The organism is Geomesophilobacter sediminis, assembly GCF_016458275.1.
Classification (GTDB): domain Bacteria; phylum Desulfobacterota; class Desulfuromonadia; order Geobacterales; family Geobacteraceae; genus Geomesophilobacter; species Geomesophilobacter sediminis.
This window is the reverse complement of sequence record NZ_JAEMHM010000012.1, coordinates 56,430-112,228: the sequence shown is the minus strand read 5'-3', so window position 1 is coordinate 112,228 and position 55,799 is coordinate 56,430. Positions and strand designations below refer to the sequence as shown.

The 55,799-nt window shown below is 64.3% G+C and carries 53 protein-coding genes (2 of these 53 cut by a window edge); 31 read left to right on the top strand and 22 right to left on the bottom strand.

Going from position 1 to position 55,799, the window contains the following annotated elements; all coding sequences use genetic code 11:
* Positions 1–664: the 5' portion of an amylo-alpha-1,6-glucosidase gene (locus tag JFN93_RS15475; RefSeq protein ID WP_199385006.1), read on the bottom strand. It extends 515 nt beyond the left edge of the window; 664 of the gene's 1,179 nt are visible here — the first part of the coding sequence; the start codon lies at positions 662–664; its stop codon lies beyond the left edge, outside the window.
* A 133-nt stretch (positions 665–797) separates the two neighbouring features.
* Between JFN93_RS15475 and JFN93_RS15470 the strand changes: the two genes are divergently transcribed.
* Both JFN93_RS15470 and JFN93_RS15465 read left to right on the top strand, forming a co-directional pair.
* Positions 798–1,229 carry an FKBP-type peptidyl-prolyl cis-trans isomerase gene (locus JFN93_RS15470; RefSeq protein ID WP_199385005.1) on the top strand — a complete coding sequence of 144 codons (432 nt, stop codon included), beginning with the start codon at positions 798–800 and terminating at the stop codon, positions 1,227–1,229.
* A gap of 192 nt (positions 1,230–1,421) precedes the next feature.
* Positions 1,422–1,862 (top strand): DUF2383 domain-containing protein, encoded by a 441-nt coding sequence (locus JFN93_RS15465; RefSeq protein ID WP_199385004.1) that lies wholly within the window; start codon positions 1,422–1,424, stop codon positions 1,860–1,862.
* A gap of 222 nt (positions 1,863–2,084) precedes the next feature.
* Here JFN93_RS15465 and JFN93_RS15460 read toward each other — a convergent pair whose 3' ends face one another.
* The 13 genes from JFN93_RS15460 to JFN93_RS15400 all read right to left on the bottom strand — a co-directional run bounded on the left by JFN93_RS15460 (position 2,085) and on the right by JFN93_RS15400 (position 14,393).
* A complete protein-coding gene (locus tag JFN93_RS15460; RefSeq protein WP_199385003.1) occupies positions 2,085–2,369 on the bottom strand; it encodes a DUF2795 domain-containing protein in 285 nt (94 codons plus the stop codon).
* 66 nt (positions 2,370–2,435) lie between these two features.
* Positions 2,436–4,256, bottom strand: coding sequence for a complex I subunit 5 family protein (locus JFN93_RS15455; RefSeq protein ID WP_199385002.1), 1,821 nt, complete (start codon positions 4,254–4,256; stop codon positions 2,436–2,438).
* A gap of 2 nt (positions 4,257–4,258) precedes the next feature.
* Complete coding sequence (locus tag JFN93_RS15450; RefSeq protein ID WP_199385001.1) at positions 4,259–4,603, bottom strand: sodium:proton antiporter; 345 nt, start codon at positions 4,601–4,603, stop codon at positions 4,259–4,261.
* Positions 4,600–5,361, bottom strand: coding sequence for an MnhB domain-containing protein (locus tag JFN93_RS15445; RefSeq protein ID WP_199385000.1), 762 nt, complete (start codon positions 5,359–5,361; stop codon positions 4,600–4,602). Before JFN93_RS15445 ends, JFN93_RS15450 begins: the two co-directional genes overlap by 4 nt.
* Positions 5,358–5,603, bottom strand: a complete 246-nt coding sequence (locus tag JFN93_RS15440) for a Na(+)/H(+) antiporter subunit B (protein WP_236021756.1) — start codon at positions 5,601–5,603, stop codon at positions 5,358–5,360. Before JFN93_RS15440 ends, JFN93_RS15445 begins: the two co-directional genes overlap by 4 nt.
* Positions 5,600–5,899 (bottom strand): monovalent cation/H(+) antiporter subunit G, encoded by a 300-nt coding sequence (locus tag JFN93_RS15435; protein ID WP_199384999.1) that lies wholly within the window; start codon positions 5,897–5,899, stop codon positions 5,600–5,602. Before JFN93_RS15435 ends, JFN93_RS15440 begins: the two co-directional genes overlap by 4 nt.
* Positions 5,896–6,147 carry a monovalent cation/H+ antiporter complex subunit F gene (locus JFN93_RS15430; protein ID WP_199384998.1) on the bottom strand — a complete coding sequence of 84 codons (252 nt, stop codon included), beginning with the start codon at positions 6,145–6,147 and terminating at the stop codon, positions 5,896–5,898. Before JFN93_RS15430 ends, JFN93_RS15435 begins: the two co-directional genes overlap by 4 nt.
* Complete coding sequence (locus tag JFN93_RS15425) at positions 6,144–6,629, bottom strand: hypothetical protein (RefSeq protein ID WP_199384997.1); 486 nt, start codon at positions 6,627–6,629, stop codon at positions 6,144–6,146. The genes JFN93_RS15430 and JFN93_RS15425 overlap by 4 nt, the downstream gene beginning before the upstream one ends.
* A gap of 16 nt (positions 6,630–6,645) precedes the next feature.
* On the bottom strand, positions 6,646–7,668 hold the full coding sequence (locus tag JFN93_RS15420) for an SDR family oxidoreductase (protein WP_199384996.1): 1,023 nt from the start codon (positions 7,666–7,668) through the stop codon (positions 6,646–6,648).
* Between the two features lie 187 nt (positions 7,669–7,855).
* Entirely contained in the window at positions 7,856–8,293 is a 438-nt protein-coding gene (locus tag JFN93_RS15415) for a DUF2231 domain-containing protein (protein ID WP_199384995.1), read from the bottom strand.
* Positions 8,290–11,202: an FAD-binding and (Fe-S)-binding domain-containing protein gene (locus tag JFN93_RS15410; RefSeq protein WP_199384994.1), complete on the bottom strand. Its 2,913-nt coding sequence runs from the start codon at positions 11,200–11,202 to the stop codon at positions 8,290–8,292. The genes JFN93_RS15415 and JFN93_RS15410 overlap by 4 nt, the downstream gene beginning before the upstream one ends.
* Positions 11,203–11,372: 170 nt before the next feature.
* Positions 11,373–12,464: an enolase C-terminal domain-like protein gene (locus tag JFN93_RS15405; protein WP_199384993.1), complete on the bottom strand. Its 1,092-nt coding sequence runs from the start codon at positions 12,462–12,464 to the stop codon at positions 11,373–11,375.
* 129 nt (positions 12,465–12,593) lie between these two features.
* Complete coding sequence (locus JFN93_RS15400; protein ID WP_199384992.1) at positions 12,594–14,393, bottom strand: thiamine pyrophosphate-requiring protein; 1,800 nt, start codon at positions 14,391–14,393, stop codon at positions 12,594–12,596.
* Positions 14,394–14,598: 205 nt separating this feature from the next.
* On the opposite strand from JFN93_RS15400, the gene JFN93_RS15395 reads away from it, so the two are divergent.
* From JFN93_RS15395 to JFN93_RS15350, 10 genes are all read left to right on the top strand, one after another.
* The gene (locus tag JFN93_RS15395; RefSeq protein WP_199384991.1) at positions 14,599–17,514 is read left to right on the top strand and encodes a 4Fe-4S dicluster domain-containing protein; all 2,916 of its coding nucleotides are present in this window, start codon (positions 14,599–14,601) and stop codon (positions 17,512–17,514) included.
* Between the two features lie 269 nt (positions 17,515–17,783).
* Positions 17,784–19,667 carry a quinol:electron acceptor oxidoreductase subunit ActD gene (locus JFN93_RS15390; RefSeq protein ID WP_199384990.1) on the top strand — a complete coding sequence of 628 codons (1,884 nt, stop codon included), beginning with the start codon at positions 17,784–17,786 and terminating at the stop codon, positions 19,665–19,667.
* Positions 19,654–20,724: a hypothetical protein gene (locus tag JFN93_RS15385; RefSeq protein WP_199384989.1), complete on the top strand. Its 1,071-nt coding sequence runs from the start codon at positions 19,654–19,656 to the stop codon at positions 20,722–20,724. The genes JFN93_RS15390 and JFN93_RS15385 overlap by 14 nt, the downstream gene beginning before the upstream one ends.
* A gap of 1 nt (position 20,725) precedes the next feature.
* Positions 20,726–21,271 carry a cytochrome c3 family protein gene (locus tag JFN93_RS15380; protein WP_199384988.1) on the top strand — a complete coding sequence of 182 codons (546 nt, stop codon included), beginning with the start codon at positions 20,726–20,728 and terminating at the stop codon, positions 21,269–21,271.
* Between the two features lie 14 nt (positions 21,272–21,285).
* On the top strand, positions 21,286–22,677 hold the full coding sequence (locus JFN93_RS15375; protein ID WP_199384987.1) for a cbb3-type cytochrome c oxidase subunit I: 1,392 nt from the start codon (positions 21,286–21,288) through the stop codon (positions 22,675–22,677).
* Positions 22,674–23,660 carry a cbb3-type cytochrome c oxidase subunit II gene (locus JFN93_RS15370; protein ID WP_199384986.1) on the top strand — a complete coding sequence of 329 codons (987 nt, stop codon included), beginning with the start codon at positions 22,674–22,676 and terminating at the stop codon, positions 23,658–23,660. The genes JFN93_RS15375 and JFN93_RS15370 overlap by 4 nt, the downstream gene beginning before the upstream one ends.
* A complete protein-coding gene (ccoS, locus tag JFN93_RS15365; RefSeq protein ID WP_199384985.1) occupies positions 23,657–23,965 on the top strand; it encodes a cbb3-type cytochrome oxidase assembly protein CcoS in 309 nt (102 codons plus the stop codon). Before JFN93_RS15370 ends, ccoS begins: the two co-directional genes overlap by 4 nt.
* A gap of 94 nt (positions 23,966–24,059) precedes the next feature.
* Positions 24,060–24,341 (top strand): hypothetical protein, encoded by a 282-nt coding sequence (locus JFN93_RS15360; RefSeq protein WP_199384984.1) that lies wholly within the window; start codon positions 24,060–24,062, stop codon positions 24,339–24,341.
* An 8-nt stretch (positions 24,342–24,349) separates the two neighbouring features.
* Positions 24,350–24,652: a hypothetical protein gene (locus JFN93_RS15355; protein WP_199384983.1), complete on the top strand. Its 303-nt coding sequence runs from the start codon at positions 24,350–24,352 to the stop codon at positions 24,650–24,652.
* Positions 24,649–25,149, top strand: coding sequence for a c-type cytochrome (locus JFN93_RS15350; RefSeq protein WP_199384982.1), 501 nt, complete (start codon positions 24,649–24,651; stop codon positions 25,147–25,149). Before JFN93_RS15355 ends, JFN93_RS15350 begins: the two co-directional genes overlap by 4 nt.
* Positions 25,150–25,300: 151 nt before the next feature.
* Here JFN93_RS15350 and JFN93_RS15345 read toward each other — a convergent pair whose 3' ends face one another.
* Genes JFN93_RS15345 through JFN93_RS15325 form a run of 5 tightly spaced genes read right to left on the bottom strand, consistent with a single transcriptional unit; the run spans position 25,301 to position 32,167 of the window.
* The gene (locus JFN93_RS15345) at positions 25,301–26,542 is read right to left on the bottom strand and encodes a cation:proton antiporter (protein ID WP_199384981.1); all 1,242 of its coding nucleotides are present in this window, start codon (positions 26,540–26,542) and stop codon (positions 25,301–25,303) included.
* 4 nt (positions 26,543–26,546) lie between these two features.
* Entirely contained in the window at positions 26,547–27,977 is a 1,431-nt protein-coding gene (locus JFN93_RS15340; RefSeq protein WP_199384980.1) for a phytoene desaturase family protein, read from the bottom strand.
* 8 nt (positions 27,978–27,985) lie between these two features.
* Positions 27,986–30,112: a heavy metal translocating P-type ATPase gene (locus tag JFN93_RS15335; RefSeq protein ID WP_199384979.1), complete on the bottom strand. Its 2,127-nt coding sequence runs from the start codon at positions 30,110–30,112 to the stop codon at positions 27,986–27,988.
* Positions 30,102–30,821, bottom strand: a complete 720-nt coding sequence (locus JFN93_RS15330; protein WP_199384978.1) for a sulfite exporter TauE/SafE family protein — start codon at positions 30,819–30,821, stop codon at positions 30,102–30,104. The genes JFN93_RS15335 and JFN93_RS15330 overlap by 11 nt, the downstream gene beginning before the upstream one ends.
* Before the next feature lie 50 nt (positions 30,822–30,871).
* A complete protein-coding gene (locus JFN93_RS15325) occupies positions 30,872–32,167 on the bottom strand; it encodes a 4Fe-4S dicluster domain-containing protein (protein WP_199384977.1) in 1,296 nt (431 codons plus the stop codon).
* Between the two features lie 229 nt (positions 32,168–32,396).
* Between JFN93_RS15325 and JFN93_RS15320 the strand changes: the two genes are divergently transcribed.
* The 11 genes from JFN93_RS15320 to JFN93_RS15270 all read left to right on the top strand — a co-directional run bounded on the left by JFN93_RS15320 (position 32,397) and on the right by JFN93_RS15270 (position 45,522).
* The gene (locus tag JFN93_RS15320; protein ID WP_199384976.1) at positions 32,397–33,518 is read left to right on the top strand and encodes an SDR family NAD(P)-dependent oxidoreductase; all 1,122 of its coding nucleotides are present in this window, start codon (positions 32,397–32,399) and stop codon (positions 33,516–33,518) included.
* On the top strand, positions 33,515–35,557 hold the full coding sequence (locus tag JFN93_RS15315) for an NAD-dependent epimerase/dehydratase family protein (RefSeq protein ID WP_199384975.1): 2,043 nt from the start codon (positions 33,515–33,517) through the stop codon (positions 35,555–35,557). Before JFN93_RS15320 ends, JFN93_RS15315 begins: the two co-directional genes overlap by 4 nt.
* Positions 35,554–36,522: an MDR/zinc-dependent alcohol dehydrogenase-like family protein gene (locus JFN93_RS15310; protein WP_199384974.1), complete on the top strand. Its 969-nt coding sequence runs from the start codon at positions 35,554–35,556 to the stop codon at positions 36,520–36,522. Before JFN93_RS15315 ends, JFN93_RS15310 begins: the two co-directional genes overlap by 4 nt.
* 126 nt (positions 36,523–36,648) lie before the next feature.
* Positions 36,649–37,650: a Gfo/Idh/MocA family protein gene (locus JFN93_RS15305; protein WP_236021754.1), complete on the top strand. Its 1,002-nt coding sequence runs from the start codon at positions 36,649–36,651 to the stop codon at positions 37,648–37,650.
* Positions 37,631–38,764, top strand: coding sequence for a glycosyltransferase family 4 protein (locus JFN93_RS15300; protein WP_236021752.1), 1,134 nt, complete (start codon positions 37,631–37,633; stop codon positions 38,762–38,764). The genes JFN93_RS15305 and JFN93_RS15300 overlap by 20 nt, the downstream gene beginning before the upstream one ends.
* Before the next feature lie 219 nt (positions 38,765–38,983).
* Positions 38,984–40,111: a CgeB family protein gene (locus tag JFN93_RS15295; RefSeq protein ID WP_199384973.1), complete on the top strand. Its 1,128-nt coding sequence runs from the start codon at positions 38,984–38,986 to the stop codon at positions 40,109–40,111.
* Positions 40,111–41,193, top strand: a complete 1,083-nt coding sequence (locus tag JFN93_RS15290) for a CgeB family protein (protein WP_199384972.1) — start codon at positions 40,111–40,113, stop codon at positions 41,191–41,193. The genes JFN93_RS15295 and JFN93_RS15290 overlap by 1 nt, the downstream gene beginning before the upstream one ends.
* Positions 41,190–42,245 (top strand): CgeB family protein, encoded by a 1,056-nt coding sequence (locus JFN93_RS15285; protein WP_199384971.1) that lies wholly within the window; start codon positions 41,190–41,192, stop codon positions 42,243–42,245. The genes JFN93_RS15290 and JFN93_RS15285 overlap by 4 nt, the downstream gene beginning before the upstream one ends.
* A 105-nt stretch (positions 42,246–42,350) precedes the next feature.
* A complete protein-coding gene (locus tag JFN93_RS15280) occupies positions 42,351–43,124 on the top strand; it encodes a TIGR04290 family methyltransferase (protein ID WP_199384970.1) in 774 nt (257 codons plus the stop codon).
* 4 nt (positions 43,125–43,128) lie between these two features.
* Positions 43,129–44,664: an ATP-dependent DNA ligase gene (locus tag JFN93_RS15275; protein WP_199384969.1), complete on the top strand. Its 1,536-nt coding sequence runs from the start codon at positions 43,129–43,131 to the stop codon at positions 44,662–44,664.
* Positions 44,665–45,138: 474 nt separating this feature from the next.
* Positions 45,139–45,522 carry a response regulator gene (locus JFN93_RS15270; RefSeq protein ID WP_199384968.1) on the top strand — a complete coding sequence of 128 codons (384 nt, stop codon included), beginning with the start codon at positions 45,139–45,141 and terminating at the stop codon, positions 45,520–45,522.
* An 82-nt stretch (positions 45,523–45,604) separates the two neighbouring features.
* On the opposite strand, the gene JFN93_RS15265 is transcribed toward JFN93_RS15270, so the two are convergent.
* Positions 45,605–45,793 carry a twin-arginine translocase TatA/TatE family subunit gene (locus JFN93_RS15265; RefSeq protein WP_199384967.1) on the bottom strand — a complete coding sequence of 63 codons (189 nt, stop codon included), beginning with the start codon at positions 45,791–45,793 and terminating at the stop codon, positions 45,605–45,607.
* Positions 45,794–45,937: 144 nt separating this feature from the next.
* Between JFN93_RS15265 and JFN93_RS15260 the strand changes: the two genes are divergently transcribed.
* Both JFN93_RS15260 and uvrB read left to right on the top strand, forming a co-directional pair.
* A complete protein-coding gene (locus JFN93_RS15260) occupies positions 45,938–46,381 on the top strand; it encodes a response regulator (protein WP_199384966.1) in 444 nt (147 codons plus the stop codon).
* A 167-nt stretch (positions 46,382–46,548) separates the two neighbouring features.
* Positions 46,549–48,528 (top strand): excinuclease ABC subunit UvrB, encoded by a 1,980-nt coding sequence (uvrB, locus tag JFN93_RS15255; protein ID WP_199384965.1) that lies wholly within the window; start codon positions 46,549–46,551, stop codon positions 48,526–48,528.
* On the opposite strand, the gene pcnB is transcribed toward uvrB, so the two are convergent.
* A complete protein-coding gene (pcnB, locus tag JFN93_RS15250) occupies positions 48,525–49,943 on the bottom strand; it encodes a polynucleotide adenylyltransferase PcnB (RefSeq protein WP_199384964.1) in 1,419 nt (472 codons plus the stop codon). The two genes, uvrB and pcnB, sit on opposite strands and share 4 nt — an antisense overlap.
* Positions 49,944–50,047: 104 nt before the next feature.
* Between pcnB and JFN93_RS15245 the strand changes: the two genes are divergently transcribed.
* From JFN93_RS15245 to JFN93_RS15225, 5 genes are all read left to right on the top strand, one after another.
* Positions 50,048–50,353 (top strand): nitrous oxide-stimulated promoter family protein, encoded by a 306-nt coding sequence (locus JFN93_RS15245; protein WP_199384963.1) that lies wholly within the window; start codon positions 50,048–50,050, stop codon positions 50,351–50,353.
* Positions 50,354–50,382: 29 nt separating this feature from the next.
* Positions 50,383–51,117 carry an ATP-binding protein gene (locus JFN93_RS15240; protein ID WP_199384962.1) on the top strand — a complete coding sequence of 245 codons (735 nt, stop codon included), beginning with the start codon at positions 50,383–50,385 and terminating at the stop codon, positions 51,115–51,117.
* Positions 51,118–51,307: 190 nt separating this feature from the next.
* A complete protein-coding gene (locus tag JFN93_RS15235; protein WP_199384961.1) occupies positions 51,308–51,907 on the top strand; it encodes a peroxiredoxin in 600 nt (199 codons plus the stop codon).
* A 173-nt stretch (positions 51,908–52,080) separates the two neighbouring features.
* Positions 52,081–52,485: an exosortase system-associated protein, TIGR04073 family gene (locus JFN93_RS15230; protein WP_199384960.1), complete on the top strand. Its 405-nt coding sequence runs from the start codon at positions 52,081–52,083 to the stop codon at positions 52,483–52,485.
* 1 nt (position 52,486) lies between these two features.
* Positions 52,487–52,873 carry an exosortase system-associated protein, TIGR04073 family gene (locus JFN93_RS15225; RefSeq protein WP_199384959.1) on the top strand — a complete coding sequence of 129 codons (387 nt, stop codon included), beginning with the start codon at positions 52,487–52,489 and terminating at the stop codon, positions 52,871–52,873.
* A 107-nt stretch (positions 52,874–52,980) separates the two neighbouring features.
* Here the strand turns inward: JFN93_RS15225 and JFN93_RS15220 are convergent, their stop codons facing one another.
* Positions 52,981–53,226, bottom strand: a complete 246-nt coding sequence (locus JFN93_RS15220) for a hypothetical protein (protein ID WP_199384958.1) — start codon at positions 53,224–53,226, stop codon at positions 52,981–52,983.
* A 272-nt stretch (positions 53,227–53,498) separates the two neighbouring features.
* Between JFN93_RS15220 and JFN93_RS15215 the strand changes: the two genes are divergently transcribed.
* Positions 53,499–55,799: the 5' portion of a TIGR03960 family B12-binding radical SAM protein gene (locus JFN93_RS15215; protein WP_199384957.1), read on the top strand. The gene runs 195 nt beyond the window's last position; only the first 2,301 of its 2,496 coding nucleotides appear in the window; its start codon is at positions 53,499–53,501; its stop codon lies off the right edge, out of view.

The window sequence follows — 55,799 nt, the reverse complement described above, 5'->3', positions numbered from 1 at the left end:
TGCGGACGAAATGGCGAAAAAGGCGGAGCCGCGGCTGGTCCGGGACGGTGTTGCCGAATGGGGCCAGGAGCAGGTTTGCAAAGGAGCGCGTTTGGGCGGCGGCGGGGAGCTCGTAGAGACGTTTGGTCCAGTACCAGAGCGCATTGGTGTAGAGGACGAAGCCGGACCGCGGCATGATATCGGCCCAATCGCTCGCTTCGTTTTGCTGCAGCAGATGCCAGACCTGGTGCTCCTGGCACTCGAGCCAGCGCAGGGCCTGGGCAATCCGTTCGGAAAGGAGCGGGGACAGGGGAGGCTCTCCCGACTTCTGATCGTACACCTTCAAGGCGATCAACCACCAGAGGGTGGCGTCGATACAGCCGGCATACCAGAAGTCCACCTCGGGGAGTTGGGGCTTTACCAGTTTCGGGATCTGTCCGTTGCGCGCCTGGTGGTTGGCCAGCGTGAGGAGCCCGTTTCTGGCATGCCGGAGCAGGTCGGAGCGACCGGTGGCCGCCATCCCGATGGCGCAGATGGAGGCATCGCGGCCGAAAATACTGGCATAACCACGCCTGACCGCGGCATCGTGCGGGGTCGCGGCGAGAATGCCTTCGGGGGTGGAGTTTTCCAGCAAAACTGTTTGCGCCTGTTGGTAACACTCGTCGACCAAATCCCTGTCAGTCATAGCCGCCTCTGTTGGATCTACCGAGCGAAAGAGAGTTGTTGGGCTGGAAGCGTTAATGATATATTAATGGTGACTCATTTGGCAACTTCTCTATCTTTTCTGCATCTAGAAAGGGAAGGGAAAGGAGGCAACCATGGAAGCTGAAGAGGGCAAAAGAGTGAGAATCAGCTTTATCTGCAAACTTGAGGACGGAACCATTTACGATATCGCCGACGCAGACACGCTGGAATTCGTGGTGGGGCAGGGGAATACGCTGCCCACATTGGAAATGGGGGTCCTGGGGATGAAGCCGGGCGATCATCGGGTAATCCGTGTCGCTGCCTCGGAGGCGGAGGAGTACCCCTTCGACGAGGACGAGGCGCCGACCGACAGCCATTTTTCCGCGGGAGCCCGGGGCCCGAGCTTCGGTTACGATTTCGGTCCGGAAGACGGAGGCGATGTTTACCTGACCATGCCGGCGGCACCCACCCGGCCGCTGCAGGTGCGGCGCAAGGTAGCCTCGGACCTGTACTTCGATGTCGAGATGATCTCCGTGGAGGAGGCCGAACTCGAATTGGGAGAGTAGGTGACTTGCCTGGTTCGCTAAGGAGAGCCGCAATGACCGGTAAAGTGAAAGCGGGTATCGCAGGGCTCGCCGCGGCAACTGCCTTAGTCGGGCTGGCCGTCTGGGAAATCCCCGGGACGGATTACATTAGGATAAATTGATAAAGAATGCCGGTGTGCTAGCCTTCTAGTAAAGCCAAGGGAGGAGCACCATATGAACAGAGACGAGATCCTAAGCCAACTCGAGAAGTTGATTCAGCTCGACGTCGATGCTACCCATGCCTATGAACAGGCCATCAAGAACGTCAAAGAACAGATGATCAAGGACAAGCTCATTCTGTTCCAGGCTGATCACCGGAGACACGTGGATACCCTCTCCGCGAAAGTCGTGGAGCTGGGTGGAAAACCGCCGGAGTTCACCTCGGACTTCAAAGGGTTCTTCATCACCGGTTTTACCGCGCTGCGGAGCCTGACCGGGACCAAAGGTGCCCTGGAAGCGATGGAAAGTAACGAAAAAGTGACCACCACGAAGTACGAGGACGCCATGAAGCTCCAGTGGCCGGCGGACATCATCACCATCATTCAAACCAACCTGGCCGATGAGCGTCGGCACCTCTCCTTCGTTCGGGAGGCTCTTTCCACGTTGAAAGCCTAGTCGGGAAAAGCAACGGAGCGGGTTCGGGCCGGGCAGGAGAGGAACCGAACCGCAGATACCGGCTGTATCGCAACCGTAACGGCTCTTGGTTCGCCAAGAGCCGCTTCGCGTTTCGGGGTGAAGCGGCGCGATGAGATGAAAACCGCAACAACCATGGTGCACGACAAAAAAGGCCCAAGCCATTTCGGCTTGGGCCTTTTTCTTCAGGACAACGCTGCGCCGTTATTTGTGCTGCTGATGTTGGGAGCTCCCGCGGGATTCGCGAGCCTGGGTCGATTGTTTTTTGCCGTGCTCCGGCTCTTTACCGTAGGCTTTCATTACATCGGCCATGCTCTCGAATTCGCGCTGTTCCATCTTCTGGATTTCGTCGATCACCGATTTTTCCGCCTTGTTTTGCTGGGCATGCTTGACCAGATCGTCTTTCTTGGCGGGAAAGTCGATGCCTTTGAGGAACCTGCTGACGTTAGCAGGAGAGTGACCAGTGCCTCTTCCGGCTGTAGTTGCCATGGTTGCTGCCTCCTTCTAGTTTCTCGAGTGATACTACGGTATTAATTCTATATTATTTGAAAAAATTTACAATAATCGCGAGGTTGCAGCGACGAGAACCATGACTGCCGCCCCGATTACAAACCAGGTGACGTAATCGCCGATGTACCCGCTGTGGATGCGTCTGAGCGTCCAGAGCACCGGGCGCAGCAGGCTTTTCAGTCTCCTGAGCAGGACATCCGGAAGAGGAAGGCCGAAAAGCGCGGCTGCGGCGAGAACGACGGCCAAACCAGCCGGAAGAACGCCTTTGATGAGATCGGCCCTTTTGGGAAGCGGGGCCGGAACCAGCAGGGCAAATTTCCCGTCCAGGACGAGGGCCTGGTAGCCGCGCTGGTCGCAGACCCGCGCCGCGGCCTGAAGGCTCTTTTCCGGCAGTGAGGGGAGCAGCCCGACGGCCAGGGCGAGAAGCACCAAGAGCAGCAGGGGGAGCAGCATCATGAGCGGGGTCCGGTGCTCCTTCCCGCTCGTTTCACGCGACTCGTGATCTCCCTTGGCCGGCGCGGGTGCGGAGAGGCAGTTTGGGGTGCCGATTCCGTAGAAGACGGTGAGACCGGAGCGCAACACGGCAGCCCCGGTCAAAGACGAAGCCACCAGGAAAATGGGGGCGATAAAATGCAGTCCGAGTTCGGCCGCCCGCGCCTCGATCATCGCCTTGCCGGCAAAGGTCCCGAACGGCGGAAGCCCGGCCAGGGCCAGCGCCTGCAGACAGAAAACCGCGCCGACCAATTTGAGTCGCGTCCCGGCGCCGCGCAGCGTTTCCTCGTCCACCGAGTGGAAGTGATAAAGGATGATTCCGGACGAGATGAAAAGCCCTCCCTTGATCAGGCCGTGTCCGGCGAGGTAGATGAGACAACCGCCCAGCGAAACCGGGTCGAAAAGGGCGATGGCGCTCAGCATCAGACCGCTGTGACTCACCGTGGAATAGGCAAGCAACCTTTTCAGGTGGCGTTGCAGAAAGGCCATTATCCCCCCGACCAGGGCGGTGGTGAGCCCGGCGGCGAGGAGGAGGGTCTGGGCGGTACCGCCTGGGATCGAGCCGCTGAAGATGGTCCAGTAGATCCGCGCCACCGCGTAGAGCCCAAGCTCGACCATGATCCCCGAGAAGAGGACCGAAGCCGGCGTCGGGGCAACGGCGTGGGCATCGGGAAGCCAGAAATGAAAAGGAACGACCGCAGCTTTCACCAGAAAGCCGATCGCCAACAACATGAAGGCACACGCCACGGCGGCATCGACTGGTCGCTCGGCAACCCGGGCCCCCACCCAGGCGAGGTTCAGCCCGCCGGTCCGCGAGTAGAGAATTCCGATGCCGAGCAGGACCATGAATGCGCCGATGCTGTTCATCACCGAGAAGTTCAGCCCCCCTTCCAAGGGGCCGGTGTCCTCGATGCGGTAGCCGGTCAGGGCGTAGGCGGCGACCCCCATCAGTTCGAAGAACACGAACATGTTGAAGAGATCGCCGGTCAGGCAGAACCCCCCCATGGAGGCGAGAAAGAGGAGCATCAGCGAGTGGTAGAAGGTGCCGATGGCCTTGAAGTAGTGCCAGGAAAACATGAGCCCGCACAGAGTGAGAACCGCGGCGAGCAGGGCCAAGGCGGCACCGGCGGGGTCGATGGCGAAAGCGATGCCGAGCGCAAACCCACCGACCGGGTGCCAATCGCCGAACCAGTAAACGAGGGTGGCGGAGGAGCAACGCAACAGCAGCTCGAGATCGCAGGCGATGACGGCAAGGGTGATGGCAACGGTGGCAAGGTCGAGCCGCCGATGGCGCTGGTGAAACTTCTCGAGCAGGGCAACCAGCGCGGCGCCGATCAACGGGAGTAACACGGGGAGGGGCGCGAAGGGATCCACGGTCAGCCTCGCATCGGAGGTGCGGAGCGCGGGTCGGAGGTGCCGTGTTTCTTGTGCGCCTGCAGGGCAAAGACCAGGATGAGCGCGGAGACGGTGGCGCCGACAACGATGTCGGTAAGCGCCAGGGACTGCACCACCGGATCGACCAGCGGTGCGCCGGGAGGGAGCTTGCCGAGGATCGGGGCGGTGCCGCCGGTGCGAAAGCCGATCGAAAGCAAAAAGACATAGGTCGAGGCCTGGGTGACGAAGAGGCAGCTGACCAGGTGAATGGTGTTCCGGGAGGTGGCGATGCCATAAAGGCCCACCAGAAACAGCCAAACCGTGACCAGGATCGGGAGCAGACTCATTGGTCGGACTCCCTTCTGATGACGATCACCTGCTTCAAAAACGCGGCAATCAAAAGCAGAAAGCCAGCCCCGACCTCCACCCCTACCGAGCAGTTGAACAGCGGCAGAAACCCGGCGGAAAAGAGCGAGCCGGTCTTTCCCAGCGGGAGTAAATTCAGCATGAAGGGGCGGTTCAGCACCAGGGGGAGCGTCGCCCCCAGCGCAAAGGTCGTGGCGCCGGTCACCTCGAGGTAATCAAGCAGGTGGTCGGGAGTGAACCGGGTCAGGTCCCGGTAGTCGCTGCTCAGGTAGACGAAGTAAAAGGCGGTGGCGAGCAGGACCCCTCCCTGGAACCCGCCGCCGGGGGTGAGGTGGCCATGAAGCACGAGGGAACAACCCAAAAGCAGGGCGGCGGGAAACATCAGCAGGCCGGCGGCAAGCACCGCGGAACTGGTGGCGGGGATGGCGCGGCCCAATTCGCAGTCGCGCGGTTTTTCCTGCCGCTCGCACTGCTGCTGCCGCAAAAGAAGGAGTACGCCAGCCACCGCGGTAAAGAGGATGAATTCTTCGCCGAGGGTATCGAAGCCGCGGTAGTCGAAAGTTACGGCGGCAACGCCCTGAGGGGTATGCCTTTGCGGGATGCAGCCGGAGAGAATGACATCGCCGTAGGGCCCCTGGTAATCGCCGAAGGAGGGGAGGTGTCGCAGGGCGGCAACCAAGGCCCCGGCGAGGATGGCGGCAAAGAAGAAAAAGAGCGTCCTTCGTGCCGAGTCGTTCATTGCGCCCCCTTGGCAGTCGTTTTGGTTACCGTAAGCAATACCATGAGCGGGTAGGCCACGGCGCCGACCACGATTTCAGAAAGGGCCACGTCGGGCGCTTGGAGGACCATGAACAGCACACTCAGGAGAAGCCCGAAAAGGCTGGCGGCCATGGACTGAGGGAGGGGATCCCGGGTGGCGACGACCCCGGTCGCTGCGGCGGCTACCAACACGAAAGCCAACACCTCCAGGGCCATTCTCATTCTTTTCCCCCCTTGCGCAGGTGATCGGCACGGGCTGCGGCATAGGTCAGCACGGGATTGCTGATCATGACCACCAGAAAAACCAGCAGCGCCTTGATTGACGAGGGATTAAGCCCCTCCTGCAGAAAGACCGCCAGGACGACGGCGGCGGTGGCCAGAACGATCGGGGCGAGGTAATGCAGCTTGTCGTGAAATCCCTCCATCACCAGGAGTCCCAGGGCACAGAGCAAGGCAAGCGCGGCCGCCATGACGAGGAGAAGGTCCGCCAGGAGCTCAGCGGCGGCCAAGCCGTTCACAGCCAGCGCTCCAGGAAACGGACGTACACCAGCCCCGAAGCAAAGGAGAGGACCGCCAGCACCAGGGCGACATCGAAATAGATGCTGCGCTGGTACCCTGCGGCGAAAAGCAGAAAAAGCAGCACGGTAAGCAACTGGGCCATCTGGAGCGCCACGAAGCGCTCCATGATTTTCCCGGTCGCGCAGAGCCATAGCGGGGAAGCCAGGGCAAGCATTACGAAAAAAGCGCAGACCAGCCAGGGGGTCATGGCAACTCCACGAATTTCCGGTCGATTTCGGAAAGCTCCTTGCCCACCAACTGCCGGACCAGCACCTTCCGGCTTTTCACGTCGTGGTAGACCAGGTAGCTGTTCGGGGTGATGCATACGCCAAAAGCCATGTAAGCCCGGCGCGAGCTGTCGTGCTCGTCCTCCGGGGCCGGATATACGGTCTGAAGAAAAATCCCGGTGGCGGCTCTGCCGGCCAATTTCCGGAACAAGGCCACCACCAAAAGCCAGGTCTCCTGGAGCATCGCCCAGGGGATCCGGAGGAGAAGGCGCATCCAGGAGGGCTTTGCCCAGAGGGTGTCGCGGAACTTTTTGCCCAGGAAGGCGACCGCGGCGGTGGTGAGTAAGGCGAAGACCGCACCGGCGCCCGCTTCGCTCCAGTTGAACTCTCCGGCGAAAAGGAGGTAGAGCGCGAGAAATGCGCACCAGTTCAGCAGTAGGTAACCGGTAGCCGCGAGGTTCATGACCACCCTCCACCGGTCACCGAAGCGCACTGAGCGGCGGGAAACGACGCCGTACCAGACATCCGGCCAAAAGGGTTACGCCGAAAGCGACCAGACCAAGCCCCACCGCCTTGCGCTCCGAAAACCAGAGTTCCCCGGAGCAGGAGCTGGCGCGGCGGTCGAAGCTGCCGTGCGCGCCGAAGGGGCCGGGAACCGAGTGCCACAGGTTGTCCGGCCGGTTCCGCTCCTCAGGCTCATCGGTCTGTTGTGAATCGTAACCGAAGCGCGCGAGGTACCGGTCCAAAAGGCCGGGGAAGAACTTGTTGGCCCAGATCGCCTTCACCGTAGGAAACCCCACGTAAAGCTCGCGGCGGCGGTGCTGGGCCGCCCACACAATGGCCTCGGCCGCTACTTCGGGCTGGAAGATCGGGGGCACCGGTTGCGGCTTGTTGGGAAGTCTCGACTTCACCCACGCGAACTGGGGGGTGTTGAGGGCGGGAAGCTGCACCATGGTGAGGTGCACCCCGGACCGGTCGTGCAAAAGCTCGCAGCGCAGCGAGTCGGTAAACCCGCGGATGCCGTGCTTGGCGCCGCAGTAGGCGGACTGGAGCGGGATGCTCCGATCGGCCAGGGCGGAGCCGACCTGGACCACGACACCCCGGTTGCGCGGGAGCATCCGTTTCAGAGCCACCTGAGTGCCGTAGACGGTTCCGAGATAGGTGACGTCGGTGACGCGGCGGTATTCTTCGTTGGTCATGTCCTTAAACGGGGAGAAGACCGAGACCATGGCGTTGTTGACCCAGACGTCGATCGGGCCGAGAAGGGCCTCCACGCGGTTGGCGGCCTCCTCGAGTTCCTCGTGGTCGGAGACGTCGACGACCTGGGCCAGGGCGGAGCCGCCGACCGCGTCGATTTCCTGGCAAAGGGACTCCATCCGCTCCAGGTTTCGGGAGATGAGGCCCACCTGGGCGCCCCGCCGGGCAAAAGCAAGTGCCGTGGCGCGCCCGACCCCGGCGGACGCTCCGGTAACGACGACGACCGTTCCCTTGGCTATTTCCATAAAAAACCTCATCCGGTTGTAGGAGCGACATTCCTGTCGCGATCCAACGCAACGGATAGCACAGCCTGCGGCGGTTCGTGCCAGCAATGGCGCTCCCACAGGGTATGGCTGTCCGAGCGTGTGGATCCCACAGGGTAGGTGGCGTCTCCCGGTGTTTTCCGTCTTCCTGTTTCATCGGCTTCTAGCGCTACTCCTCCCCCCGCTCCGCGACCGCGGCGCGGTGCACGTACACCATCTCGCCCCCCAACCATCCGGAGACGATCAAGAGCAGGATCGAGACCACCGAGAGCACGAGGTGGCCGGGGCGGGGCGCCGAGGCGAACCGCCAGCGCAGGTTGATCAGACAGAGCGCCACGATGGCGAGGTTGATGCTCATGTGCCAGATCCCGATCTTCTTCACCTTCCAGTCGTCCATGAAGTAGAGGTCGACCAGGCCGGGGAGGGCGGCAATCAGCGCGAAGATCACTCCGGCGCCCATGCTATAGAAGGCGAAGATCCCCCAAAGTCCGAAGCCGACGTAGCGGGCGACGAGGTCGCAGATAAAGGCAAAGACCCAGAGACCCAGCGGCAGCGGCATGATCATGGGGTGGATCGGGTGCTTGGCGATGCTTGCCTTGGCGATCACGGAGGACCTCCCTTGGCGGCGGCAAAAGCGAGCTGCAGCAGTTCGGCGCTGTGCAAGGCCTTGCGGTGGCAGCCGTCGCTGATCTGGGTGCGGCAGCTGAACCCGTCGGCGACGATGTAGGTCGCCGGGGGAGCCTGGCGCACCGCGGGGAGCAGCGCGGTTTCCGCGATCTTCATCGAGATCTCGTATTTGCCGGATTCAAACCCGAAAGAGCCCGCCATGCCGCAGCATCCCTTCTGCGGCTCGGACACGGAGAGCCCCATCGCGGTGAGGAGCGTCCGGGGCGCTTCGCCGTCCAGGACCGCCTTCTGATGACAATGGCTCTGCAGCAGGGCGGAGCCGGCCAGTTTGGGCGGAGGGAGCTTTTCCCGGAGGATGAACTCGCCGAGCAGGAAGGTGAGTTTCGTCACCCGCTCGCCGTCCTGGTGCTGCGGAAACAGGTTGGGAAGCTCGTCGCGGAACACCGCGGCCGTGCTCGGCTCCAGGATCACGACCGGGAGCCCCCGGCGCACGTACGGGCTGAGAATCCCGACCGCCTCCATCAGGCGCGCCTTGGCATAGTCGAGCATCCCGAAATCCATGGGGGGGCGCACCGCCGGGGGCGGTGTTTCGGGGACGGTAACCCGGTAGCCGAAGCGTTCCAGAACCTCCAGCGCGGCGTGAAGCACCTCCGGATAGAAGCTGTCGTTGAAGATATCGGGATAAAGCACCACGTCGGCAGTATCGGACCACTTGCCGCTGCGCCGGTACCAGTCGGTGAAGGTTTCCTGGGCAAAGACGGGAAGCTCCCGTTTCTGGGTGATCCCCCCCACCCCCCGCAGCAGATGTTTCAGGACCGGGGTCTGCGCGAAGAAATTGGCCAGCCCCGGCATCTTGGCGCCGACTCTCCCCCAGATGCCGATGAGCCCCATGGAATAGGCGGCAAAAGGGCGGATCCGGTGCCGGTAGTAATGAGAGAGGAACTCCGCCTTGTAGGTGGCCATGTCGACGTTGACCGGGCACTCCCCCTTGCACCCCTTGCAGGAGAGACAGAACTCGAGAGCCTGCAGCACCTCCTTGCTGTGCCAGCCGTCCTTGACGAAATCGCCCCGGAACATTTCGAAAAGAAGGTGCGCGCGCCCCCGGGTAGTATGCAGTTCCTCGCGGGTAGCCAGAAAACTCGGGCACATGAAGGCATCGTGGGTCCGGCGACAGGTTCCGACCCCGACGCAGCGCAACGTGGCCATCGAGAAGTTGCCGTGATCGTCGAGAAAGCGGAAGTGGGTGTCGGCCTGCCACGGGTTGTAATCGGGGCCGAAACGGAGGTTCTGCTCCGGCTGGTAGGGGTCGACCACCTTGCCGGGGTTCATCTTCCACTGCGGGTCCCAAAGGCTCTTGAACGTGCGGAACGCTTCGAGGAGATCCTCGCCATACATCTTGCCCAAAAAGATCGCCTTGGACTGCCCGTCACCATGCTCGGCGGAAAAAGAGCCGCCGTATTTGACCACGAGGTCGGTGGCACCCTCCAGGAAACTGCGGAAGTTCTCCAACCCCTGCTTGGTAAAAAGGTCGAAGGTGATGCGGCAGTGAATGCAGCCGTCGCCGAAGTGCCCATAGAGCGCTGCGATAAGCCCATGCTGGTCCAGAAGTTTCCTGAACTCCCTCAGGTAGTCCCCGACCCGCTCGGGGGAAACCGCGGCATCCTCCCAACCGGGCCAGCTCAAGGGAACACCGGGGACGTTGGCGGTGGCGCCCAGCCCCTGCTCACGCATCTCCCAGACGCGCTTTTCTTCCGCCGGATCGGTGAAGAGCTTCATGCTCGGCGGCGACTTGACCTTTTTCAAGGCGTCCATCGCCTTTTGGGCGTTTTGGTCCGACTCCTCCTTGGTATCGCCGCCGAACTCCGCAATCAACCACCCTTTCCCTTCCGGGAGCAGCTCGGTGTCCTCGGGGTGGAGTCCCTTTTTCCTGATGAACTTGACCAAAAGGTCGTCGACCCCTTCCAGCCCGACCGGCTTGAACTTCAGGATTTCCGGGACGTGGTCGCCAGCGGAGAAAACGTCCGGGTAGCCGAGGAGCAGGATGGAGCGTGCCGGGGGGCTGTGCACCAGCCGGACCTTTGCCTCCAGGATGGTGACGCAGGTTCCCTCGGTACCGACCAGGGCATGGGCGACGTTGAATCCCTTCTCGGGAAGAAGCTCGTTCAGGTTGTAGCCGGAAACGCGGCGCGGGATCTGCGGATAGCGCTTGCGGATGGCGTCCGCGTACCGGTCCCGGATTTCCCTGAGCCCGCGGTAGATTTCGCCGCGCCGGCCACCTTCCGAGATGATCCGCTCCAGTTCCGCCTCTGAGGTGGGACCGACCGTCATCCTGATGCCATCGTAGGTCACCACCTCGAGTTCGAGAATGTTGTCGACGGTCCGGCCGGCCATGACCGAATGGACGCCGCAGGAATTGTTGCCGATCATCCCGCCGAAGGTGTTGTGATTGTGGGTGGCGGGATCGGGACCGAAGGTGAGGTGGAAGTGCTCGGTCTGGTCCCTCAGGTGGTCGAGGATGGTTCCCGGCTCGACCCGGGCGTATCTCTGCTCGGGGTCTATCTCGAGGATCCGGTTCAGGTACTTGGAATGGTCGATGACGACCGCGACGTTACAGGTCTGGCCGCAAAGGCCGGTGCCGCCGCCGCGGGAAACGACAGGGGCGCCGTGGCGGTGACAGATCTCGAGCGTCTTCAGGACCGCCTCCCGGCTTTTGGGGATGACGACGCCGATCGGAATCTGCCGATAGTTGGAGGCGTCGGAGGCGTAGAGGGCGCGGCTGGCGGAATCAAAGCGTACCTCGGCGTCGGCCATGTATTTCAGTTCGGCCTCGAGGGCGCCGGGATTCAATTTGTCTCGGACGAATTCTTCCTGTTGCTCCGGCTGCGGCATGTATCCCTCCGATGGGTAAGCGAAGCCTCTTTAAGCCCGAGTACGGCGTTTTTGGTGCGGTGCGTTGTCCCTGTCCCGCCGGGTGAGGGAGCCCGGAGGGCCGGTGAGAGAAGACGCTGCTCGACACGCCCTCACCCCGCCCCTCTCCCAAAGGGCGCGGGAGCCGAAGGTTACACCTGATACCGGCGGGCCTCCTCCTCGCGGAATTCGAGTCCCATTCCCGGCCGGGTCCGGTCCGGAGCCAGCTCGCCGTGGACCGGCCCGATGACGCCATCAAAGAGCATCCGCTCGATCCGCACGTGGTCGTGAAAATATTCCAGGTGGCGCAGATTCGGCGCCGCGCAGCAGAGGTGCAGGTGCAGCGCCGGGGCGCAGTGCGCGGAAAAGGGGACCCGGTAAAGCTCCGCGAGGGTGGCGGCGCGCAAGAAACCGGTCACCCCGCAGCGCGTCGCGTCGGCCTGCAAGACGTCTACTGCTCCGTCAGCCAACAGGCGCTGGAAGTAATCGAGGGTGAAGCCGTATTCCCCGACGGCCACCTCCATCCCGGCGGGAATCCGGTCCCGGAGGAGCCTCAGCCCGGTGCGGTCCCGGTGATCGACCGGCTCCTCGAACCAGCGGACGTCCAGCTCGTCATAGTATTGCGCCAGGGCCAGGGCCTCCTTGCGCTGGTAGCCGCCGTTGGCGTCGACCATCAGCTCCGCCGAGACCCCGATCGCCTCGCGCGCCTGGGCCACCCGTTCCGGATCCGCGCCCGGATCACGGCCGACCTTCATCTTCACCCGCGGGATCCCCTGTTCCACCCAGCCTGCCAACTGCTTCTGCAACTGCTCGATGGTATAGGAGGTGAAGCCGCCGCTTCCGTACACCGGCACCGCCGGTCGTTCCGCGCCGAGGAGATCCACCAGGGGGAGCTCTAATAGTCTCGCTTTGAGGTCCCAAAGCGCGGCATCCAGTGCCGAGACCGCGAGCATGCCTACCCCCGGGAGACCGAGATTTCTCAGCGCCCCGGTCATGGCTTCCCAGCATTCGGGGAGATGCATCGGGTCCTTGCCGATTACCGCCCCGGCCAGCTTGTCCCGGACCAGCACGGCAGCAGCTTCATCGGCATAGCTGTACCCCAGCCCCCGGACCCCTTCGCAGGCGGCGTGCACGACGACCAGGGTAGTGGACTCCCAGCGGTAGGTACCGTCGGACTCCGGCTGCTCGGTCGGAATTCGGTAGGCCTTCGCCACGACCCGCTCTATCTTGGCTCCAGGCTTCATGGGCGAGCGCTCCTGTAGAACTCTCTCCCTTCAAGGGGGGCGGTTGGGAGGGGGATGGGGGGCGTACCCTGGTGAGGAACCCCATCCCCACCCTTGCCCTCCCTTGAAGGGGAGGGTGGTATGGGGAGATTACCGGTGGTTGTGGTTTCGCGACAGCAGGGTCGACATCATCTGGCGCGCCGATTGTTTCACGATGCCGCCGAGGTTGGGATCCCCTTTCATGATCGAGGAAAGGTACCCCTTGGCCTGTTCGAAGGTGATATGCGGCGGCAGCGGCGGGACATCGGGGTCGCAGTGCGCGTCGATGACCGTCGGCCGGTTCGCGCTCAGCGCCGCCTGCCACGCCGCGCCGATCTGGCTCGGGTCCTTGAGCTCGATCCCCTTGAGCCCCAGCAGGTCAGCGTAGCGGGCGAAGGGGAACTGCGGGAGATCCTGGGAGGCGTCGAACTTGGGATCGCCATTCATGACCCGCTGCTCCCAGGTCACCTGGTTGAGATCCTGGTTGTTGAGCACCAGGATCACCAGGTTCGGGTTGCTCCAACTGCGCCAGTTCTTGGAGATGGTGATCAGCCCGTTCACCCCGAGCATCTGCATGGCGCCATCGCCGACCATGGCGATGACGGGTCGCTCCGGGTAGTTCATCTTAGCGGCGATGGCATAAGGGACACCGGGGCACATGGTGGCGAGACCGCCGGAGAGCGAGGCCATCATGCCGGGACGGATCTTCAGGTCACGCGCGTACCAGTTGGCGGCCGAACCGGAGTCGCAGGTGAGGATGCACTTTTCCGGGAGTTGGGGCGACAACTCCCAGAAGAGACGCTGGGGGTTGATCGGGTTGGCCGGCAGCATCGCCCGCGCTTCCATGATTTCCCACCACTCCTTAACCCCCTTATCGATCCCCTCGCGCCAGTGCCGGTCGCTCTTTTTTTCCAAAAGGGGAATGAGCGCCCGCAAGGTCAGACTGCTGTCTCCCTGGAGGTTCACCTCCATCGGGTAGCGCAGGCCGAGCATGCGCGGGTTGAGGTCGATCTGCACCCCGCGCGCCTGCCCCTCCTTGGGGAGGAATTCGCAATAGGGGAAGCCGCTGCCGACCATCAGCAGCGTGTCGCAGTTCATCATCATCTCCCAGCTCGGCTTGGTGCCGAGCAGACCGATGGAGCCGGTGACGAAAGGGAGGTTGTCGGGAAGGACCGCCTTGCCGAGCAGGGCCTTGGCGACTCCGGCCCCGAGCCGCTCCGCGGCTTCGGCGACTTCTTCGCTGGCGCCGAGGGCTCCGGCGCCGACCAGCATCGCCACTTTGCGCCCGCTGTTGAGGATGTCGGCGGCACGGCGCAGGTCTTCCCGACGGGGGACCACCTCCGGTCTGCTGAAACCGATCCCGGTAAAGGTGGTGCCGTGTTTGCGCACCGGGGATTCCACCGCATCCATCTCCTGCACGTCGTTGGGGAGGATGACGCAGGTCACGGTCTGCTCGGCGAGCGCGATCCGGATGGCGCGGTCGATCAACTGGCGGATCTGGCTGGGGGTGCTCGCCATGTGGACGTAATGGTGGGCCACGTCCTTGTAAAGGGAGATGAGATCGACCTCCTGCTGGTAGTCGCTCCCCAGCGCCGAGCTCGCCTGCTGGCCGACGATGGCCACCACCGGCTGGTGGTCCAACTTGGCGTCGTAGAGGCCGTTGAGCAGATGAATCGCGCCGGGACCGGAGGTGGCCATGCAGATACCGACCTGGCCGGTGAACTTGGCGTGGGCGCAGGCCATGAAGGCCGCCTCCTCTTCGTGGCGGGCCTGAACGAATTCGACCTTTTCCTTGGCGCGGTTCAGCGCGCCCATGACCCCGTTGATCCCGTCACCGGGATAACCGTAGACCCGGCGCACTCCCCAATCAAAGAGACGCTGCACCAGAAAGTCGCTGGAAGTAGTGGCCATCTCAGCTCTCCTTTACGTTTTAATGATGGGCGGATTTGAATTCGTAGCAGTCTAAAAGCTCTTTAATTTTTGTCAATGGAGCGGCCGGGCGGTGAACCCTGCGCCTTGACAAGGTTTCGCTGGTTGGTACAACAGGTTGATATTTTTTAATGACAATCCCGGGCCCCCGGTTCGGGATTCTTTTTCTCATTACAAGGACCGGTCGATGTCGCCTATCTCCCGTCGCACTTTTTTATGGCTCACCGGAGGGACCGGGGTAGCCATCGCCACCGCCGCCGAGCGAAAGGTGGTCAACCGCCTGATTCCCCAGGTGATCCCTCCCGAGCAGATCCAGCCGGGCGAGTGGTCCTTCTTTGCCACCACCTGCCGGGAGTGTCCTGCCGGTTGCGGGTTGCAGCTTTGGCACCGCGACGGTCGGGTCACCAAGGCGGAGGGGAACCCGCAGCACCCGATCAACCGGGGGACCCTCTGCCCGCGCGGCCAGTCGGCGGTCCAGGGGCTTTACGATCCGGACCGGCTGCAGACGCTAACCTATCGCCCCAAAGGGGGGCCCGAACAGAAAGGGACGTGGGAACAGGCGCTCGGTTTTCTCGGCAAGCAGCTGGCCGGGGGAGGGAGAGCCGCCGTTCTTTCCGGGTTGCAGACCGGGGCGCTTGCCGAGGTGATGCGCGGCTTCGCGCAGGCCTTCGGCGGGCGGCTCCTCTGGTACGAGCGGTTCAATTACGAGCCCCTGAAACGGGCCCATCGCGAGCTGTTCGGACTTCCGGTCATCCCTTCCTACGATCTGTCCGGGTGCGACTTCATCATCAGCTTTGGCGCCGATTTCCTGGAGAGCTGGATCTCGCCGGTGGAGTACGCCGGCCAGTTCGCGCAGATGCATGCCCTCAGGTCCCAAGCTCCGCTGGGGCGTCCCAGGATGGGGCGGTTCGTCTATGTGGGTCCCCGGCTCTCCATGACCGCGGCCAACGCGGACGAATTCATCCAGGTCCCGCCGGACGCGGTGCGCCTGGTGGCGGCGGCGATCCTGAAGGCGTCGATCGGCCACGGGAAGCAGGATCTCTCTTCCGTCGCTCCGGCCCTGAACGCTTACCTGGGGCGGGGCGCGGCGGTCCCGGGAGTGCCCCCGGAAAAGATCGCCGAACTGGCGCAGGCCTTTACCTCGGCTTCGGCCAGCGTCGCCTTGGCCGGCCCGGTGGGCAGCATGTCGCTCGACGCCGCGGAAGCAGCCGGGGCGGCGGCACTGCTCAACTACGGCGCGGGAAGGATCGGGCAAACCGTGAACTTCGCCCGCCCCCACGCCCTATCCAACGCCGCGACCGACGAAGAGCTGCGCGCCGTTCTCACCACGCTCGGACCAAACGACATCCTGTTCGTTCATGAGTGCAACCCTCTCTACAGCCGCCCCGAACTGGCACCACTCATGAAACGCGCAGGCACCATCGTCTACCTCGGGACGATGATGGACGAGACGGCGCAGGCGGCCCAGTGGGTCCTGCCGACCGACTATCCCCTGGAAAGCTGGGGGGAGTACGCGCCTTACCCTGGGGTTAATGGGATCATGCAGCCGACGATGGGGAGGCTCTACGACACCATGGGCGCGGGGGACCTGTTCCTGGAATTGGCCCGGAGAGGGGGGCGAACGCTGACCAGAAGCGGAGGCGGATCGCCGGCGGATTTCCAAGGGTGGCTCCAGGCGAACTGGCAGGCGATGCGGCCAGCCGCAGCACCGCAAGCGCCGGAGGCATTCTGGACCAGCGCACTGCGCAGCGGCGGGATCTGGGGAACCGAGGGGGCTGGCAAGGGGGTCACTCTTGCCGCCAAGGCCGCCGAAATTTTCGGTGCCGGAGCACCGCCGCACCCCGCCGACGCGGCAACGGCCCAGCTTTGGCTCTGGGGCTCCGTACTGCATTTCGACGGACGCCTGGCCAACCGGGGCTGGATCCAGGAAGCCCCCGATCCGCTCACCTCGATCATGTGGGGCAACTGGGTCGACCTGCATCCCGGCAAGGCGAAGGCGCTGGGCATAGCGGATGGAGACGTCGCCGAACTGGAGACGCCGTCGGGAAAGGTGCAACTCCCGGTTCGGGTGACCGAGGAGGTGAGCGAGGAGACTGCGGCGGTCGCCTTTGGTTTCGGGCATCAGGCGCTGGGGCGGATCGCCAAGGGAGTGGGGGCCAGCAGCTATCTGCTTCCCGGAGCGCCTGCGACCGGCGGTGCCTTCGGGACCTGCCGGATCAGAAAAGCGGCCGGGTGCGAATCCCCTGCCTATACGATGCTTGACCGCGAGCAGCACCATCGCGACATCGTGCAGTGGGCCCCGTTGAGCGAAGTAAGCCGGATGGCACCTGGGGAGGGAGACCAACTGATCCTTCCTTTGCCGGAAGGCTACCGCAAGGAGAAGGACCTCTATCCCAAGCGGGAATACAAGGCACACCGGTGGGCGATGGTGATCGACCTGCAGCGCTGCATCGGTTGCGGGGCCTGTTCCGTCGCCTGCTATGCCGAAAACAACATTGCGGTGATCGGCGGCCCCCGCATCAGTCATGGCCGGGAGATGTCGTGGATCCGGGTCGCCCCCTACCGGAAACCGGGAAGCAAGATGGGTTACGGGTTTCTTCCGCTGCCTTGCCAGCATTGCGATGCGGCGCCGTGCGAGCCGGTATGCCCGGTCTTCGCGGCCATGCACAACGAAGAGGGGTTGAACGCGCAGATCTACAACCGCTGCATCGGCACGCGCTACTGCTCCAACAACTGCCCGTACAAGGTGCGGCGGTTCAATTGGGTCAACATACGTTGGGAGCGCCCTCTCGATCTGCAGCTCAATCCGGAGGTGACGGTCCGGTCCCGCGGCGTCATGGAAAAGTGCACCTTCTGCGTGCAGCGGATCCGGCAGGTCGAGTTCCAGGCGGCTGTGGAGCGGCGCAAGATCCGTGACGGAGAGATTCAGCCCGCCTGCGCCCAGACCTGTCCGACCCGGGTGTTCACCTTTGGCGACCTGCTGGATCCCGATTCGCAGGTATCGAAGCTGACCCGCACCGACCCGCGCCGGTACCACGTCCTGGAGGATCTCAATACCAAGCCGGCGGTGACGTATTTGCGGAAGGTGGATATCGACAAGTAGGGGGACGCTCCCGGGTAGAGGGGGGAGTGCAGTTGCAGGAGCGGCATCCCTGCCGCGGTCGGCTGCCGTCATTCGCGCCTGGAAAGGCGCTCCCACAGGGTAAGCAGCTGCCGGGGGCTGGCGCCAAGGAATCGAGAAGAGACTGAAGTGCGATCGAAGTGCCCCCTCTTCTTCCAGGGTGCGCCCGCGACAGCGCAAGCTTGCGGCACACGGAGTGAGGATGGGGTTCTGCATAGAGTTAGTTGAAGTACCAACCATAGGGGGCGACGGTGGCGGAACTCGGATACGGCGAAATCAACGATGATGCGCTCAGCGCGATGAACCCACCGCGGACGCCGTACCTCGTTGCCGTGGCAGCCCTGGTCGGGGTGGTTGGCTACGCCGCGCTCATCTTCCTCTACCAGATCCAGTTCGGGATGGGGGTGACCGGGCTCAACCGTCCGGTCTGCTGGGCGGTCTACATTACCAACTTCGTCTTCTGGGTAGGTATCGCGCACTCGGGAACCCTCATCTCGGCCATCCTCTATCTGCTGCGTGCCAACTGGCGCAACGCGGTCTCCCGCTCCTCGGAGGCGATGACGATCTTCGCCGTCATGACCGCCGGCCTCTTCCCCCTTATCCACCTCGGCAGACTGTGGGCCTTCTATTACATCGTTCCCTATCCTTCCCAGCGCCAGATCTGGCCGAACTTCATGAGCCCCCTGGTCTGGGACGTCTGTGCGGTCGGGACCTACTTCACGGTGAGCCTCATCTTCTGGGTGGTGGGGTTGATCCCGGACCTCGCCGCGGCCCGGGACCGCTACGAGGAATCGCTGGGCCCGGACCACATCCGCTCCCGGATCTACCGCGTCCTGGCCTTGGGGTGGACCGGCTCGGGGCATCAATGGCGCCATTACGGACGTTCCTACCTCTTCTTTGCCGCGCTGGCTACGCCGCTGGTGGTTTCGGTCCACTCGGTCGTCTCCTGGGACTTCGCCATGAGCCTGCTTCCCGGCTGGCACAGTACCATCTTTCCTCCCTACTTCGTCGCCGGCGCCATTCATTCCGGGCTCGCCATGGTGCTCACCCTGCTCATCCCGATGCGCAAGCTTTTGCACCTGGAACGGCTGATCACCCTGCATCACTTCGAGATGGTCGCCAAGACCATCGTCCTTACCGCGACCATCGTGGGGTACAGCTATGCCATGGAAGCCTTTATCGCCTGGTACTCCGGCGACAAGTATGAGTGGCAGACCTACCTCTACCGCTTCACCGGGCGCTCGGCCTGGATGTACTGGATGATCCTCCCGCTCAACGTCTTCATCCCCTCCCTGTTCGTCTTCAAAAAGGTGCGATCGAGCTACCTCTGGCTGTTTACCATCTCGATCCTGGTCAACGTCGGCATGTGGTTCGAGCGGCTCTTCATCATCTACACCTCGCTGGCGCACGATTTTCTCCCGAACAACTGGGGGGTCTACCGGCCGACCTTCGTCGAATACAGCATCACGGCGGGGTCGTTTGCCTTCTTCTTTGCCTGGTTTCTCGGTTTCAGCAAGTTCCTGCCGACGGTCCCGGTGAGCGAACTCAAGGAGAAGCAAGCCGAGCACGAGCTGGAGGAGACCTCGGCCAAACAAACGCATCCGGGCCAGGAGGCGGAAGTGCAGGGAACCTCCGGAGCGCGGGTGCTCGCGGTCTTTTCCGACGCCGGCCAAGTCCTCGGCGCGGTACAGTCCGCGCTTCGTGCCGGTTTTCGGGAGATCGAGACCTTCTCGCCGACCAAGATCGAAAAGGTCGCGGAGCTCCTCGGACACCATAACAGCCCGGTCCGCTACTGGACCTTAATCGGTGCCATTTCGGGGTTGCTGGGCGGGTTCTGGTTGGCGGTCGGAACCGCGCTGGTCAACAGCCTGATCGTCGGCGGAAAACCCCCGGCCTCGTTGATCCCCTACTGTGTCATCGGCTTCGAGGGGACCATCCTTTTGGGGAGCATCTTCAACCTGGTCGGGATGCTGGTGCACGCGCGCCTGTTCAGCATCAAGGTCCGCCCCGAATACGACCGCCGCTTCAGCCGCGACCGTTTCGGCCTCCTGGTCGGCTGCACGGTGCCCGAAGTCGAGCGGCTCAAGACACTGCTTTCGGAAAACGCCGCGGAGGAGCTGCATGTCCATGGGTGAGCAAAAGAAAGTGACCGCGGCCACCCTCGGCTGGCTGCTGCTCGCGGTGGCCGGGGGGATCGCCTGGTTCCTCGTCAGCCAGGGGGGCCAGGAGCCGCGCGGCTGGCGGGCTCTTTTGTCCAACTTCCTGTTCTTCTCCTCGTTGGCAGGCGGCTTGGCCGCGTGGCCGGCCGTGGCCCGGGGGTGCAACGGGAAATGGCAGCAGGGGCTGGAACGACTGGCGGCGGCCGGGACGGGATTTGCCATCCCCTCGCTGCTGGCGGTAGGGCTCCTGTGGTGGGGGAGTTCGGTCTGGTCCCCCTGGTACGGAAGGATCCACCACCAGGGCGCCTGGCTCGACAACAGCTTCGTCTTTGCCCGGACCTGCCTCGAACTGGTGGTCTTTTGGGGACTGGTGCTGATCTACCTGCGCCAGCGCCGGCAGGGGAGGGCACCGGTAACCGGCGGTTTCCTGATCCTGGTCTACTGCCTGGTGTATTCCCTGATCGGGATGGACTTCGTGATGGCGCTCGACCCGCACTGGTTCAGCACCCTGGCCGGGGCCTATTTCTTCATGTCCGGCCTGTACCTCGGTATCTCGGGGTGGGCCTTTATCGCCGTCTGGCGCCCGGAAGCGAACCCGGAGCAACTGAAGGATCTGGGGCGGCTTATGGTGGCCTTCAGCCTGATGACCACCTACATGATGTTCGCGCACCTGCTCTTGATCTGGTACGAAAACCTCCCGCACGAGGTGCGTTTCATCGTGCCGCGGATGAATTTCGAGCCGGGGAAAGGGGTCGGTTACCTGCTTCTGGCCACCCTCTACTTCGGCCCCCTGGTGCTGCTTTTGATCGAGAAGTCCAAGGCAAACCGGCCCTGGCTTGGGGCGGTTTCGCTGCTGGTGCTGGTCGCCGGCTGGCTGGAGCGCTGGTGGCTCGTGGCGCCTACCTTCAATCCGGCGGCCCTCCCGGGGGCCGAGGAATTCGCGGCGGCGGCGCTTTTTGCCGGAGTTTTCGGCTTTTGTTTCCAGCAGGCGCTGGTCCGGATGCCGGCGAGCTTCATGAGCGGGGAGCGTTGAGATGACAGCCCCGGCGCAGAAAACGGAAGGCAAAGGCTTTGTCGGCTGGGGGGTGCTCGGCTCCCTGACGGTGGTCGTCCTTCTGGTGATCGCCTCCCTGGTAATCTTCAACGTCGTCTACCCGGTCGACATCGGGACGCGCCAGCCGATTCCGTTCAGCCACCGGGTGCACGTCCACACCAAGCACCTAAGTTGCGTGATGTGCCATACCGGGGTGACCGACTCGCAGCGCGCCGGGATTCCGCCGTTGCAGACCTGTCTTTTATGCCACGAGCACATCATCACCACCTTCCCCTACATCCAGAAGCTGCGGGATCATTTCCAGCAGCGGCGGCCGGTGGTGTGGCAGCGGGTGAACTGGTTACCGGAATTCGTCTACTTCTACCATTCGGTCCACGTGAGCCGCGGCATCGACTGCTCCGTCTGCCACGGCAACGTCGCTTTGATGGACCGGGTGATCAAGGCCCGCAAGTTCGAGATGGGGTTCTGCATTCAGTGCCACCGCGACAATAACGCAACCCACGACTGCTTCACCTGCCACCGTTAGCAAAGGAAGGGACCATGCCCAACGCACTGCAAAAGCCGCAAAGCGCCGCCACCGCCTTCATGCTCGCCGGGGCGGGGTGGTTCGTCGTCGGTGCCCTCTATGGAATGGTGTCGGCGATCCATCTGGTGGCGCCGGAGTTTTTCTCCAACATCCCCTGGCTCGTTTTCGGGCGGGAACGCCCGATCCACGTCAATACCATGCTCTACGGCTTTACCGGAACCATGCTCATCGGCTGTGGCCTCTATTACGTACCGGCGCTTCTGAAGACCCGGCTTTGGTCCGAGCCGCTGGCGTGGGTCTGCTTTGTCCTGTGGAATCTCACCATCCTGAGCGGGCCGGTCTGCTTCTCCTTCGGCTACACCCAGGGACGCGAGTATAGCGAATACGTCTGGGCCGCGGACCTGATGCTCATGGTGGCGGTGGTCCTGGCCATTTACAACATGGTGATGACGGTGGCGCAGCGAAACGAAAGCCAGCTCTACGTCTCGGTATGGTACTTCTTCGGAGCGATGCTCTGGACCGCGTGCAACTACCCGATCGGCAACGTGATGTGGCATCCCAAGACCGGGGCGATGCCCGGGTTGATCGATTCGATCTTCCTTTGGTTTTGGGGGCACAACCTGCCGGGGCTATTGATAACCCCGCTCGCGACCGGCGCCGCCTACTACGTCATCCCGCGGGTGGCCCGGATGCCGCTCAACTCCCACACGCTGTCCCTTTTGGGGTTCTGGTTCCTGGTCGCGCTCTATACCCACATCGGCGGCCACCACGTGCTGCAGTCGCCGATCCCCAACTGGCTCAAGACGGTCTCGGTGGTGGACTCGGTATCCATGGTTTTTCCGGTCTCCATCGTCGTCATAAATCTCTGGATGACGGCGCGCGGGGTGGGGCGGCGGGTCTGGGGCGATCCCGCCGGGCGGCTGGTGATGGGGGGGATCGTCTGGTACCTGGTGACCTGCATCCAGGGGCCGCTCCAGTCCCTTCCCTACCTGCAGCGGGTGACCCATTTCAACAACTGGACCATCGGGCACGCCCACATCGCCATGCTCGGCTTCGGCGGCTACATTGCGCTCGGCGCGATGTGGCACATCCTCCCCCTGGTCACCGGGCGCAGCGTCTACTCCAACAAGCTGGTCAACCTGCAGTTCGGGCTGATCACCTTCGGGCTGACCGGCTTCTTCCTCGATCTGACAGCGGTCGGGCTGATCCAGGGGAGTGCCTGGAACAACGGCGAGACGGTCTACCGGGTGCTGCCGGAACTGGCTCCTTTCATGATTACCCGCGCGGGGCTGGGGATCTTCATCCTGACCGGGGCGCTGGTCGGCTTCTACAATGCGGTGATGACGGTGCTCGGAGGGAGGAGGCTGGCGGCTGAGGAGTTGCAGCGGGCGGAGGAGCCGGTATGAAGATGACCCCGGGGGTACTGATCATCGGCGCGTTGCTGGTTTTCTGGGCCTCCGCCTTCATCATCGCGGGGCTCCCCGCGGCAACCATGAAGGAGAAGCCTTCCGATATCTGGCGGCCGCTGACCGCCGAGGAGGAAGCGGGACATCGCCTTTACGTGGCCAACGGCTGCAGCTACTGCCATTCCCTCTTCATCCGGATCAACGACTGGGACATCGGGGCGGAACGGATCGCCCAGGCAGGGGACTACGTCGGGCAGGAGCCGATCATCCTGGGGAGCGAGCGGACCGGACCGGACCTGTCCCAGGAGGGGGGGGAGCATCCCGACGACTGGCACCTCGCCCACTTCACCAACCCGCGCTATACCAGCCCGATTTCGCTGATGCCTTCCTGGGAGTTTTTGGGGCGGCAAGAGGTCCGGCAACTGACCGCCTACGTGCAGGCCCTGGGGCTCAAGGCGGCGGATTACCGAACCGCCCGGCAAAAGTATTGGAAGCAGCAGGCATCGGCGGCCTACGCCGCGGGACCCGACGCCAACGTGGAGTGGATCCACTCCCAGGTTCCCGAGGTCTGGAGGCGCATGCCCAACCCCTATCCGGCCGATGCGGCAGCGCTGGCGCGGGGCAAGCGGATGTACCAGGACTTCTGCGTGAACTGCCACGGTCCCATCGGCGACGGCCAGGGCCCTGCCGCGGCATATCTCTATCCGCCGCCGCTCAACTTCACCACCTTGCGCCGGCACCTGGTGGAAAACCGCTACATCGGAGGCATTTTTTACTACCAGATCATGAACGGGATCACCGGCACCGCCATGCCGTACTTCAAGAAGCACCTGGAATCGGAAAAAATCTGGGATCTCGCCAACTACTTAGGCGTCTATTTCGTCGGGTACACCGATGCCAACATCGAGCCCCGCGGCATCGACGCAGCGTACGAGGGGCCGTGGCAGAACCCGTACCAGCCACCGGCCAAGGGGGCAAAATGAGCAGCTTAGCCGATACCGAGCTGATCGTGTACCTGTGGGTGGGGTTTTTACTGCTGATGCTGGCGGGGCTTGCGGGGGTGTTCTGGTGGGCGGTACGCAACCGGCAGTTCGCAGACCAGGAGCGGGCACGGTTTCTCGCGCTGGAAAGCCGGATTCCGGCAGGTGATCCGGTTCGGGCCGGCGACGGCAGGGATGCGGAGAAAGTAGTCCCTCCTGCCAGAAACGATGACAATAAGGTCATCTCTCCAAAGGAGGTTGACGGTGATCAGAGCGTCCCCTCTCCTTCAAGGAGAGGGACAGGGTGAGGATGGGGTTTCTTCGACCGCTTAGAGAAAAGCAAATCCCCCCTTGCCCCCCCTTTGCCAAAGGGGGGATGAAGGTCGTAAGAGGGTCGCGGACATGATGCTCTACCTTTACGTGCGACAGAACCAGTGGATCGTGGTCACCATCCTGACCGGCGTGTCGCTCATGATCCTCATGTGCCTCATCTACCATGACATGTGGCGGGCCCGGGGCGAAGAGAGCGTCAAGGCAAACACGATACGGATCACCGGCATCATTCCCCTGCTGCGCTGGCTGGGAAGCTTCGTCCCCTGGGCGGTGCTGCTGGTTTTTGCCGGAGACCTTGCCTACACCATCCTCCACGTACTGATGGCGGCGTCGCAGCCGCCCAACTGGTGAGGCGCACCATGGACGAGAAGAAGTGGTATGACGAGCATCGCGAGCTTCCCTCCCCTTGGGAGTGGATCATCGTCGTTTTGTTCAGCGCCGCCATCGTGGGGTACGGGCTGATCGTATTCTATGCGGTGGGCGACGGGCCGCGGCACTGGGACGTCGGACAGCTTCCCGACACGCCGGCGGAATCGATCTACTCCACGGACGAGCCGAGAGGAAAGGTGCAGCGCCAGCTGCCGAGGCTCCCGGAATCCTACGGGCCGACCATCGAGAAGGCCCCGCGCGAGCAGCTCCGGGAGCGGGGACCGACGCGATGAAGAAACTGATAATCACGATACTGCTGATCCCCCCGCTCGCGTTGGCAGTCCTTTACCTCGTGGTCCTCTACGAGGGGCCCCGGATGGTCGAGCAACCGCACGTTCGGACCTTCCAGGCGGTGCTGCCGCCCCTGCCTCCCGGGGTGGTGCCGGTCCAGGCGGCCGTCTCGGTCCCCTCGGCCCAGGCTGCGGCAGGGCTCGTCAATCCGCTCCCGGCCGACCCGGCGATCGTGGCGCAGGGGAGCGTCTACTACCAGTACTACTGCATCTTCTGCCACGGCGAGCACGGCGCCGGCAACGGGCCGGTCGGGCAGAGCTACGTCCCCCGTCCCGCCGATCTGCATAGCGCCAGGGTGCGGGGCTTTACCGACGGCCAGCTCCTTCGGGAGATGCTGACCGGGGTCGGTCACGAGCCGGTCCTGGAGCGGGTGGTAAAGCCGCGTCACCGCTGGCCGCTGGTGCTGTATGTCCGGGCGTTGGGGGTTGCCCACCCCTGACCCGTAGGATTTATTCCGACGAGTGCTTACCCTGTGGGAGCGCCACTCCTGGTGCGAACCCGGCGGGTAATCGCGCCAGGAATGGCGACCCCACAGAAAGGGCGATGTCCCTTGCTGAAGTTCACTTGATCCGCTGCATCCAACAAAGCCCTCACTCCCCCACCTGTTTCCCCACCACGTGCTTGAGCGTGAACCCCTGCACCAGGATCGAAAACACCACCACGACATAGGTGGCAAAGAGAAACACGGTCCGCTCTCGCCCCTCCGGAATGGTGAGGGCCAGCGCGACCGGAATTCCGCCGCGCAACCCGCCCCAGGTCATGATGAAGGCGGTGCGCAAGGAGATGCCCCGGCGCAGGTGCAAAAGCGACCCGAGCAACACCACCGACAGATAGCGGGCGACGATCACCAGCGGCACCGCCACCAGCGCGGTCAGCAGGTGGATTACGGTGAGGCTTCGGCTGATCACCAGCACCTCGAGACCGATCAGGGTGAAAAGGATCGCGTTGAGCAGATCCTCCACCAGGTCCCAGAAAAGGTCGAGGTTGCGCCGGGTGCGCTCCGACATCCCCAGTTTTCTCCCCCGCCCTCCGATCAATAGTCCCGCCACCACCATCGCCAGCGGCCCCGAGACATGGAGCACCGTCGCCAGCGAATAGCCGCCGCTGACCAGGGCCAGCGTAATCAGGATTTCCAGACGGAAGTTATCCACGCTCTTGATCAGCAGGTAACCCACCCAGCCGAGCAGGGCACCGTAAAACGCCCCTCCCACCGCCTCGCGACAGAAGAGGGCCGCCACCTCTCCGACGCTTACCGGTCCGGTGTCCTGGGTCAGCACCATCAGGGAAAGAAACAGGACGATCCCCACCCCGTCGTTGAAAAGGGACTCCCCGGCGATCATCGCGTTGACGCGCGCCGAAACGCCGAGGCGGCGCAGGATGGGAAGGGTCGCCACCGGGTCGGTGGGGGAAATGAGCGCTCCGAACAGAAAGCAGAAGACCGGCCTGAGCTGCAGCCCGAGAAGCTCCGAGATGCCGTAGAGCGCCCCGCCGATCATCCCCGCCGAGACGACAACTCCCGCCACCGAAAGGATGGCGATGTCGAACTTCACGTCGAGAAGCTCCTCCACCTTCACGAAAAGGGCTCCGGCGAAAAGGAGAAAGCTCAACAGTCCCTCCAGGAAAAGGACATTGAAGTTGATGCGCTCGAAGATTTTTTGAACCGGCTGGACGATGTCGACGCCCAGGTACGAAAGCCCCATCAGGAGCAGGGAAAAGGCCAGGCTCTGCAGCATGAGCCCGATCATGGTCGGAAGCTTCAGGAAACGGTAGTTGAGGTAGGAGAAGAGGGCGGCCAGCGAGGTGAGGATGCCGATGATATGGAAGGTGCGCATGGCATCAGCCGTGGCGGAGCCGTTCCAGGGCGCAGCGGGCCGCGTGGTAGCCGCACATGCCGTGGACGCCGCCGCCGGGGGGGGTGGAGGCGGAGCAGAGGAAGATATTTCGGTCCGAGGTGGCATACGGGTGCAGCCCGGGGACCGGGCGGGCGACGATCTGGCCCAGGTCCTGGACCCCGCCGTTGATGTCGCCGCCGACGAAGTTCTCGTTGTAGGCCTCGATCTCGGCGGTGTCCCGGGTGTTCCGGGCCAGGATCAGATCGGCAAAACCGGGCGCGAAGCGCTCGATCTGCGCCTCGATGCGGTCGGTCATGTCGAAGATGGAGCCGTTGGGGACGTGGCAGTAGGCCCAGCCGGTGTGTTTTCCTTCCGGTGCCCGGGTCGGGTCGCAGACGCTTTGTTGGGCGACCAGGACGAAAGGGCGTTCCGGTGGCTTCCCCTGCCAGACCTCCCGCTCGGAGGCGGCGATCTCGTCCAGAGTCCCGCCCAGGTGCACCGTGGCCGCGCGGCGGCAGCCGGGTGCAGTCCAGGGGATCGGTCCGGAGAGCGCCCAGTCGATCTTGAAGATGCCCGGTCCGTAACGGTACTCCTCGAGGCGGCGCCGGTACTCGGCATCGAAGCGGCTGCCGGCTATCTTCAGCGCCTGCCGCGGGGTGAGGTCGAGGATGAAGACGGCGTTGGGCGAGCAGTTTTCCACCGAGCGGAGCGGGGTCGCCGTCCGGATACGCCCGCCAAGGGACTCCAGGTGGGCGACCAGCGCGGTGGGGATGGCCGCCGATCCCCCTTTGGCAACGGGCCAGCCGTTGACGTGCCCAAGGAGCCCGAGGATGAGGCCGAAGGCGGCGGAGCCGGGGCGCTCCAGGGGGAGAAAGGAATGGGCCGACAGCCCGGCGAAAAGGGCGGCGGCCCGCTCGCCGCGGAACTGGCTCCGGGCGAGCCCGGTGGCGGAGCGCAGGGCAAGGGTGCCGAATCGGGCCATCACGAGCGGGTGTTTCGGGAAGTGGATCGGCGCCAGGACCTCTTCGGCCAATTCCTCCCAGCTGCCCAGCAACGGCTCCATCAGCTGCTGGTACGGGCGCCGGTCCGACGGGTCGAGAGATCCGGCGGTCTGTTTCAGGTCCTGGTAGAGAAGCGCCGCAGTGCCGTCGTCGAAGGGGTGGGCCAATGCGGCCTCGGGATAGATCCACTCCAGGCCGTACTCGGCCAGGGGGAGCCGGCTCAAAAACGGAGAAGCCGCGCCCAGCGGGTGGATGGCGGAGCAGACGTCGTGCCGGAAGCCGGGAAGGGTGAGTTCCTGGGTGCGGGTTCCCCCGCCGACCGTATCGGCGGCTTCGAGCACCGTAACCGGATACCCTTCGGCGGCCAGCAGGATGGCGGCGGCAAGTCCGTTGGGCCCGGATCCGGCGACTATGATTTCCGTCTCTTTGTTCATGGTAGAACCTATAGCAGGGATTGACTGGATGAACAGCGTTCTCTCTCAATCGTGCTCCCGGGGGGAGCTGTGACAGTTTCACTTTCCGAATCAGAGAGTGCCGGGTCGGGCAATGACTTGAATGCGGTGATGCGCAGTGAGTTTCCCAGTACGGTAAGGCTGGAGAAGACCATCGCCAGTGCCGCCAAAAGGGGGTGCAAAAGCCCTGCGGCGGCCGCCGCTACCGCCAGTGCGTTGTAGATGAAGCTCCAGGCGAAGTTTCCCACCACGATCTTGCGGCTTTCCCGGCTGAGGTCGATCAGCCACGGGATCAGCCCAAGTCGGCTGGAGAGGATCACCACGTTTCCCGACTGCCGAGCGAGGTCGGTCCCCGCCCCGATGGCGATCCCGGTGTCTGCGGCGGCGAGCGCCGGCGCATCGTTGATGCCGTCTCCGACCATGGCAACCGAGGTGCCTGAGTCTGCCTCCGAGACGATCTGCAGCTTCTGCGCCGGGGTGCGCGGGGCCTCCACCCGTTCGATCCCCACCGATGCCGCAACCGACCGCGCGGCCTCGGCCCGGTCCCCGGAGAGGAGGGCGCAACGGATCCCGCGGGCCCGAACTGCCGCTACCGCGCCGGCGGCATCCGGCCGTAGCGGGTCGTGGAAAAAAAGGCGCCCGGCCGGCGCGCCGTCCCAGGTGACGTCGATGGCGGTGAGCCCGGCGACCTCCGCGCCCCAGTCGTCAGCCGGGCCTGCGTTTCCCGCCGACATCAGACCCTCTTTCCCCTGCCGCGTCACCCGCCCTTCGATCCCCATCCCGGGATGGAGCACGATCCCGGCTGCAACCCCCTCCTCGATGCCCCGCGCCTGGGTAGCCGCGATCACCGCCTTTCCCAACGGGTGGCTCGTCCCCCGTTCCAGGGCGGCGAGGCACCCCAACAGTTCCTCCTCCCCCAGAACGTCGCCGGTAAGAAGCAGCTTCGTGAGGGTCGGCGTCCCTTGGGTGAGGGTGCCGGTCTTGTCAACGTAGAGCAGGTCGGTCCGGGCGATCCCTTCCATCACGGCGCCGCCGCGTACGATGACCCCCTCTTTGGCGGCCCGGGCGATGGCAAGCGAGGTAGCGAGCGGGGTGGCGATCCCCATGGTGCAAGGGCAGGCGACCACCGCGACGGAAAGGGCGGCGAGCCAACCGCGGCCGGGGTCCCCCTGCCAAAACCAAAAGCAAAGCGCGGCGACGGCGACGACGAGCACCGCCGGGATGAAGAGGGCGGCGGCCCGCGCCGCGAGACGCTCCGCCTCCGACGGTGAGCGCCATGCCTTTTGCACCAGGTTGATGATCCGGTGGAGCAGGAGCTCCGGGCCGGTCCGCTCCGCGCGGATCACCACGCTGCCGTTGCCGTTGACGGTGCCGGCGGTGACCGGGTCACCGCGCCGGCAGAGGCGGGGGAGGGGCTCTCCGGTAAAGCCGCCTTCCTCGACGGTGGTCGTCCCCTCGACGATGATCCCGTCCGCGGCAATCCGTTCACCCGGCCGTAGGCGGATCAGATCCCCGGGGCGCAGCTCGGCAACCGGGACCTCGCGGCACTGGCCGTCGTCGACGCGCAGCGCCGTCTCCGGGAGGAGCGCTTCCAGGCTGCGAAGGAGTTCCGCGGCTCCCGATTTCGCGGCTCCCTCCAACAGGCGCCCGAGGGTGACCAGGACCGGGAGCATGGTCGCGGTGTCGTAATAGACCGGGCCGGAGCCGCCCCAGGTATGGACGGCGCTCACCGCAAAGGCGCTAAGCGATCCCGCCGCCACCAGAGCCTCCATCCTCAGGCTCGCTCCCGAGCGGCGGGAGGGGAGGGCGAAAAACGGCGGGAGCAGGATCGCGAGCGCCGGGGCCGAAAGCCCGAACAGCACCTTGCGAAAGAGCGGGATGGTGGGCTGGTTCACGCTGTCGGCGTAGAGGAGCAGCGAGATCATCATCACGTTCATCGCCAGAAGGGTTCCCACTCCCAGGCGCAGCAGCGCCCAGTTCCGCACCCCGTCCCGGCTTTTGCCGACGATGGCGGCCGCCAGCCGGCAGGCGTGACAGCAAAAAAGCGGAGCGGCACCGGCGCCCCCCCGGATCGGCAAGCCGCAGTGGCTGCAGCAGGAAAACGTCTCAGTTACCATGCCGGCCCCCCGGGGGTTCCGTCTCGGAGGCGATCGCCTGCGGCGCGGCGGGGCAGGGGAGGAAACGGTGCAGCAGCGGTCCCCCCCGCAGCGCGGTTACCGCGCCCAGCCCGAGCAAAAGTACCGCGGCACCACGGACCCCCCAGCGCCGGGTCCGCGCGGTGACCACGGCCGCAGTCGATCCCAGAGCCAGCAAGGGAAGCGTGGTTCCCACCCCCACCCCCGCCATGGTGGCAAGCGCTGCCGGCACCGACCCCCTTTCCATGGCATAGGCGAGGAAGGCGAGCAGGATCGGGCAGGGGAGAAGCCCGGAGACCACCCCCATGAGCAGCGGAGCGCCGGGGGAGGAGGTGGTGAAAAGTTCCCCGGCCAGACGCAGCAGCGCACCACAGCCTTTGCCGCCGCGCACCGGGAGCACGCCGAGAAGGCTCATCCCCGCCGCGACCATGACCGCCCCCGTGGCCCATCCGATGAGGTTCTGCACCCCGCCTCCGGCGAGAACCCGGGACAGGGTGGCGCCGGCGTGGGCCGCCAGCGCGGCGAGGAGGAGGTAGCTGGAGAGCCTTCCCGCGTGCCAGAGCAGCTGGCGCCGGAGCGCCTTCGGTCCCGGCTGGAGCAGTACGAAGCCGCCGCACATGCCGAGGCAGTGGGCAAAAGCGGCGGCTCCGCCGGTAAGGCCGAGGAGGAAGGTAGTTGACCACTCGTTCATGCCAGACTCCAGGCTGCGTTTCGGCCAAGGGGAGGGGGGGAAGGTGCCGATCACTTGGAAAACATGCCGACGTCGACCTCCCGGAAGATGGTTTCCAGGTAGCGGGAGTTCAACTGGCTTTTCGCCATGAGCCGCTTGAGTGGCGGGAGGCGCAGGATCGCCCCCAGCACCGCCGCCATCAGGCGGTGGCTCAGGAGCGCGTGGTTGTCGAAGATGAGGTTTTGCAGCTTGCCCCGTTCGACGGCCATCAGGACCACCCGGTGCGCCGTGTTCACCGGCGTCACGATGCGTTGCTTGCGTGGGCGCAGCACCAGGGCGTGCTGTGGGCAGGCGTTGGCGCAGACCCCGCAGCCGAGGCAAAGGTCGGCCTTCAGGGTCGGCTGCACCAATTCCCGCGCGTTCCCCGACGGCGGGGCCGGGAGATCGATGGCATCGATGGGGCAGCTCCGGACGCAGCTGCCGCAGCCGGTGCAGATCCGGCGGTTCACCTCCGGGAGGCAGTTCGTGGTGTACAGGGCCTGCGGGATCGCCAGCCGGCGCACGGCGATCATCGCTTCGCAGCAGCAGCCGCAGCAGTTGCAGATGAAGTTCACCCCCTGCTGCACGTTGTCGGCGCACTGCACCAGGTTCCCCGATCGCGCCCGGTCCAGGATCTCGAGCGCCTCCACCGGCTCCACGCTGCGTGCCACCTTGTTGCGAATCAGCGACGCGGCCGCGTCGTTCAGGGTCAGGCAGTTGTCCAAGGGGGCCTGACAGGCCCGGCCCAGATGAAACATCTTGTGCCGGCAGTAGCAAAGCCCCACCGCGATGTGGGTGGCGCTTCGGATGATTTCGCTCGCCCGCTCGTAATCCAGCACCTGGGAGCCGCCGGAGAGTGCCAGCGCCGGCTCGTTCACCAGGACCCTGCCGAGTTGGGTCCTCCCCCCGGTAAAAAGCTCCCGGATGAAGGCGTCCTCCATATTCAAATACTGGTAGAAGAGCCGGCTCAGTTCGCGTTGGTCGAGGTCGGTCCGCATCCGCATCAGGGAGAATTCGAAGAACCCGGCCATCGGCGGGGGAAGGACGTAGAGCAGCGTCCCGTTGCGCTCCAGGTCCAAAAGAAGGGCGCGCGAGGCGAGATCTTGCAGGATCTTGGCGGCTTCGGCTTCCGGGACCCGCCAGATGCCCGCCGCCTTCCGGGCGCTGAACGGACGCAGCGGCAGGCGGGAGACCCGCTCGGCGTCCTTTTCATTAAAGATCAGGGCCAGAATCCGGTACAGCAGCTCCGAGACCGGAGCTCCTTGCGGGAACAGGTTCAGCCGCTCGGCGAGGAGCCGGTACCCGTTGTCCTTGAGATGGTGAGACATGCGGTGCCCGCCTTTTTAATGATTAATGCAGGTTAATGGATCGACACAGTATAGCAGCCGTCCGGCGGCGGGCAATCTTTCAACTACGCAAACTGGAAGGGGAAAAATTTCACCCAAAAGATTTGACAGGAAAATGGGCTGCTGCTACTATCTCGCCTATTAAACCAAACCAATTAAAATGAACAAATTTGGATGATCATTTGATTGACGGGCACCCGAAGGGGGAGGTATGGCACGCACCGTTTTAATTACCGGTGGGGCGGGGTTCATCGGTTCGCACCTGACGGACGAGCTCCTCCGGCACGGCTACCGGGTCCGGGTGCTCGACGCCCTGGTTCCCCAGGTCCACGGCACCTCCGGGAAGCGCCCCGGGTACCTCGCCGCCGACGCCGAGCTGATCAAGGGAGACGTGCGCGACGCCGAGGTGGTGCGCCGGGCGCTCGACGGGGTGGACGCGGTCTACCATTTGGCGGCGCTGGTCGGGGTCGGCCAGAGCATGTACCAGATCGAGAATTACACCTCGGTCAACGACACCGGGACCGCCGTGGTCATGGAGGCGGTCGCGCGCAGCGGCAGCGTTGCCAAGGTGGTGGTCGCCTCCAGCATGAGCATCTACGGCGAGGGGCTCTACCGCGACGGCAACGGCGGGCTCTACCCCGAGGTGCGGCGCGAACCGGAGCAGTTGCGCCGCGGGGAGTGGGAACTGCACAACGGCAGCAGCGAACCCCTGGTCCCGATCCCCACCCCCGAGAGCAAGACCCCCTCGCTGGCGTCGGTGTACGCCCTCTCCAAGTACGTGCAGGAGCGGATGGCGCTCATCGTCGGCGCCAGCTACGGTATTCCGGTGGTCGCCCTGCGCTTTTTCAACGTCTACGGGACCCGCCAGGCCCTTTCCAACCCCTACACCGGGGTCCTGGCCATCTTCGCCTCCCGCCTTTTGAACGACCATCCCCCCCGCATCTTCGAGGACGGCCAGCAGCAGCGCGATTTCGTAAGCGTCTACGACGTGGCGCGCGCCTGCCGGCTCGCCCTGGAGGTCGAGCAGGACCGGGCCCGGGTCTTCAACATCGGCAGCGGCGAGAGCCGGACCGTGCTGCAGGTGCTGGAGCGGCTGTCGCGGCTTTTGCACCGGGAAGAACTCCTTCCCGAGATCACCGGCACCTACCGCGCCGGGGACATCCGGCACTGCTTTGCGGATATCGGCTCGGCGCGGGAGCTGCTGGGGTTCGAGCCGCAGGTACGGTTCGAAGCGGGGCTGGCCGAGCTGGCCGAGTGGCTCAAGGGGCAGATTGCGGTGGATCGGGTACTGGAAGCACATGCGGAGCTATCGGATCGGGGGCTGACCATATGAAAAGAAAGGTCGCGCAGGACCTGCCGGAGCATTTCGGCGTGGTGGAGTGGTTTCGTCCGGGGGAGTTCGAGCGGGTGGAAAGGGTCCTCGCCGATCTGACCCGTATCGGTGCCGAGCGGATCAGGACCGGCATCTCGTGGGCCGACTGGTACGCCCCCGGCGGGCGGGAGTGGTTCCACTGGCTGGTCCCCAGGCTCGCCGCGCGCGTGGAGTTGCTCCCCTGCGTTCTGTACACCCCCCCCTCCATCGCCGTGGAGCCCAAGACCTCGTCGCCGCCGGTCCGGCCCAAGGACTACGCCGACTTCATCGACGTCCTGATCACCGAGCTGGGGGACCACTTCCAGTACATCGAGCTGTGGAACGAGCCGAACAACCTGAGCGAGTGGGATTGGACCCTCGACCCGCACTGGACCGCCTTCGGGGAGATGATCGGCTGCGCCGCCCACTGGGCCAAGGTGCGGGGCAAGAAAACGGTCCTGGGGGGGATGAGCCCGATCGACGGCCACTGGCTCTGCCGCATGTTCGACCTGGGGGTCATGGAGTTCATCGACGTGGTGGGGATCCACGGCTTTCCGGACATCTTCGACTACACCTGGAAAGGATGGCCGCGCAATGTCCAGCCGGTGCGCGAGGTGCTCAACTCCCGAGGCAGCGCCTGCGAGATCTGGGTCACCGAAGCCGGCTTTTCGACCTGGCAGCACGACCAGCACAAGCAGCTCAAGGTCTTCCTCGAATTTCTCGAGGCGCCGGCCGGGCGGATCTACTGGTACGGCATCGACGACCTGGACCCCAGCCTTGCTGCCGTGGACCGTTTCCATCTCGACGAGCGGGAATACTTCTTCGGTCTGCGTGAGGCGAAGGGAACCCCGAAACTGCTGTACCGGCTGCTGGAAAACGGCGGCGTCCGGGCGGTTCGGCGCATCGCCGCGCTCCCGGGAATCAGCGAGAGCCCCGCCGACCGGGCCACCCTGATCACAGGAGGGGCGGGCTTCATCGGGACCAACCTCGCCGCCCGGCTTTTGCGTGAAGGGGAGCGGGTGATCCTCTATGACAACCTCTCCCGCCCCGGGGCGGAAAAGAATCTCCTTTGGCTGCAGGACCAGTACGGGGACCGGGTAGAGACGGTGGTGGCCGACATCCGCAACCCGCTGGAACTGGAGAAGGCGGTGGCCCGGGCGCGCCACGTGATCCACTGTGCGGCACAGGTCGCGGTGACCACGAGTCTCGCTGAGCCGGCGCGGGATTTTTCGATCAACGCCGGAGGCGTCATTAATCTTTTGGAGGCGATCCGCAAGGCGAAGGAGCCGCCCACGCTCCTTTTCACCTCCACCAACAAGGTCTACGGCGGCATCGACGGGTTCCGGCTGCAGCGCACCCGGTCGCGCTACGAGCCGGTCGACGAGGTGCTGCGCAAGTACGGCCTCTCGGAAAAGACCCCCTTGGATTTCCTGAGCCCCTACGGCTGCTCCAAAGGGTGCGCCGACCAGTACGTCCTCGACTACGCCCGAAGCTTCGGAATCCAGGCCGCCGTCTTCCGGATGAGCTGCATTTACGGTCCGCACCAGTTCGGCACCGAGGACCAGGGGTGGGTCGCCCATTTCGTGAGCCAGACCCTGAAAAACCGGGCCATCACCATCTACGGGGACGGCTGCCAGATCCGCGACCTCCTCTTTGTGGAAGACCTGGTCGACGCCATGCTCGCCGCCCGGGGGATGATGCCGCTTCTGGCCGGGCAGGCGTTCAATATCGGGGGTGGGCCGGATCGCTGCGTGAGCCTGATCGAGCTTTTAGAGCTCCTCCGTTCCCTGCATGGCGCCCTGCCGCGCCTCTGCCACGAGGAGTGGCGCACCGGCGACCAGAGGTACTACGCCTCGGACACGCGCAAGTTCTCGCGCATCACCGGATGGGCTCCGCGCCACGGGGTGCGGGAAGGGGTGACGGCCCTTTACGACTGGCTGCACGAGGCGCTGCACATACGCAAGCCCGCGGTGACGGGGTACCGTCCCGCCGGTTACAGCACGACAGCGGAGGCGACATGAGCAAGATGCAGGCGGCGGTGATCCAGGCCCCGGGCAAGGCGGGGATGGTGGAGGTACCGGTACCGGAGCCGGGACCGGGGGAAGTGGTGGTGCGGCTGGAGGGGTGCGGGGTCTGCGCCTCCAACATCCCGCTTTGGGAAGGGCGCCCCTGGTTTACCTACCCCGCGGCCCCCGGAGCCCCGGGACACGAGGGGTGGGGGCGGGTGGCGGCCCTGGGCCGGGGGGTGAACGGACTGGCGGAAGGGGACGCGGTGACCGTCCTCTCCTACCATGCCTTTGCCGAGTATGACAAGGTTCCGGCCGCCTCGGCGGTCCGGCTCCCGTCTCTTCTGCAGGGAATCCCCTTTCCCGGTGAGTCGGTCGGCTGTGCCCTCAACGTCTTCCGGCGCTCGGACATCCACGCCGGGCAAACCGTCGCCGTCATGGGGGCCGGTTTTCTCGGCGTCATTTTCGTCGCCCTGGCGGCCGCCAAGGGAGCGCGGGTGATCGCCATCTCCCGCCGGCAAAGCGCACTGGAGCTCGCCAAAAGCTATGGGGCCTGCGAACTGGTCCACCTGGACGACCACAACCGCGTCCTGGAGGAGCTGCGCAACCTGACCGGCGGCAGAGGGTGCGACCGCGTCTTGGAGGCGACCGGACACCAGTGGCCCCTGGACGTCGCCGGGGAGATCGTCTGCGAACGGGGCCAGCTCATCATCGCCGGGTTCCACCAGGACGGGCCGCGCCAGGTGAACCTCCAGCTCTGGAACTGGAAGGGGATCGACGTGGTGAACGCCCACGAGCGGGAGGCGCAGCGCTACCTGGAGGGAATCCGCGCCGGGATCGAGGCGGTTGAGGCCGGGCTGTTCCGGATGACGGACCTGGTGACCCACAAGTACGGCTTGACCGAGCTGGAAAAAGCCTGCCAGACCCTGGTCGAGCGTCCGGAAGGGTTCGTGAAGGCGGCACTGCTCATGCCCGGTTAACGGACTTCCCCATAAACCTCACCATCCCCTCGCGCGAGGGCCGGTGCCTTGAGCGTCGAAGTGGCGCAAAAGGGGAGGGGGAGGTCTCGGGCAGTAAGTTGCGGGCGTAGGCGAGAGGGAGGAAGCATGCTGAAAAGACAAGGGGCATTGCCGCGGCTGGGATTTTTGGGGACCGGATGGATCGGGAGGCATCGGCTGGAGTCGATCCATCGCTCCGGAGAGGCCGAGATCGTCGCCATCGCCGACCTGAATCGGGAAAACGCGCTGGATGCGGCGCAACTGGTGCCCAAGGTACGGGTCCTAAGCTCGCTGGACGACCTGCTGGAGCTGGACCTGGACGGCGTGGTCATCGCCACCCCGAGCGCGGGGCACGGCAGCCAGGCGGAGCGTGCCCTGGAAAAGGGAATGGCGGTCTTTTGCCAAAAGCCGCTGGGTAGAAACGCGGCAGAGACGGTTCGGGTGGTCGATGCGAGCCGGCGCGCGGACCGGCTTTTGGGGGTGGATTTTTGCTACCGGTTCACCGACGGAATGGAGCGGATCCATTCCATGGTGCAGCAGCGCAAGCTGGGTGAGGTCTTCGCCGCGGACCTCGTTTTCCACAATGCCTACGGTCCGGACAAGCCCTGGTTCTACGATGCCGAACTCTCGGGGGGGGGCTGCCTGATGGATCTGGGGAGCCACCTCGTCGACCTGGCACTCTGGCTTTTCGACTACCCGGAAATCCGGTCGGTAGGGAGCTCGATCTACGCCAAGGGGGAACGGCTCAAGGCGGGGAGCGGACAGGTGGAGGATTACGCGGCAGTGTCGCTTTGCCTGGAAGGGGGGAGCGTGGTCCGGATCGCTTGCTCCTGGAACGTCTCGGCCGGCCAGGATGCGGTCATCTCGTGCAATCTCTACGGCACCGACGGGGGGGCTTCCTTCCGCAACGTGGACGGCTCCTTTTACGATTTCGTCGCCGAGCATTTCCGGGGCACGTCGCGGCGCACCCTGGCCACCCCTCCGGACGACTGGGGGGGGAGGGCGGCGGTGACTTGGTGCCGGCGCCTGCGGCGCGGCCACGGCTTCGACCCGGAGTCGGAGCAGCTGGTCCGGGTGGCCGCTGCCCTCGATGCCGCCTATGGGCGCTGACGTGAAAGGGGTCCGGGAACGAAAGCCTCCTCCGGAGGGGGGAGGGCCGCGCCGGGTGCTGATGACCGCCGATGCCGTCGGAGGGGTCTGGAGCTACGCGCTGGAGCTGGCGCGGGGGTTGGCCGGCTACGGGGTGGAGGTGATCCTCGCGGTGATGGGGACCCCCCCGACCGCGGACCAGCTTCGCGAGGTGCGCGGCATCCGCAACATCGCCCTGCACCGAAAGCCCTTTGCCCTGGAGTGGATGGAGGATCCCTGGGACGACGTGGATCGGGCCGGCCGCTGGCTCCTGGAGCTTGCCGACGAGCTCGGTCCGGACCTGGTGCATCTGAACGGCTACGTCCATGCCGCGCTCCCCTGGAAATGCCCCTGCGTCGTGGTCGCCCATTCCTGTCTTTATTCCTGGTGGGACGCGGTGCGCCAAGGGGTGACCCCGGAAAAGTACCGGCGCTACCGGGACGCCGTCCGGCGCGGCCTCTCCTGTGCGAGCGTTGTCGCGGCTCCCTCCGGCGCGATGCTCTCCAGCCTGGAGCGCTTTTATCTCCCCCTCGGCAAGACCCGGGTAATCCACAACGGCAGGAGCCGACGGCGCTTCAAGCCGGGGTGCAAGGAGAACTTCGTCTTGTCGGTCGGGCGGCTCTGGGACGAGGCGAAGAACGTGGATGCGGTAATGAAAAGCGCCGGGACCGTCCCCTGGCCGGTATACGTGGCCGGACCGGAAGGGCATCCGGAAGGGGGGCTGGTGCCGCTGCAAAACGTCAACCGGCTCGGGCAGCTCTCTCCCAAACGGCTGGCTTCCTGGTTTGCCCGCGCCTCCATCTACGCCCACCCGGCACGGTACGAGCCTTTCGGCCTCACCATCCTGGAGGCGGCGATGTCGCGCTGTGCCTTGGTGCTCGGCGACATCCCGAGCCTGCGCGAGCTCTGGAAGGACGCCGCCCTCTTCGTTCCCCCCGACGACACCGAAGCCCTTGCCGCGCAGCTGCGCCTGCTGTGCGAGGACCGCGAACGCCGGGAGCAGATGGCGCAGAAGGCCTTTGCCCGCAGCCTGGATTTTTCTCCGGCCAAGATGGCGGCCCAGTACCTCGACGCGTACGGGACGGCGCTTCAGTAGCCAAGCAAGCGGCTTTTCCGGTGGGAGCGGCATTCCAGGCCGCGATCCGCCGGAGGCGGGGATGCCGGTCGAATCGCGACGGGAAAGGCGCTCCCACCGGGTAAGCCACCGGGTAGTTATTTAGTAGCCGCCGCGACAAAAGAGCCATCGAATCGCGACGGGAATGTCGCTCCAGGGGTTAGCGCCCGCACGGTTTGTGCCAAGGGAGGATCTGCCGTTGTGCGTATCGTGATGTTCTACCACTCCATCGTGTCGGATTGGAACCATGGCAACGCCCACTTTTTAAGGGGCATTGCCACCGAACTTCTGGCGCGTCGCCACGAGGTCGAGGTGTTCGAACCGAAAAACGGCTGGAGTTATCGAAACCTGGTCCGGGAGGAGGGGGAACGGGCGATCCGGCGCTTCCGCCGGGCCTTCCCGCAGCTCAAGGAGTCGCCCTACGAGTTGGAGGGGCTGAGCCTGGACCGGACCCTGGAGCGCGCCGACCTGGTCATCGTCCACGAATGGAACGACCCGGAGCTGGTGCGCCGCATCGGGGAGCACCGCCGCAGGCGGGGGAATTACACCCTCCTGTTCCACGACACCCACCACCGATCGGTCACCGACGCCGCTGCGATGGCGGCCTACGATCTCTCGGGCTTCGACGGGGTCCTCGCCTACGGCACGCCGATCCGGGACATTTACCTCGCCCGCGGCTGGGCCAAGCGGGCCTGGGTCTGGCACGAGGCGGCGGACGTGCGGGTTTTTTATCCGCGGTCCAACCGGCACAAGGAAGGGGACGTCGTCTGGATCGGTAACTGGGGGGACGACGAGCGTACCGACGAGATCCGCGAGTTCTTCATCGAGCCGGTGCAACGGCTCAAGCTCAAGGCGATGGTGTACGGGGTGCGTTATCCGGAAAAGGCGCTGCGCCTGCTGGAGGGGGCGGGAATCCGCTACGGCGGCTGGCTCCCCAATTTCGAGGTGCCGCGCGTCTTTTCCCGGTACCGGGTCACCCTGCACATCCCGCGGCGCCCGTATGCCGAAAGCCTTCCCGGCATCCCGACCATCCGCCCCTTCGAGGCGTTGGCCTGCGGCATCCCGCTGATCTCGGCGCCGTGGGAGGACCGCGACCGGCTCTTCAGCGCCGGGAAGGATCTCCGGTTCGCCGGCGACGGTGCCGAGACCGAAGACATCCTCCAGGAACTCCTCGCCCATCCGCAGCAGGCCAAAAGCCTTGCCGCCCACGGCCTCGCCTGCATCATGGAGCACCATACCTGCGGACGCCGCGTGGACGAGCTGATGGCAATCTGCCGGGAGCTCGGCATGAACACCGTCACCGGACGGGAATGGGAAAGGGGGAACTGATGGGGCTGAACATCGCCTTCTTCGGATCGAGCCTGGTTTCCAGTTACTGGAACGGGGCCGCGACCTATTACCGGGGGTTGATCCGCGCGCTCAACCTGCTTGGGCACCGGGTCACCTTCTACGAACCGGACGCCTACGACCGCCAGCAGCACCGCGACATGAAGCCCCCCCGTTGGGCGCGGGTGGTGGTCTACCCGGCGACTCGGGCCGGCGTGTACCGCGCCCTGGAAGGGGCGCAGGGGGCCGACCTCGTGGTGAAAGCAAGCGGGGTGGGGGTGTTCGATGAGCTGTTGGAGCAGGAGGTCCTGGCCCTGAAACGCCCCGGAAACCAGGTGGTCTTCTGGGATGTCGATGCGCCGGCGACCCTGCAACGCCTGCGGGAAAACCCCAGCGACCCGTTCCGGGTCCTGGTGCCGCGCTACGACATGATCCTCACCTACGGCGGCGGAGATCCCATCGTGGCGGCATATACCAAGATCGGAGCCCGCGGCTGCGTCCCGATCTACAATGCGCTGGACCCCTCCACGCATCATCCGGTCCGCGCCGAAGATCGCCTGCGGGCCGATCTCTCCTTTTTAGGAAACCGCCTGCCGGACCGCGAGCGGCGGGTCGAGGAATTCTTCTTCGAAGTGGCCCGGCGCCTGGGAGCGCGGCGCTTCATCCTGGCCGGAGCCGGTTGGGACGACAAATCCCGTGGCGCCAACATCACCTACCTCGGCCACCTCGGCACCAGGGACCATAACGCCTTCAACTGCAGCAGCCTCGCCGTCCTCAACGTCAGCCGCAGCTCCATGGCGGAAAACGGCTTCTCCCCGGCGACCCGCGTTTTCGAGGCCGCCGGCGCCGGGGCCTGCGTGATCACCGACAGCTGGGACGGGGTGGAGTGTTTCTTCGAGCCGGGAAACGAGATCCTGGTCGCCGCCTCGGGCGCCGAGGTGGCGGCGATATTGGACCGGCTCACCCCGGCGGAGGCGCTCCAGGTGGGGAGATCGGCCCTGGCGCGGGTGAAGCGGGAGCATACCTACGCCCACCGGGCCCGGCAGTTCGAAACGATCTTCGGCGCGGCGAGGGGGAAGTCATGAAGGTCGTCGTCGTGGGGCTTTCGATCACCTCCTCCTGGGGAAACGGCCATGCCACCACCTACCGCGCGCTGCTGAGGGAATTGGCGCGGCGCGGCCACGACATCGTATTTCTGGAGCGCGATGTGCCGTGGTACGCGGCGAACCGGGACCTCCCCGAGCCGCCGTACTGCCGCACCATCCTCTACCAGAACCTGGACGAGCTCTTCTTGCGGCACGCCCCCCGCATCCGGGAGGCGGACTGTGTCATCGTCGGCTCCTACGTGCCGGAGGGGATCGCCGTGGGAGAGTGGGTCACCGCAAATGCCGGCGGGGTCACCGCGTTTTACGACATCGACACCCCGGTGACCCTGTCCCGCCTCCGGCGCGGCAAGTGTGCCTACCTTTCCCGGGAACTCATCCCGCGCTATCACCTCTACCTCTCCTTCACCGGAGGGCCGACCCTGGGCGCCCTGGAGCGGGACTACGGCGCGCCGCGGGCCCGCGCCCTCTACTGTTCGGTCGATCCCGAGCTGCACTACCCGATTCCCCGCCCGCACCGCTGGGACCTCGGCTACCTCGGCACCTACAGCGACGACCGGCAGCCGACCCTGGAGCGGCTCCTGGTGCGGCCGGCCCTGCTTTGGGGGGAAGGGCGCTTCGTGGTGGCGGGATCCCAGTACCCCGAACAGATCCCCTGGCCCGCGAATACCGGCCGGATCGAACACCTTGCCCCGGAAAGCCACCGGGAGTTCTACACGGCGCAGCGCTTTACCCTCAACGTGACCCGCAGGGACATGATCGCCGCCGGCTATTCACCGAGTGTCCGGCTCTTCGAGGCGGCGGCCTGCGGGGTCCCCCTGGTGAGCGACCGGTGGCCCGGGCTGGAGGAGTTCTTCACTCCCGGTGTTGAGATCCTCGTTGCTGAGAACGAAAAGGATGTGCTCTGCTATCTGCGCGAACTCCCGGAATCGGAGCGCCTGGGAGTCGCACGGCGGGCCCGGGAGCGGGCTCTTGCCTTCCACAGCGCCGCCCGGCGGGCTCAGGAGCTGGAGGAATATCTCAACGAGTGCTGAGGTGGATCAACCCCTTAAAACGCCCTCCCTTGCGAAGGGGGCGGGGGGGATGTGCCTTTGGTGATTGATGGCAGGTTGGCTCTGGCAGCAGTTTGAGGACGACCGATGACCGAGGAAAAAACTACCCTGCAGGAAATCCGGGAACTCGCCCCGTGGTTCCACAACCTGCACCTTCCCGACGGGAGCCAGACCGCCCCGGACCACTTCCTGGGCGACTTCCCCGCCTTCAAATGGCAGGAGCTCGCCCCGTTCATCCCGGCCGACCTCACCGGGTGGCGCGCCCTCGATATCGGCTGCAACGCCGGATTCTACAGCTTCGAGCTGGCCCGGCGCGGAGCGCGGGTGACCGGCATCGATGTCGACGGCCGTTACCTGGAGCAGGCCCGCTGGGCGGCGGAGAAGTTCGGACTCAAGGACCGGGTTGAGTTCCGGGAAATGCAGGTGTATGATCTCGCCCGCACCCAGGACAGCTGGGACCTGGTCCTGTTCATGGGGGTCTTCTACCACCTCCGTTATCCGCTCCTGGCGCTGGACATCATCGCCCAGAAGGTGGCCCGACTCATGGTATTCCAAACCCTTACCCTCCCCGGCCGCGACGTGGTCGACCAGCTCGATCACTGGATCAACGACCGCGACACCCTGCTCGAGGCCGGCTGGCCCAAGATGGCCTTCATCGAGCACCGCTTCGCCGGCGACCCCACCAACTGGTGGATCCCCAACCATGCCGGGGTCGAGGCGATGCTCCGCTCCGCCGGGCTCCGCATTACCGGCTACCCGGGCGACGAGATGTACTGCTGCGAGCCTGATCCCGACCGCCCTTCCTGCATGACCACCTGGAACCGGCAGGAGTTCCGCTCCGCCACCAACTCCCCTGCGTGACCCCATGCTTCTCGACGAGGTCGTTTCCGTTTCCGAAGGGCTCGCCGGCACCTCCCGCCGGCTGAGCAAGATCGATCTCCTCGCCTCCCTTTTGTCCCGCCTTTCCGGCGACGAAATTCCCATTGCCGTCAACTACCTGAGCGGAGTCCTGCGCCAGGGGCGCATCGGCGTCGGTCCGGCGCGCCTTTTCCGTCTTCAGGCTGCCGCGGCAGCGCTGCCGACCCTGAGCCTGCACGAGGTCGATGCTGCCTTTGATGCGATCGCAGCCGACTCCGGAGCCGGTTCCCAGGAAAGGCGCCGCGCCGCGCTTGCCGCACTTTTTCAAAAGGCGACCCGGCGCGAACAGGATTTCCTGATCCGGATCACCCTGGGCGAGCTGCGCCAGGGAGCGCTCGAAGGGGTGATGGAGGAAGGCGTCGCCCGTGCCGCGGGAATCCCGGTGGGAGAGCTGCGCCGGGCGGCCATGGTGGCGGGAGATCTTGCCCCGGTCGCCGGCGCGCTCTTAACCCGCGGGCGGGAAGGTCTCTCCGCGTTCACCCTCACCCTGTTCAAGCCGGTGGCGCCGATGCTGGCGCAGCCCGCCGCCGACCTGGAGGAAGCTCTGGCCAGGCTGGGGGAGGCGGACCTGCAGTGGAAGCTGGACGGCGCCCGGGTCCAGCTGCATAAGGAAGGCGACCGCGTCCGCGTCTACAGCCGCAATCTCAACGACGTAACCGATGCCGTACCCGAACTCGTGGAGGGGGCGCGGGAGTTCGCGGCGCAAAGCCTGATCCTGGACGGGGAGGCGCTGGCACTTCGCTCGGACGGCTCGCCGCACCCGTTCCAGACCACGATGCGCCGCTTCGGACGCCGCCTGGGTGTGGCCGAGCAGCGCCGGAGCTATCCGCTTTCGCCCTTTTACTTCGACTGCCTCTACCATGACGGGGAGAGCCTGATCGCTTTGCCGGAACGGGTGCGCTTCGCACGCCTGGCCGAGGTACTCCCCCCGGAGGTCGTGATCCCCCGCCTGGTTACCGCGGACCCGGCCCGCGGGGCGCAGTTTCTGGCGGAACTTCTGGAGCTTGGCCACGAAGGGGTGATGGCCAAGGCGGGCGACTTCCCCTACGAGGCGGGGCGGCGGGGCTACGGCTGGCTCAAGGTGAAACCGGTGCAGACCCTGGACCTGGTGATCCTGGCTGCCGAATGGGGGCACGGACGCCGGCAGGGGACCCTGAGCAACCTCCATCTCGGTGCTCGCGACGAGCATGGCGGCTTCGTCATGCTCGGCAAGACCTTCAAAGGACTCACCGACGCGATGCTCGCCTGGCAGACGGCCCGGCTTCTCGAACTCGAGGTGTCCCGCGATGCCGGGACGGTCTATGTGAAACCGGAGCTGGTGGTGGAGATCGCCTTTTCCGACATCCAGGCGAGCCCGCGCTACCCGGGCGGTTTTGCACTCCGTTTTGCCCGGGTGAAGCGCTACCGCCCTGACAAAGAACCTGCCGAGGCGGACACCATGGCTACCATACGGGCGCTTTTCCGCGGCCGCTCGGAGCGATGATACAGTCACAACCGCTTTGCCGCCCAACCTCTCCTCAGTTCATTCTCCGCGGTTCTCACACCTGATGTCACCACCGCAGCCGCCCTAGGACGATGAGAATGCATCAAAGACATAGCGCTGGCAACGGCACTGTCAGTCCATCGCCAGCCCAGGATTTCCCACCGCCAGATCTGTCATAACGGTCAGCTTCAATATTTCGAGTTGCAATGTAACTTTAATAGTGGTAATTTACTAAAAACCGCTAATATTAAAACTATGACTGTGCGTTCCCTTCTCTGAGGACCAGGCGGTCCGGCTAACCCTGCTATGCCAGAGTGGCCGGCTCCTGAGACAAAAGGGGCAGGGATACATGGGGATTGGAGAGAGCCGGTGGCAGCGACCAACTGTATGAACGGAAATGCCGACCCTCTTATGCATATTAATGGACGGTTGTCGAGCGTTGACTGCTTTTCTGGACGAGCTCTAGGAGGTACCATGGGCGATCCGAGAATACTGCTCGTAGAGGACAACTGTGATTGTGAGGAACTTGCCTTGCGGGCGTTGCGCAAGGCGGGGTTCGCGTCGGTCGAGGTGGCGCGGGACGGAGCCGAGGCGTTAGGAAAGCTGCTGGTCGACCCGGCGGGAGGGCCCGACGGGGAGGAGCAGATCATCCTGCTCGACCTGAAGCTCCCCAAGATCGACGGAGTCGACGTCCTGAAGCGGATCCGGAGCGACCAGCGCACCAAGGACCTGCGGGTCATCGCCCTGTCGGCGTCGGAAAATCCGGCGGAGATAGAAAGGTGCTTGTCGTTGGGGGTGGACGCGGTTTTGACCAAGCCGCTGGACACCGAAGCGCTGAAGAGGACGCTTCTGACCTGACGGGGCCCGCCTGGTAGGACAAAAAAAGCCCCCGTCCATAAGACGAGGGCTTTTTTGTGGTCACTAACCGCAGCTGGAAGGATCAGGCTTTCTTGTCGTCGTCGGGACGACCCGGCTTGATTTCGATCTCGTCCTTGCCGCTGGAAGCGTTTTTGAAGTTCCTGATGCTTTTACCGAGTGCGCCGCCGATCTCGGGAAGGCGCGACGCGCCGAAGATGACGAGAACGATGACCAGGATGATGAGCAGCTCCGGTACGCCGAATCCGAACATGACTCCCTCCGTTTGACGTTAAACCTTAAGTTGCCTGAGTATGTCATTGGGCGGTTAAAAAATCAAGCAGTTGGCGCGGGCCGGCCGAAAATCCATCCGGAGTCGGCCAGTTCCCTGTGATGCGATGACCGAAGGAGACCTGCGATGAACAAGATGATCCTTTTGGTAGAAGACAACGCGGATGACGAGGCGCTAACCCTGAGGGCGGTGAAGAAACAGATGCCGCACGAGATCGTGGTGGCCCACGACGGCGCGGAGGCGCTGGATTTCCTTTTTGGAACCGGTACCTACGACGACCGCGATCCGTCGATCCGGCCGCTGCTGATCCTGCTCGATCTCAAGCTCCCCAGGGTGAACGGGCTCGAGGTTTTGCGCCGCATCCGCAGCGACCATCGCACCAAGATGATCCCGGTGGTGGTGTTCACCTCGTCCACCGAGGAGCAGGACATTCTCGACAGTTACACCCTGGGCGCCAACAGTTACATCCGCAAGCCGGTGGATTACACCCAGTTCTGTTCCGACCTCAAGCAGGTGGTGAACTACTGGCTCGTGGTGAACCAGCTCCCTCCGCTGCGCGCCTGCAGCTGAACCTCCGGGCGCAATCCCATAAACGTCACGAATAACCGATCCTTGCGTGGGAGGCCCTTCCGGGCGCGATGTTCACCCCGAAATCGCGTCCGCAAGGGCGCTCCTGCCGCAGACCTCCATTCCCCTCTCTTCCCGAATCCCCATCCTTCGTGCTATCATCCCACCCCATGGACAGATTCGAACTGGTAACCAATTACGAGCCGCGCGGCGACCAGCCGCAGGCAATCAAGGAACTCGTCGCGGGGGTCGAGCGCGGAGACCGGGCCCAGGTCCTCCTCGGGGTGACCGGATCCGGGAAGACCTTCTCGATGGCGAACGTGATCGCCCAGACCAACCGCCCGACCCTGGTCCTCGCCCCGAACAAGACCCTGGCCGCCCAGCTCTACGGCGAATTCAAGGAGCTCTTTCCCAACAACGCCGTCGAGTACTTCGTCTCCTATTACGACTACTACCAGCCGGAGGCCTACCTCCCGTCGACCGACACCTTCATCGAGAAGGATTCCTCGATCAACGACGAGATCGACAAGTTTCGCCACTCGGCCACCCGCAGCCTCCTTACCCGGCGCGACGTCATCATCGTCGCCTCGGTCTCCTGCATCTACGGGATCGGCTCCCCCGAATCCTACAGCGAGATGCAGATCCGGATGCGCGAGGGGGAGACCCTGGACCGGGACGAGCTTTTGGAAAAGCTGGTTGCCATCCAGTACGAGAGAAACGACATCGACTTCCACCGCGGCACCTTCCGGGTGCGCGGCGACACGGTGGAGATCTTCCCCGCCTACGATGACGAGAAGGCCCTGCGGGTCGAATTCTTCGGGGACACCATCGACGCCATCACCGAGATCGACCCTTTGCGCGGGGTGCAGTTGAACCGCCTCCCCAAATGCGCGGTCTATCCGGCCTCCCATTACGTCGCTACCCGGGAAACCCTGGAGCGCGCCGTGGAGGCGATCCGGGTGGAGCTGGAAGAGCGGATCCGCGGCTTCAATGCCGAAAATCGCCTCATCGAGGCGCAGCGCATCGAGCAGCGGACCTTCTTCGACATCGAGATGATGATGGAGATCGGCTTTTGCCAGGGGATCGAGAACTATTCGCGCCACTTCGACGGCCGCAAGGCGGGGGAACCCCCCTACACCCTTCTGGATTACTTCCCGAAGGATTTCCTGATGCTGATCGACGAGTCGCACATCACCGTGCCGCAGGTGGGGGGGATGTTCCGCGGCGACCGCAGCCGGAAGGAAACGCTGGTGGATTTCGGCTTCCGGCTCCCGTCGGCCCTGGATAACCGCCCGCTGACCTTCAAGGAGTTCGAGAAGAAGCTCCACCAGACCGTCTACATCTCCGCGACGCCGGCCGATTACGAGCTCCGCGCCGCGGGGGGCGTCGTGGTGGAGCAGGTGATCCGGCCGACCGGCCTCATCGACCCGGCCATCGAGGTCCGGCCGGCCGCCGGGCAGGTGGACGATCTGCTGGCCGAAGTGCGCGCCACCATCGCCGCCGGCGGGAGGATCCTCGCCACCACGCTCACCAAGCGGATGGCGGAGGAGCTCACCGATTACTACCGCGAGCTCGGCATCAGGGTCCGCTACCTCCACTCGGACATCGACACCTTCCAGCGGATGCAGATCCTGCGCGAGCTCCGCCTGGGGGAATTCGACCTGCTGGTCGGCATCAACCTTTTGCGCGAGGGGCTCGACCTCCCGGAGGTCTCCCTGGTTGCCATCCTGGACGCGGACAAGGAAGGGTTCCTCCGCTCGACCCGCTCCCTGATCCAGACCTGCGGCCGGGCCGCACGTAACGTCTCGGGGCGGGTCATCATGTACGCCGACCGCGTCACCGGATCGATGCAGAGCGCCATCGACGAGACGCTCCGGCGCCGCGAAATCCAGTCCGCCTACAACGAGGCGAACGGGATCACCCCGGAGACGGTGCGCCGGGCGATCGCCAATATCCTGGAGGTTCCCGAGGAACGGGATTACGTGACGGTGCCGGTCAAGGACGAACTCCTCGACCCCAAGGAGGCGGCCAAGCTGGTGAAACGGCTGAGGAAGGAGATGCTGACGGCGGCCAAGTCGATGGAATTCGAAAAGGCCGCCGAACTGAGGGATCGGATCAAGGCACTGGAAGAGCGGGAATTGAGGCTCTAGGCGGGGGTGGCGGCGGGTTTGCGCCGCCTTCTCCGGCGGCGTTTCTTTTTGGCCGGGCCGGATTCTTCCCCTTGCTCGGCGCCGCTCTCCTGGGGCGGGCCGGCCAGCGGATTCTGGTGCAGGTAGCGCTCCCACCAGTCGGCGAGGGAACGTTTTACCGGGGTGAGTTGCTCCAAAAACCGCAGGTAGGCGAGCGCGTCGGGGAAGGACTTGCGGGCCAGGACGCCGCGGGCGTTTCTCCCCGGGGTCTTCTGGAACCGGTGCTGGCAGGAGAGGATTTCCCGTACCGCGATCAGCACCCGGTTGGGTACCAGCACCGTCGGGGAAAGCTCCCCGGCAAAATCGGCGATCGCGGCGTCGGTTGCCTGCTGGGAGGGGAGCCCGTGGCCGCGGTACTGGGCGATCTTCTCTTCGAGGTATTCCCCGAACACCAGGGCGATGAACAGCGGCTGGGAAACGGCTTCCCCCTGCCCGAGCCGCTCGTCGACCCAGTCCAGGGCCCGGCTCACCCTCACGTGGGGAAAGCCTTCGCTCTCGCGGGAGAGCCAGGCGTCGAAATGGGGGAAGAGCGGCGCGAAGAGCCCGGTCTGGCGCAGCATCTGGTAGGTCCGTTCCCCCGCTCCCATCATCAGGAGCTTGAGCACTTCCTCGTAGAGACGCGGCGGCGATGCCTTCACGATGCTGTCGCAAAGCTCATGGATCGCATTCAGGGTTTCGTTCTCGATGTTGAAGCCGAGCATGGACGCGAAACGCACCGCACGGATCATCCGGACCGGGTCCTCGGTGAAGCGGACCTGCGGTTCGCCGATGGTCCGGATCACCCCCGCCTTGAGGTCCTCCATCCCCCCCACGTAGTCGATGATGGAAAAATCGGCGATGTTGTAAAAGAGCGCGTTGACGGTGAAGTCGCGCCGGACCGCGTCCTCCTCGGGGGTGCCGAAGAGGTTGTCCCTGAGCACCATCCCGTCTTCGCTTTTCAAAAGGGAAGGGCCGTGGTGGTGCCGCCGCTCTCGGCGGCGGGGCGGTTCCTGGCCTTCCTCGGGCTCGACCTCGACCGGGGGCTCCGGCAGCGGTTCGTCTTCCGGTTCCGGGGCGTTCTCGGCGGTGGAGCGGAAGGTCGCCACCTCGACGATCTCGTCATGGAAATGGAGGTGGGCCAGTCGGAACCGGCGCCCGATCAGGCGGCAGTTGCGGAAAATCCGCTTCAGCTCGTTGGGGGTCGCGTCGGTGACGACGTCGAAATCCTTGGGTTCGCGGCCCAGCAGCAGGTCGCGGACTCCGCCACCCACCAGGTAGGCGGTGAAGCCTTGTTCTTTGAGCTTGTAGAGGACTCTTACGCCGTTGGGGCTGAGGAGGGAGCGGGAAATACAGTGTTCGGCGCGGGGAATGACGTTTTTTTGCGGGGTTCTATTCATTCCGCTGAAAATAACACAGATACCGAGCAAAGGCAAAGGTGTCGAAATGCCGATTTTTGACTTTGGTCATGACGTCCTCCCCACATCGCTGTTAGTATGACGCCATGGACAAGCTTGAGAAGAAATTGCACGACGACATCAAGGTACTTACCGGCTTCGTCGGCATCTATTGCCGCGGCAAGCACGGTACCCGCAAAGGGGCGCTCTGTCCCGACTGTTCGGAACTCCTTGCCTATGCGCACCAAAAAAGGCGAAAATGCCCGCTGGACCCGAAACCGGCCTGCAAACACTGCCCGATCCACTGCTATGCCAAAGAGCAGCGCAACCGGATGCGCGAAGTGATGGGCTACTCGGGTAAACGCCTCCTCCTCAAAGGGAGGCTCGACCTCCTCTGGCACTATTTCTTTTAAATACGAAGCAAACCGCAAAGGAGTCACGAATGATCAGGAAAATCGTCAACATCGACCCGGACAAATGCAACGGCTGTGGACTTTGCGTCCCCTCCTGTGCCGAAGGGGCCATCAGGATCGTCAACGGCAAGGCGGAGATCGCCGCCGACAACCTCTGCGACGGCCTGGGGGCCTGCCTGGGCGACTGCCCGCAGGACGCCATCACCATCATCGAGCGTGAGGCCGATGAGTTCGACGAGGAAGCGGTGCACCAGCATCTGGAGCAGCAGAAGCCGGCGCAGGCCAAACCGGCGCCGCAGCATGCCCACCACCACGGCGGCGGCTGCCCCGGCTCCCGGATGCAGAGCTTCGCCCCGGCGGCGTCCGCTCCCCCGGCAAAAGGGGCCGCCCAGCCGAGCCAGCTCGCCCAGTGGCCGGTCCAGCTGCACCTGGTCCCGCCCCAGGCCCCGTACTTCCAGGATGCCGATCTTTTGATCACCGCCGATTGCGTCCCCTTCGCCTATGCCGACTACCATCGGGACTTTCTGGCCGGCAAGGCGGTCGTGGTCGGCTGCCCCAAGCTCGACGACCTCAACTTCTACATCGAAAAACTGACCCAGATCTTCCGCCAGTCCTCGATCAAGAGCATCACGGTGCTCCGGATGGAAGTTCCCTGCTGCGGCGGGATCATGCACGCCGCCCGCCAGGCCCTCGCCGCCAGCGGCAAGGAAATCCCCCTGAACGACGTGATCATCTCGCTGCGCGGCGAGGTGCTCGAGCGCTAGATCGCAGCCTCAACCGGACCGATCCGTCAGATCCGACGGGTCGGTCCGATCAATCCGGCCCCAGCTCCCCGGAACGGTCCCAATGGGATCAAAAGGATAAAATTGATCTTTTTAGATTGACACCCCCCATATCGGCTGGTATAAATTTTCCTGCGTGTCATTTTAATAAGAACAAAAGGAGACAGCCGATATGAGCATTACCACTCTGGTCACCCAAGAAGCCCCCGATTTTACTGCTGAAGCGGTATTCCCCGATAACTCCTTTGCCGAACTCACCCTTTCCAAGTACCGCGGCAAGTACGTCGTGCTCTTCTTCTACCCGCTCGACTTCACCTTCGTCTGCCCGTCCGAGATCCTGGCCTTCAACAAGCGTCTCGCCGAGTTCAAGGAGAAGAACTGCGAGGTGATCGGTGTATCCGTCGACTCCAAGTTCACCCACCTGGCCTGGAAAAACACCCCGATCGACAACGGCGGCATCGGCAACGTCCAGTACCCGCTGGTGCAGGACCTCAACAAGAACATCGCCCGCTCCTACGGCATCCTCTTCAACGAGGCGGTCGCGCTGCGCGGTCTGTTCCTGATCGATACCAAGGGGATCGTGCGCCACAGCGTGATCAACGACCTCCCGCTCGGCCGCAGCGTCGGCGAGGCGCTCCGCATGGTCGACGCGCTCCAGTTCGTCGAGACCCACGGCGGTGAAGTCTGCCCCGCCAACTGGCAGGAAGGTGATGAGGCGATGAACGCTTCCAAGGAAGGGGTCGCCAAATATCTCGCCAAGCACGGCAAGTAACCCTCAGCCAACGGCAAACCGAAAAGGGCGCGGAAGAGATTCCGCGCCCTTTTTTTATGGCGCGGTAGCGGCGCCGCAACTCCGCTCCCAGCTTGCCACGGTAGGGGAATTATGCTAAAAGGAAAAAGTTTTTAAGCCCTTGCTGTCATTACCCCTCAAAAGGAGCCGTTCCCATGCGTCTGAAAGCGATCCTGATACTGCTGCTGATGCTCATTGCCACGGCGTCCTTTGCCCAGGAGAGTCAGCAGCCGGAGGCGATCACCGAAAAAATGGCGTTCAAACTGGTGCGCGGCGTGGCCAACGTCGCCACGTCGATCGTCGAGATCCCCAAGCAGTCCTACCTGATGGTGCGGGACCGGGGCAGGGTGGGGTACGTTGTCGGGCCGATCAAGGGGTTCGGGATGGCCTTCTACCGCCTCCTTTCCGGGGTGACCGAGACGGTGTTCTTTGCCGTGCCGCAGCCGGGATACTATGACCCGATGATCGATCCGGAATTCGTCTGGCAGGGATGGTCGGAGAAACGGGTCGAGCCGCGGAATCCTCAGGAGGCTGAGGTCGCCGAGAAAAAGGGAGAATGATATGCGTTTGAGTCGTTGCGTCCTGGTGGCGCTCGTTGGTGCCCTTCTGGTGGTGGCTGCTCCGCAGCGCCAGGCCTCGGCCTCGGACCAGGATTTCCGGACCATAGAGGATTCCTCTGCCCAGGAGGTGGTCGACGGGATGGCGAACAAGCTGGTCCGCGGCATCACCAACGTAGGCACCGGCTGGCTGGAGCTGCCCAAGCAGATCTATCTGACCTCGAAGGAGGAGGGGAAGGTGAAAGGGGCGACGGTCGGGCCGGTCAAGGGTATCGGAATGGCACTGGTGCGTACCGCGGCGGGAGTCGGGGAAGTTTTCACCTTCATGCTCCCGTTCCCCGGCTTTTATTCTTCCTACCTCGATCCGTCGTACGTCTGGGAAAAGGAGTAGGCGCAGGCGGCGGGGCGCGCCCGTCGATCTTCATCCTTTGAACCTTTGGCAGATAAAAAAAGGCCGCATCTTTCGATGCGGCCTTTTTGGTTGCTTGGAAAGCGAAATTACTTCGCAGCCGGAGCAGCCGGAGCTTCTTCTTTCTTCTCGTCTTTCTTCTCAGCTTTAGCGGCTTTCTTAGCAGCTTTCTTAGCTTTCTTGGCTTTCTTAGCTTTCTTAGCCGGAGCTTTTTCTTCTTTTTTCGGCTCAGCAGCAGCTTTGTCAGCAGCCGGAGCAGCGTCAGCAGCGAAAACTACGCCAGCGAAGGAAACGGCAACGAGAGCAGCAACGATGGAGGACAGAACTTTTTTCATGGTGAATCTCCTTAAAAGGTGTGTGATGCCTTCTTATTAGCAGGCACCATGCCAACATCCTCATGAATTTGTAACTGCCGGTTTTTGCGCCAATGTGTGCAAAAACGCGGCAACCCAGGCCTTCCGGGGCAGCCGCATTTCCTCCATGGCATACCTTATTTGCGGTATCGATACCTCTTTCCCGGTAAAACGGCAGGAGTAATACCTTGCCACAGTGGCGCACAATTGTTACTATGTGCGGTCACGGCTTAAACGCAGTTTTTGGGGGATTTTTGAGCGATAGTACGCTTTTGTCGGTAGAGAAACCGGCCCGGTACATGGGCGGTGAAATGGGCAGCGCAACTGCAGGCGGGGAACTCCGGCTGGTCCTGGCTTTCCCGGACGTATATGAAGTGGGCATGAGCCACCTGGGGCTCCAGATCCTCTATGGGATTCTCAAGGAGATCCCGTGGGTCGCGCCGGAGCGGGCCTATGCCCCGTGGCCGGACCTGGAGGAGCGGCTCAGAAGCGAAGGCCGGTCGCTGGCGACCCTCGAGACCGACACGCCCCTGGCGCAGGCCGACATCCTCGGCTTCACCCTGCAGTATGAGCTTTCCTACACCAACATCCTGAACATGCTGGACCTCTCCGGCATACCGTTTCGCGCCGCGGAGCGGGGGGAGGGGTATCCGCTGGTGATCGGGGGGGGGCCGTGCGCCTTCAACCCGGAGCCGCTGGCGGATTTCTTCGACCTTTTCCTCATCGGTGACGGCGAGGAGGCGATCGTCGAGATCGCCGAGGCGGTGCGCGACGCCAAGCGGGAAGGTCTGGGCAAGGACCTCCTGCTGGAGCGGTTGAGCCGCATCGAGGGGGTCTACGTCCCTTCCTTCTTCGAGGTGCGCTACCACGAGGACGGCCGGATCGAGGAGATCAAGCCGCTCAAGGAAGGTCATGCCAAGGTGCGTCGCCGCTTCGTCGCCGACCTCGAGACCGCCCCCTATCCGACCACCCCGGTGGTGCCGTTTCTCAAGACGGTGCACGACCGGGTGGCGGTGGAGATCTCCCGCGGCTGCACCCGGGGCTGCCGTTTCTGCCAGGCCGGATACATCTACCGGCCGGTCCGGGAGCGCAGCCCGGAGCGGATTCTTCAGATCGTCGAGGAGGCGCTGGAGAATACCGGCTATGACGAAATCTCGCTCCTGTCGCTTTCCACCGGCGATTACGGCTGCCTGAGCCCGCTTTTGAAGGGACTCATGGATCGCTACGCCGCGCGGCGCAAGGCGGTCTCGCTCCCGTCGCTTCGGGTCGGGAGTCTCACCCCGGAACTGGTGGAGGAGATCCGCCGGGTACGCAAGACCGGCTTTACCGTGGCTCCCGAGGCGGGAAGCGAGCGGCTGCGCCGGGTGATCAACAAGGGGATCACCGAGCCGGACCTGCTGGAAAACGCGCGCGCCGTCTTCGGCGCCGGCTGGCGGGTCATCAAGCTTTACTACATGATCGGGCTTCCCACCGAGACCGAGGAGGACCTGGCGGGTATCGTCTCGCTTTCCCGCGAGGTGAAGCGGCAGGGCAAACTCGCCGGTTCCGGCGGGGACGTCAACGTTTCGGTCTCCAGTTTCGTTCCCAAACCGCATACCCCGTTCCAGTGGGAACCGATGATCTCCCAGGAGGAGATCATCCGGAAACAGCGCTGGCTGAAAGACGAGCTGAAGAAGAAAAAGCTGGTCATGAAGTGGCAGGACTCCTCCCTTTCCATGATGGAGGGGGTCTTCTCCCGCGGCGACCGGCGCCTTTCGACCCTGCTCATCAAGGCGCACGAGCTCGGCTGTCGTTTTGACGGCTGGTGGGAGCATTTCGACCGTGAAAAGTGGGCCGAGGCCTTCCGCTTGACCGGCATCGACGCATCTTTCTATTACCGGCGCCGCGAACTCGATGAGCCGCTCCCGTGGGAGCACCTGGATTGCGGCGTCACCAAGGAATACCTCCTCAAGGAGCGGGAGCGGGCGCTGGTCGAGGCGCCGACCCGGGACTGCCGCGAGGACGTCTGCAGCGGCTGTGGGGTCTGTGATTTCGAGGAGCTGAAGCTCCGGCTCAACCCCGCGGTCCCCTTCGAGACCTACGCCTGTCCCCCCCCCGAGGAGGATGCCGCGGAGCCGACCCGGATCCGGGTCCGCTTCGACAAGCTCGGGCGGATGCGCTACCTGGGGCACCTGGAGATGCTGACCCTCTTCACCCGCGCGGTGGGCCGGGCCGGGATCCCGATCCGGTTCTCGCAGGGGTTCCACCCCCATCCGAAATTTTCCTTCGCCACCGCCCTTTCGGTCGGGGTGGAGTCGCACGCCGAGTACCTCGACATCGAGGTTGCGGCGGGATATACCGCCGAGATGCTGAAAGAACGTCTGAACCGCGCCCTCCCGGAAGGGGTGAAGGTGCTGGAGGCGGCCGAGATCCCGCTCCGGGCGCCGTCTCTTTCGTCGGTGATGGAAAAGGTACGGTACCGGGTAACGCTCCCCGATGCTTGCGCGGCGGAACTCCCCGCGCGGGTCAGCGCGTTCCTGGCCCTGGAGTCTGCGCCGATCCGGCGTGAAAAGAAG

What these genes read in the sequence shown, in the direction of transcription:
- JFN93_RS15470 (WP_199385005.1), top strand. Translation starts at nt 798, where the DNA reads ATGGAAGCTGAAGAGGGCAAAAGAGTGAGAATCAGCTTTATCTGCAAA.
- JFN93_RS15465 (WP_199385004.1), top strand. Translation starts at nt 1,422, where the DNA reads ATGAACAGAGACGAGATCCTAAGCCAACTCGAGAAGTTGATTCAGCTC.
- JFN93_RS15460 (WP_199385003.1), bottom strand. Translation starts at nt 2,369, where the DNA reads ATGGCAACTACAGCCGGAAGAGGCACTGGTCACTCTCCTGCTAACGTC.
- JFN93_RS15450 (WP_199385001.1), bottom strand. Translation starts at nt 4,603, where the DNA reads ATGAGTCTGCTCCCGATCCTGGTCACGGTTTGGCTGTTTCTGGTGGGC.
- JFN93_RS15445 (WP_199385000.1), bottom strand. Translation starts at nt 5,361, where the DNA reads ATGAACGACTCGGCACGAAGGACGCTCTTTTTCTTCTTTGCCGCCATC.
- JFN93_RS15440 (WP_236021756.1), bottom strand. Translation starts at nt 5,603, where the DNA reads ATGAGAATGGCCCTGGAGGTGTTGGCTTTCGTGTTGGTAGCCGCCGCA.
- JFN93_RS15430 (WP_199384998.1), bottom strand. Translation starts at nt 6,147, where the DNA reads ATGACCCCCTGGCTGGTCTGCGCTTTTTTCGTAATGCTTGCCCTGGCT.
- JFN93_RS15425 (WP_199384997.1), bottom strand. Translation starts at nt 6,629, where the DNA reads ATGAACCTCGCGGCTACCGGTTACCTACTGCTGAACTGGTGCGCATTT.
- JFN93_RS15420 (WP_199384996.1), bottom strand. Translation starts at nt 7,668, where the DNA reads ATGGAAATAGCCAAGGGAACGGTCGTCGTCGTTACCGGAGCGTCCGCC.
- JFN93_RS15410 (WP_199384994.1), bottom strand. Translation starts at nt 11,202, where the DNA reads ATGCCGCAGCCGGAGCAACAGGAAGAATTCGTCCGAGACAAATTGAAT.
- JFN93_RS15405 (WP_199384993.1), bottom strand. Translation starts at nt 12,464, where the DNA reads ATGAAGCCTGGAGCCAAGATAGAGCGGGTCGTGGCGAAGGCCTACCGA.
- JFN93_RS15400 (WP_199384992.1), bottom strand. Translation starts at nt 14,393, where the DNA reads ATGGCCACTACTTCCAGCGACTTTCTGGTGCAGCGTCTCTTTGATTGG.
- JFN93_RS15395 (WP_199384991.1), top strand. Translation starts at nt 14,599, where the DNA reads ATGTCGCCTATCTCCCGTCGCACTTTTTTATGGCTCACCGGAGGGACC.
- JFN93_RS15385 (WP_199384989.1), top strand. Translation starts at nt 19,654, where the DNA reads ATGTCCATGGGTGAGCAAAAGAAAGTGACCGCGGCCACCCTCGGCTGG.
- JFN93_RS15380 (WP_199384988.1), top strand. Translation starts at nt 20,726, where the DNA reads ATGACAGCCCCGGCGCAGAAAACGGAAGGCAAAGGCTTTGTCGGCTGG.
- JFN93_RS15375 (WP_199384987.1), top strand. Translation starts at nt 21,286, where the DNA reads ATGCCCAACGCACTGCAAAAGCCGCAAAGCGCCGCCACCGCCTTCATG.
- JFN93_RS15370 (WP_199384986.1), top strand. Translation starts at nt 22,674, where the DNA reads ATGAAGATGACCCCGGGGGTACTGATCATCGGCGCGTTGCTGGTTTTC.
- ccoS (WP_199384985.1), top strand. Translation starts at nt 23,657, where the DNA reads ATGAGCAGCTTAGCCGATACCGAGCTGATCGTGTACCTGTGGGTGGGG.
- JFN93_RS15360 (WP_199384984.1), top strand. Translation starts at nt 24,060, where the DNA reads ATGATGCTCTACCTTTACGTGCGACAGAACCAGTGGATCGTGGTCACC.
- JFN93_RS15355 (WP_199384983.1), top strand. Translation starts at nt 24,350, where the DNA reads ATGGACGAGAAGAAGTGGTATGACGAGCATCGCGAGCTTCCCTCCCCT.
- JFN93_RS15350 (WP_199384982.1), top strand. Translation starts at nt 24,649, where the DNA reads ATGAAGAAACTGATAATCACGATACTGCTGATCCCCCCGCTCGCGTTG.
- JFN93_RS15345 (WP_199384981.1), bottom strand. Translation starts at nt 26,542, where the DNA reads ATGCGCACCTTCCATATCATCGGCATCCTCACCTCGCTGGCCGCCCTC.
- JFN93_RS15340 (WP_199384980.1), bottom strand. Translation starts at nt 27,977, where the DNA reads ATGAACAAAGAGACGGAAATCATAGTCGCCGGATCCGGGCCCAACGGA.
- JFN93_RS15335 (WP_199384979.1), bottom strand. Translation starts at nt 30,112, where the DNA reads ATGGTAACTGAGACGTTTTCCTGCTGCAGCCACTGCGGCTTGCCGATC.
- JFN93_RS15330 (WP_199384978.1), bottom strand. Translation starts at nt 30,821, where the DNA reads ATGAACGAGTGGTCAACTACCTTCCTCCTCGGCCTTACCGGCGGAGCC.
- JFN93_RS15325 (WP_199384977.1), bottom strand. Translation starts at nt 32,167, where the DNA reads ATGTCTCACCATCTCAAGGACAACGGGTACCGGCTCCTCGCCGAGCGG.
- JFN93_RS15320 (WP_199384976.1), top strand. Translation starts at nt 32,397, where the DNA reads ATGGCACGCACCGTTTTAATTACCGGTGGGGCGGGGTTCATCGGTTCG.
- JFN93_RS15315 (WP_199384975.1), top strand. Translation starts at nt 33,515, where the DNA reads ATGAAAAGAAAGGTCGCGCAGGACCTGCCGGAGCATTTCGGCGTGGTG.
- JFN93_RS15310 (WP_199384974.1), top strand. Translation starts at nt 35,554, where the DNA reads ATGAGCAAGATGCAGGCGGCGGTGATCCAGGCCCCGGGCAAGGCGGGG.
- JFN93_RS15305 (WP_236021754.1), top strand. Translation starts at nt 36,649, where the DNA reads ATGCTGAAAAGACAAGGGGCATTGCCGCGGCTGGGATTTTTGGGGACC.
- JFN93_RS15300 (WP_236021752.1), top strand. Translation starts at nt 37,631, where the DNA reads ATGCCGCCTATGGGCGCTGACGTGAAAGGGGTCCGGGAACGAAAGCCT.
- JFN93_RS15290 (WP_199384972.1), top strand. Translation starts at nt 40,111, where the DNA reads ATGGGGCTGAACATCGCCTTCTTCGGATCGAGCCTGGTTTCCAGTTAC.
- JFN93_RS15285 (WP_199384971.1), top strand. Translation starts at nt 41,190, where the DNA reads ATGAAGGTCGTCGTCGTGGGGCTTTCGATCACCTCCTCCTGGGGAAAC.
- JFN93_RS15280 (WP_199384970.1), top strand. Translation starts at nt 42,351, where the DNA reads ATGACCGAGGAAAAAACTACCCTGCAGGAAATCCGGGAACTCGCCCCG.
- JFN93_RS15275 (WP_199384969.1), top strand. Translation starts at nt 43,129, where the DNA reads ATGCTTCTCGACGAGGTCGTTTCCGTTTCCGAAGGGCTCGCCGGCACC.
- JFN93_RS15270 (WP_199384968.1), top strand. Translation starts at nt 45,139, where the DNA reads ATGGGCGATCCGAGAATACTGCTCGTAGAGGACAACTGTGATTGTGAG.
- JFN93_RS15265 (WP_199384967.1), bottom strand. Translation starts at nt 45,793, where the DNA reads ATGTTCGGATTCGGCGTACCGGAGCTGCTCATCATCCTGGTCATCGTT.
- JFN93_RS15260 (WP_199384966.1), top strand. Translation starts at nt 45,938, where the DNA reads ATGAACAAGATGATCCTTTTGGTAGAAGACAACGCGGATGACGAGGCG.
- uvrB (WP_199384965.1), top strand. Translation starts at nt 46,549, where the DNA reads ATGGACAGATTCGAACTGGTAACCAATTACGAGCCGCGCGGCGACCAG.
- pcnB (WP_199384964.1), bottom strand. Translation starts at nt 49,943, where the DNA reads ATGAATAGAACCCCGCAAAAAAACGTCATTCCCCGCGCCGAACACTGT.
- JFN93_RS15245 (WP_199384963.1), top strand. Translation starts at nt 50,048, where the DNA reads ATGGACAAGCTTGAGAAGAAATTGCACGACGACATCAAGGTACTTACC.
- JFN93_RS15240 (WP_199384962.1), top strand. Translation starts at nt 50,383, where the DNA reads ATGATCAGGAAAATCGTCAACATCGACCCGGACAAATGCAACGGCTGT.
- JFN93_RS15235 (WP_199384961.1), top strand. Translation starts at nt 51,308, where the DNA reads ATGAGCATTACCACTCTGGTCACCCAAGAAGCCCCCGATTTTACTGCT.
- JFN93_RS15230 (WP_199384960.1), top strand. Translation starts at nt 52,081, where the DNA reads ATGCGTCTGAAAGCGATCCTGATACTGCTGCTGATGCTCATTGCCACG.
- JFN93_RS15225 (WP_199384959.1), top strand. Translation starts at nt 52,487, where the DNA reads ATGCGTTTGAGTCGTTGCGTCCTGGTGGCGCTCGTTGGTGCCCTTCTG.
- JFN93_RS15220 (WP_199384958.1), bottom strand. Translation starts at nt 53,226, where the DNA reads ATGAAAAAAGTTCTGTCCTCCATCGTTGCTGCTCTCGTTGCCGTTTCC.